The sequence below is a fragment of the Gordonia sp. NPDC003950 genome (assembly GCF_053605205.1).
This window is the reverse complement of the sequence record NZ_JBSGIT010000010.1, coordinates 114,366-170,796: the sequence shown is the minus strand read 5'-3', so window position 1 is coordinate 170,796 and position 56,431 is coordinate 114,366. Positions and strand designations below refer to the sequence as shown.

General features: G+C 66.6%; 54 protein-coding genes (1 of these 54 running past the window's edge). 24 read left to right on the top strand and 30 right to left on the bottom strand.

Translation table 11 applies throughout. The annotated features are described in order from the left end of the window. The 4 genes in view from ACWETB_RS11345 to hsaA are tightly spaced (at most 49 nt apart) and all read right to left on the bottom strand, a layout consistent with a single transcriptional unit that may run on beyond the window. Window positions 1–950, bottom strand: partial view of a hypothetical protein gene (locus ACWETB_RS11345; RefSeq protein WP_452211169.1) — the 5' portion only. The gene continues 259 nt to the left of window position 1, outside the view; 950 of the gene's 1,209 nt are visible here — the first part of the coding sequence; the start codon lies at window positions 948–950; the stop codon falls past the left edge of the window. Then, window positions 947–1,519, bottom strand: a complete 573-nt coding sequence (gene hsaB / locus ACWETB_RS11340) for a 3-hydroxy-9,10-secoandrosta-1,3,5(10)-triene-9,17-dione monooxygenase reductase subunit (RefSeq protein ID WP_452211167.1) — start codon at window positions 1,517–1,519, stop codon at window positions 947–949. Before hsaB ends, ACWETB_RS11345 begins: the two co-directional genes overlap by 4 nt. A gap of 10 nt (window positions 1,520–1,529) precedes the next feature. Next, window positions 1,530–2,441 carry an iron-dependent extradiol dioxygenase HsaC gene (gene hsaC, locus ACWETB_RS11335; RefSeq protein ID WP_452211165.1) on the bottom strand — a complete coding sequence of 304 codons (912 nt, stop codon included), beginning with the start codon at window positions 2,439–2,441 and terminating at the stop codon, window positions 1,530–1,532. A 49-nt stretch (window positions 2,442–2,490) separates the two neighbouring features. After that, on the bottom strand, window positions 2,491–3,702 hold the full coding sequence (hsaA, locus tag ACWETB_RS11330; RefSeq protein WP_452211163.1) for a 3-hydroxy-9,10-secoandrosta-1,3,5(10)-triene-9,17-dione monooxygenase oxygenase subunit: 1,212 nt from the start codon (window positions 3,700–3,702) through the stop codon (window positions 2,491–2,493). A 257-nt stretch (window positions 3,703–3,959) separates the two neighbouring features. Between hsaA and ACWETB_RS11325 the strand changes: the two genes are divergently transcribed. After that, the gene (locus ACWETB_RS11325; protein WP_452211161.1) at window positions 3,960–5,186 is read left to right on the top strand and encodes a Rieske 2Fe-2S domain-containing protein; all 1,227 of its coding nucleotides are present in this window, start codon (window positions 3,960–3,962) and stop codon (window positions 5,184–5,186) included. A gap of 4 nt (window positions 5,187–5,190) precedes the next feature. Then, window positions 5,191–5,571, top strand: coding sequence for a hypothetical protein (locus tag ACWETB_RS11320; RefSeq protein ID WP_452211159.1), 381 nt, complete (start codon window positions 5,191–5,193; stop codon window positions 5,569–5,571). A gap of 13 nt (window positions 5,572–5,584) precedes the next feature. Here the strand turns inward: ACWETB_RS11320 and ACWETB_RS11315 are convergent, their stop codons facing one another. From ACWETB_RS11315 to ACWETB_RS11305, 3 genes are all read right to left on the bottom strand, one after another. Beyond that, window positions 5,585–6,607 carry a zinc-dependent alcohol dehydrogenase family protein gene (locus tag ACWETB_RS11315; protein ID WP_452211157.1) on the bottom strand — a complete coding sequence of 341 codons (1,023 nt, stop codon included), beginning with the start codon at window positions 6,605–6,607 and terminating at the stop codon, window positions 5,585–5,587. A 66-nt stretch (window positions 6,608–6,673) separates the two neighbouring features. Continuing rightward, window positions 6,674–7,216, bottom strand: coding sequence for a hypothetical protein (locus ACWETB_RS11310; protein WP_452211155.1), 543 nt, complete (start codon window positions 7,214–7,216; stop codon window positions 6,674–6,676). Beyond that, window positions 7,213–8,322 (bottom strand): SLAC1 family transporter, encoded by a 1,110-nt coding sequence (locus ACWETB_RS11305; protein ID WP_452211153.1) that lies wholly within the window; start codon window positions 8,320–8,322, stop codon window positions 7,213–7,215. The genes ACWETB_RS11310 and ACWETB_RS11305 overlap by 4 nt, the downstream gene beginning before the upstream one ends. Window positions 8,323–8,422: 100 nt before the next feature. Between ACWETB_RS11305 and ACWETB_RS11300 the strand changes: the two genes are divergently transcribed. Beyond that, window positions 8,423–9,355: a LysR family transcriptional regulator gene (locus tag ACWETB_RS11300; RefSeq protein WP_452211203.1), complete on the top strand. Its 933-nt coding sequence runs from the start codon at window positions 8,423–8,425 to the stop codon at window positions 9,353–9,355. A gap of 62 nt (window positions 9,356–9,417) precedes the next feature. After that, window positions 9,418–10,218 (top strand): VOC family protein, encoded by an 801-nt coding sequence (locus ACWETB_RS11295; RefSeq protein ID WP_452211151.1) that lies wholly within the window; start codon window positions 9,418–9,420, stop codon window positions 10,216–10,218. Window positions 10,219–10,331: 113 nt separating this feature from the next. On the opposite strand, the gene dmpG is transcribed toward ACWETB_RS11295, so the two are convergent. From dmpG to ACWETB_RS11280, 3 genes are read right to left on the bottom strand one after another with little or no spacing between them, the layout of a single operon-like run. Continuing rightward, complete coding sequence (gene dmpG / locus ACWETB_RS11290; RefSeq protein WP_348804708.1) at window positions 10,332–11,408, bottom strand: 4-hydroxy-2-oxovalerate aldolase; 1,077 nt, start codon at window positions 11,406–11,408, stop codon at window positions 10,332–10,334. Next, window positions 11,405–12,307 carry an acetaldehyde dehydrogenase (acetylating) gene (locus ACWETB_RS11285; protein ID WP_348808734.1) on the bottom strand — a complete coding sequence of 301 codons (903 nt, stop codon included), beginning with the start codon at window positions 12,305–12,307 and terminating at the stop codon, window positions 11,405–11,407. The genes dmpG and ACWETB_RS11285 overlap by 4 nt, the downstream gene beginning before the upstream one ends. Before the next feature lie 19 nt (window positions 12,308–12,326). Next, window positions 12,327–13,115, bottom strand: a complete 789-nt coding sequence (locus ACWETB_RS11280; protein WP_348808733.1) for a 2-keto-4-pentenoate hydratase — start codon at window positions 13,113–13,115, stop codon at window positions 12,327–12,329. A gap of 149 nt (window positions 13,116–13,264) precedes the next feature. On the opposite strand from ACWETB_RS11280, the gene kstD reads away from it, so the two are divergent. From kstD to ACWETB_RS11265, 3 genes are all read left to right on the top strand, one after another. Further along, window positions 13,265–14,947: a 3-oxosteroid 1-dehydrogenase gene (gene kstD / locus ACWETB_RS11275; RefSeq protein ID WP_348804705.1), complete on the top strand. Its 1,683-nt coding sequence runs from the start codon at window positions 13,265–13,267 to the stop codon at window positions 14,945–14,947. Window positions 14,948–14,956: 9 nt separating this feature from the next. Next, window positions 14,957–15,865 (top strand): MaoC/PaaZ C-terminal domain-containing protein, encoded by a 909-nt coding sequence (locus ACWETB_RS11270; RefSeq protein WP_452211147.1) that lies wholly within the window; start codon window positions 14,957–14,959, stop codon window positions 15,863–15,865. Between the two features lie 122 nt (window positions 15,866–15,987). Further along, the gene (locus ACWETB_RS11265) at window positions 15,988–16,419 is read left to right on the top strand and encodes a DUF6918 family protein (protein WP_348804703.1); all 432 of its coding nucleotides are present in this window, start codon (window positions 15,988–15,990) and stop codon (window positions 16,417–16,419) included. A 110-nt stretch (window positions 16,420–16,529) separates the two neighbouring features. Here ACWETB_RS11265 and ACWETB_RS11260 read toward each other — a convergent pair whose 3' ends face one another. Beyond that, window positions 16,530–16,661, bottom strand: coding sequence for a hypothetical protein (locus ACWETB_RS11260; protein WP_348804702.1), 132 nt, complete (start codon window positions 16,659–16,661; stop codon window positions 16,530–16,532). 173 nt (window positions 16,662–16,834) lie between these two features. Here ACWETB_RS11260 and ACWETB_RS11255 point away from each other — a divergent pair, with 173 nt between their 5' ends. Together ACWETB_RS11255 and ACWETB_RS11250 are read left to right on the top strand one after the other, a co-directional pair. Next, window positions 16,835–18,547 carry an MFS transporter gene (locus tag ACWETB_RS11255; protein ID WP_452211201.1) on the top strand — a complete coding sequence of 571 codons (1,713 nt, stop codon included), beginning with the start codon at window positions 16,835–16,837 and terminating at the stop codon, window positions 18,545–18,547. An 18-nt stretch (window positions 18,548–18,565) separates the two neighbouring features. Further along, window positions 18,566–19,840 (top strand): SLC13 family permease, encoded by a 1,275-nt coding sequence (locus ACWETB_RS11250; protein ID WP_452211144.1) that lies wholly within the window; start codon window positions 18,566–18,568, stop codon window positions 19,838–19,840. Window positions 19,841–20,014: 174 nt separating this feature from the next. Here ACWETB_RS11250 and ACWETB_RS11245 read toward each other — a convergent pair whose 3' ends face one another. Genes ACWETB_RS11245 through ACWETB_RS11215 form a run of 7 tightly spaced genes read right to left on the bottom strand, consistent with a single transcriptional unit; the run spans window position 20,015 to window position 28,881 of the window. Then, a complete protein-coding gene (locus tag ACWETB_RS11245) occupies window positions 20,015–21,676 on the bottom strand; it encodes an AMP-binding protein (RefSeq protein WP_452211142.1) in 1,662 nt (553 codons plus the stop codon). A gap of 41 nt (window positions 21,677–21,717) precedes the next feature. After that, complete coding sequence (locus ACWETB_RS11240) at window positions 21,718–22,893, bottom strand: lipid-transfer protein (protein ID WP_452211140.1); 1,176 nt, start codon at window positions 22,891–22,893, stop codon at window positions 21,718–21,720. Then, window positions 22,893–23,330 carry a MaoC family dehydratase gene (locus ACWETB_RS11235; protein WP_452211138.1) on the bottom strand — a complete coding sequence of 146 codons (438 nt, stop codon included), beginning with the start codon at window positions 23,328–23,330 and terminating at the stop codon, window positions 22,893–22,895. Before ACWETB_RS11235 ends, ACWETB_RS11240 begins: the two co-directional genes overlap by 1 nt. Then, window positions 23,327–24,370 (bottom strand): bifunctional MaoC family dehydratase N-terminal/OB-fold nucleic acid binding domain-containing protein, encoded by a 1,044-nt coding sequence (locus ACWETB_RS11230; RefSeq protein WP_452211136.1) that lies wholly within the window; start codon window positions 24,368–24,370, stop codon window positions 23,327–23,329. The genes ACWETB_RS11235 and ACWETB_RS11230 overlap by 4 nt, the downstream gene beginning before the upstream one ends. After that, window positions 24,367–25,530: an acyl-CoA dehydrogenase family protein gene (locus ACWETB_RS11225; protein ID WP_449742085.1), complete on the bottom strand. Its 1,164-nt coding sequence runs from the start codon at window positions 25,528–25,530 to the stop codon at window positions 24,367–24,369. The genes ACWETB_RS11230 and ACWETB_RS11225 overlap by 4 nt, the downstream gene beginning before the upstream one ends. After that, complete coding sequence (locus ACWETB_RS11220; protein ID WP_452211134.1) at window positions 25,530–26,636, bottom strand: acyl-CoA dehydrogenase family protein; 1,107 nt, start codon at window positions 26,634–26,636, stop codon at window positions 25,530–25,532. Before ACWETB_RS11220 ends, ACWETB_RS11225 begins: the two co-directional genes overlap by 1 nt. Before the next feature lie 55 nt (window positions 26,637–26,691). Continuing rightward, on the bottom strand, window positions 26,692–28,881 hold the full coding sequence (locus ACWETB_RS11215) for an acyl-CoA dehydrogenase family protein (protein WP_452211132.1): 2,190 nt from the start codon (window positions 28,879–28,881) through the stop codon (window positions 26,692–26,694). Window positions 28,882–29,009: 128 nt separating this feature from the next. On the opposite strand from ACWETB_RS11215, the gene kstR reads away from it, so the two are divergent. Together kstR and ACWETB_RS11205 are read left to right on the top strand one after the other, a co-directional pair. Next, window positions 29,010–29,660 (top strand): cholesterol catabolism transcriptional regulator KstR, encoded by a 651-nt coding sequence (kstR, locus tag ACWETB_RS11210; RefSeq protein WP_348804693.1) that lies wholly within the window; start codon window positions 29,010–29,012, stop codon window positions 29,658–29,660. Beyond that, window positions 29,657–29,803, top strand: a complete 147-nt coding sequence (locus ACWETB_RS11205; protein ID WP_449742088.1) for a DUF1059 domain-containing protein — start codon at window positions 29,657–29,659, stop codon at window positions 29,801–29,803. The genes kstR and ACWETB_RS11205 overlap by 4 nt, the downstream gene beginning before the upstream one ends. 120 nt (window positions 29,804–29,923) lie before the next feature. Here the strand turns inward: ACWETB_RS11205 and ACWETB_RS11200 are convergent, their stop codons facing one another. Further along, window positions 29,924–30,922 carry an alpha/beta hydrolase gene (locus tag ACWETB_RS11200; RefSeq protein WP_449742434.1) on the bottom strand — a complete coding sequence of 333 codons (999 nt, stop codon included), beginning with the start codon at window positions 30,920–30,922 and terminating at the stop codon, window positions 29,924–29,926. A gap of 296 nt (window positions 30,923–31,218) precedes the next feature. Here ACWETB_RS11200 and styD point away from each other — a divergent pair, with 296 nt between their 5' ends. Then, a complete protein-coding gene (gene styD, locus ACWETB_RS11195) occupies window positions 31,219–32,706 on the top strand; it encodes a phenylacetaldehyde dehydrogenase StyD (RefSeq protein ID WP_452211129.1) in 1,488 nt (495 codons plus the stop codon). Window positions 32,707–32,755: 49 nt separating this feature from the next. Then, on the top strand, window positions 32,756–33,868 hold the full coding sequence (locus ACWETB_RS11190) for an NDMA-dependent alcohol dehydrogenase (RefSeq protein WP_449742090.1): 1,113 nt from the start codon (window positions 32,756–32,758) through the stop codon (window positions 33,866–33,868). Window positions 33,869–34,021: 153 nt separating this feature from the next. Here ACWETB_RS11190 and ACWETB_RS11185 read toward each other — a convergent pair whose 3' ends face one another. Genes ACWETB_RS11185 through ACWETB_RS11140 form a run of 10 tightly spaced genes read right to left on the bottom strand, consistent with a single transcriptional unit; the run spans window position 34,022 to window position 42,591 of the window. Continuing rightward, window positions 34,022–34,963, bottom strand: coding sequence for an AraC-like ligand-binding domain-containing protein (locus ACWETB_RS11185; RefSeq protein ID WP_452211127.1), 942 nt, complete (start codon window positions 34,961–34,963; stop codon window positions 34,022–34,024). A gap of 19 nt (window positions 34,964–34,982) precedes the next feature. Continuing rightward, the gene (gene paaK / locus ACWETB_RS11180) at window positions 34,983–36,299 is read right to left on the bottom strand and encodes a phenylacetate--CoA ligase PaaK (RefSeq protein WP_452211125.1); all 1,317 of its coding nucleotides are present in this window, start codon (window positions 36,297–36,299) and stop codon (window positions 34,983–34,985) included. Window positions 36,300–36,357: 58 nt separating this feature from the next. Further along, the gene (gene paaE, locus ACWETB_RS11175; RefSeq protein ID WP_452211123.1) at window positions 36,358–37,461 is read right to left on the bottom strand and encodes a 1,2-phenylacetyl-CoA epoxidase subunit PaaE; all 1,104 of its coding nucleotides are present in this window, start codon (window positions 37,459–37,461) and stop codon (window positions 36,358–36,360) included. Between the two features lies 1 nt (window position 37,462). After that, window positions 37,463–37,972, bottom strand: a complete 510-nt coding sequence (paaD, locus tag ACWETB_RS11170) for a 1,2-phenylacetyl-CoA epoxidase subunit PaaD (protein ID WP_452211121.1) — start codon at window positions 37,970–37,972, stop codon at window positions 37,463–37,465. A 1-nt stretch (window position 37,973) separates the two neighbouring features. Continuing rightward, window positions 37,974–38,891, bottom strand: coding sequence for a 1,2-phenylacetyl-CoA epoxidase subunit PaaC (paaC, locus tag ACWETB_RS11165; protein ID WP_449742095.1), 918 nt, complete (start codon window positions 38,889–38,891; stop codon window positions 37,974–37,976). Window positions 38,892–38,902: 11 nt separating this feature from the next. After that, on the bottom strand, window positions 38,903–39,196 hold the full coding sequence (gene paaB, locus ACWETB_RS11160; RefSeq protein ID WP_348804684.1) for a 1,2-phenylacetyl-CoA epoxidase subunit PaaB: 294 nt from the start codon (window positions 39,194–39,196) through the stop codon (window positions 38,903–38,905). Then, a complete protein-coding gene (gene paaA, locus ACWETB_RS11155; RefSeq protein ID WP_449742096.1) occupies window positions 39,193–40,143 on the bottom strand; it encodes a 1,2-phenylacetyl-CoA epoxidase subunit PaaA in 951 nt (316 codons plus the stop codon). Before paaA ends, paaB begins: the two co-directional genes overlap by 4 nt. Window positions 40,144–40,182: 39 nt before the next feature. Beyond that, window positions 40,183–40,962 (bottom strand): enoyl-CoA hydratase-related protein, encoded by a 780-nt coding sequence (locus ACWETB_RS11150; RefSeq protein WP_449742097.1) that lies wholly within the window; start codon window positions 40,960–40,962, stop codon window positions 40,183–40,185. A 4-nt stretch (window positions 40,963–40,966) separates the two neighbouring features. Then, window positions 40,967–41,827 (bottom strand): 3-hydroxyacyl-CoA dehydrogenase family protein, encoded by an 861-nt coding sequence (locus tag ACWETB_RS11145; RefSeq protein WP_452211118.1) that lies wholly within the window; start codon window positions 41,825–41,827, stop codon window positions 40,967–40,969. Beyond that, on the bottom strand, window positions 41,824–42,591 hold the full coding sequence (locus ACWETB_RS11140; protein ID WP_449742099.1) for an enoyl-CoA hydratase/isomerase family protein: 768 nt from the start codon (window positions 42,589–42,591) through the stop codon (window positions 41,824–41,826). The genes ACWETB_RS11145 and ACWETB_RS11140 overlap by 4 nt, the downstream gene beginning before the upstream one ends. A 129-nt stretch (window positions 42,592–42,720) precedes the next feature. On the opposite strand from ACWETB_RS11140, the gene ACWETB_RS11135 reads away from it, so the two are divergent. The 9 genes from ACWETB_RS11135 (at window position 42,721) to ACWETB_RS11095 (ending at window position 51,372) form a co-directional block, all read left to right on the top strand. Next, window positions 42,721–43,338: a TetR/AcrR family transcriptional regulator gene (locus ACWETB_RS11135; RefSeq protein ID WP_449742435.1), complete on the top strand. Its 618-nt coding sequence runs from the start codon at window positions 42,721–42,723 to the stop codon at window positions 43,336–43,338. 78 nt (window positions 43,339–43,416) lie between these two features. Then, the gene (gene paaZ / locus ACWETB_RS11130) at window positions 43,417–45,453 is read left to right on the top strand and encodes a phenylacetic acid degradation bifunctional protein PaaZ (protein ID WP_449742100.1); all 2,037 of its coding nucleotides are present in this window, start codon (window positions 43,417–43,419) and stop codon (window positions 45,451–45,453) included. 34 nt (window positions 45,454–45,487) lie between these two features. Then, window positions 45,488–45,802 (top strand): EthD family reductase, encoded by a 315-nt coding sequence (locus tag ACWETB_RS11125; protein ID WP_449742101.1) that lies wholly within the window; start codon window positions 45,488–45,490, stop codon window positions 45,800–45,802. Then, entirely contained in the window at window positions 45,799–46,227 is a 429-nt protein-coding gene (paaI, locus tag ACWETB_RS11120) for a hydroxyphenylacetyl-CoA thioesterase PaaI (RefSeq protein ID WP_452211115.1), read from the top strand. Before ACWETB_RS11125 ends, paaI begins: the two co-directional genes overlap by 4 nt. Window positions 46,228–46,370: 143 nt before the next feature. Continuing rightward, a complete protein-coding gene (locus ACWETB_RS11115; protein ID WP_449742103.1) occupies window positions 46,371–47,642 on the top strand; it encodes a flavin-containing monooxygenase in 1,272 nt (423 codons plus the stop codon). 37 nt (window positions 47,643–47,679) lie between these two features. Continuing rightward, window positions 47,680–48,126 (top strand): RidA family protein, encoded by a 447-nt coding sequence (locus ACWETB_RS11110; protein WP_449742104.1) that lies wholly within the window; start codon window positions 47,680–47,682, stop codon window positions 48,124–48,126. Continuing rightward, entirely contained in the window at window positions 48,123–48,797 is a 675-nt protein-coding gene (locus ACWETB_RS11105; protein ID WP_449742105.1) for a DUF1028 domain-containing protein, read from the top strand. The genes ACWETB_RS11110 and ACWETB_RS11105 overlap by 4 nt, the downstream gene beginning before the upstream one ends. Then, window positions 48,794–49,957 carry a M20 family metallopeptidase gene (locus ACWETB_RS11100; RefSeq protein ID WP_452211112.1) on the top strand — a complete coding sequence of 388 codons (1,164 nt, stop codon included), beginning with the start codon at window positions 48,794–48,796 and terminating at the stop codon, window positions 49,955–49,957. Before ACWETB_RS11105 ends, ACWETB_RS11100 begins: the two co-directional genes overlap by 4 nt. Continuing rightward, window positions 49,954–51,372 (top strand): aspartate ammonia-lyase, encoded by a 1,419-nt coding sequence (locus ACWETB_RS11095; RefSeq protein ID WP_452211110.1) that lies wholly within the window; start codon window positions 49,954–49,956, stop codon window positions 51,370–51,372. The genes ACWETB_RS11100 and ACWETB_RS11095 overlap by 4 nt, the downstream gene beginning before the upstream one ends. A 190-nt stretch (window positions 51,373–51,562) precedes the next feature. Here the strand turns inward: ACWETB_RS11095 and ACWETB_RS11090 are convergent, their stop codons facing one another. Then, complete coding sequence (locus tag ACWETB_RS11090; RefSeq protein WP_452211108.1) at window positions 51,563–52,207, bottom strand: TetR/AcrR family transcriptional regulator; 645 nt, start codon at window positions 52,205–52,207, stop codon at window positions 51,563–51,565. Between the two features lie 220 nt (window positions 52,208–52,427). Between ACWETB_RS11090 and ACWETB_RS11085 the strand changes: the two genes are divergently transcribed. Further along, a complete protein-coding gene (locus ACWETB_RS11085) occupies window positions 52,428–54,530 on the top strand; it encodes an oxidoreductase (protein ID WP_452211106.1) in 2,103 nt (700 codons plus the stop codon). Between the two features lie 73 nt (window positions 54,531–54,603). After that, on the top strand, window positions 54,604–56,259 hold the full coding sequence (locus tag ACWETB_RS11080; protein ID WP_452211104.1) for an amidohydrolase: 1,656 nt from the start codon (window positions 54,604–54,606) through the stop codon (window positions 56,257–56,259). The last annotated feature ends 172 nt before the right edge of the window (window positions 56,260–56,431 follow it).

The following is a 56,431-nucleotide window of genomic DNA, read 5'->3' as shown; positions in this document are numbered from 1 at the left end:
CGGATCATCCCGTCCGGATCGACCTGTGCCTGAGCGGAATTGAGGCTGGTCTGGTGGTGGACGTAGTCCAGCGAAATGTACCAGAGGCTGCCGAGTTGGAAGCCTTGATACGGCGCAACGGATTTCGGGACGGTGATCACCATCGCCTCGTCGTCGGCAAGCCGATAGTGGCCGACCGAGGAGAACTGGGTGGCCAGACCGCCCGGGGTGAGCCGCGGTGGGGTGAAGGTGTTCACCGGTTCGTCGAGGTAGAACCACTTCGGAAAGTTGAACCAGGTGTTGACGCGTGCGGTCAGCATCTTCGCGGCGGTGCGGTACCGGCGGACCACGCGGTCGAGATCGGGTTCGGCGGGTGCCGTCCCGGCGCTGTCGACGCGTTCGATGGCGATCTCTCCCTTGCGGGCCGACCAGTCCGAGTACACCTCACGGACCGACAGTGTCGTCGCCCCGTCCGGCAGGACGAACCGGCCCGCACCGGGTGCGGAACCGGCCGGTGCGAAGGTGATGTCGAAGTGACCGTCGCCGTCGATGCTCAGGCGCCGATCGTCGAAGGCGTCGTCGCCACCGGGTACCGCCTCAGGGGTGTAATCCCCGCGCAGCACTTGGAAACTCAGGTCGGCGGTGGTGCCGCGCCGACCCCACACGCGGTAGGTTCCGGTGTCCTCGATGTCGGCGTGCCGGTAGAGGGTGTCCGGGTTGTCCAATCCCATCTTGGTGTACGGTCCGGTCGAGGTGACGAACACCGGGTGGGTCAGGTTGCGGGTCCGCACCAGGTGCAGGATCGCCGAGATGCTGCCGGCGAGATAGTCGTAGCCTTCGGCGAGATCATGCTCGTCGACGATGAATTCCGCGGAGGCGATCAACTTTTCGGCCTCGGCAATGGCATCGGTGAAAGGTCGGGTGACGTCGGCCGGGATCGCGACGGGCGGCGTCTGCGCGGGGGCACTCATAGCCAGGTGTCCCCTCCGGTCCAGGTGAGGAAGTTCTCCAGTTCGGCCTGGGCGGGTGTCACGCGCGGATGCTCGGTGGACAGATATCCACCGCGGTAGAACAGTAATGGCTTGTCCTGCAACACATCCCCTAGTGTTTGGGCGCGGCCGATGACGATGTGATGATCGCCGCCGTCTGCGACTGTCTCGATGGTGCACTCCACCCAGGTGAGGCAGTGCCGGATCACCGGAAGCCCCGACGGTGACGGATCCCAGGTGACGCCGGCGAATTTGTCGTCGCGGGGCGCACCGAAGTTCGCGCTCACGTCCTGCTGCCGGTTGGAGAGCACGTTGACGCAGAACGCGCCCCGCTCTTCGATCACGGTCCAGGTACGCGAGGTCTTCTGCGGACAGAACAGCACCAGCGGCGGGTCCAGCGACAGGGCCGCGAACGACTGGCACGCGAAGCCGGTGGGTTGATCATCGGCGGTCAACGTCGTGATGACGGTGACGCCGGTGCAGAACTGGCCCATCGCCGTGCGGAACTGGCGGGAGTCGAAGTCGGCGGAACCGTACGGTGTCGCGTTCATCGCGGGACGCTCAGTCCCGGAATCCGACCGTGAAATCGTGGCCCCAGAGGCTGACCGCGGTCGATTCCCGGGCGATCCAGTCACCATCGTCGACCTGTCGTCCCTCACAACCGAATTCGACATCGAATCCTCCCGGGGTCTTCATGTAGAACGACAGCATGAGGTCGTTGACGTGCCGGCCGAGGGTGGCCGACATCTTGACCTTGCGGCGCAGTGCACGGTCGAGACAGAGGCCGACGTCGTCGGAGTTGCCCACCTCCACCATGAGGTGCACGATGCCGGTCGAGTTGGGGATGGGCAGGAAGGCCAGCGAGTGGTGGCGCGGGTTGCAGCCGAGGAAGCGCAGCCAGGGCACCTCGTCACCCTCCTCACGGCCGACCACCTGCGGGGGCAGGCGCATCGAATCACGCAGGGAGAAGCCGAGCACGTCGCGATAGAACTCGAGTGCCGCCTTGTCGTCGTCGCAGGTGAGGACGACGTGACCGAGTCCCTGATCGCCGGTGACGAATCGATGTCCGTACGGGCTGACGATGCGTCGATGTTGCAGCGCCACACCGTGAAAGGCCTCGATGGTGTTACCGGCCGGATCGGTGAAGACGATCATCTCCACGACCTGCCGGTCGAGGAGTTCTTCGTCCTTGGCCTCTCGGAAGACCACTCCGGCATCCGAAAGCCGATCCCGGACATCCTGCAGCGCAGCAGCATTGGCGCATTCCCAGCCCGACGATGAGAGTCTGTCGTGCTCACCGGGCACGATCACCAGACGTGCCGGGAAGTCATCCATCCGGAGATAGAGTGCACCCTCGGTGGGACCGTCGCCCTCGACCATGCCGAGCACCTTGAGCCCGAAGTCGCGCCAGGCGTCCATGTCGGTCGCTTCGATACGCATATAGCCCAGCGATCGGATGGGACTCTCGGTCATTTTCTGTGTCTCCTCGGATGTCACGTGATCTCTTGCGGCGCGGATGCCGTCACACCATGGTGTCGCCGACCGGAATCCCGAACTCGCCGTTGCCAAATGCGACGTACGCGCGTTCCGGATCGTTGGCCGCGTGCACCCGCCCGGCGTGCGCGTCCCGCCAGAACCGCTGAATCGGCGAATCGACGTTGAGCGCACCCGCGCCGGAATTCTCGAAGAGGCTGTCAACGGCGGCGATGGCCCGTCCGGTGGCCCGCACCTGGTCACGGCGGGCGGCCAGGCGCAACTCCATCGGGATCTCCTCGCCGGCGAGGATGAGGTCGTATTCGGCCTGCAGGTTGCCGGACAGTTGGCGCCACGCGGCGTCGATGTCACTGGCCGCACCGGCGATACGCACCTTGGCGAACGGATCGTCCTTGGACTTCTCACCGGCATAGGCGGCGCGCACCCGCTTGCCCTGATGCTCCACGTGAGAGTGATACGCGCCGTAAGCCATTCCGACGATCGGCGTGGAGATCGTGCTCGGATGGATGGTGCCCCAGGGCATCTTGTAGACCGGTGCGGTGTTGCGTGCAAGCCCGGGGCTGCGGTACTCGGCCATGGTGCGCATGCTCAGGACCCGGTGGGTCGGCACGAAGGCGTCCTTGACCTCCAGGGTGTTGGAGCCGGTGCCTTTGAGCCCGACCACATTCCACACGTCCTTGATGGTGTAGTCCGAGCGCGGGAGTAGGAAGCTGACGAAGTCGACGGGTTTGCCGCGCTTCATCACCGGGCCACCGACAAAGGTCCAGTCGGCGATCTCACAGCCCGAGGAGAAGGCCCAGTTGCCGTTCACCTTGTAGCCACCGTCGACCACCTCGCCCACCCCCATCGGGGCATACGACGACGAGATCCGCACCGAGGTGTCCGAACCCCAGACGTCCTCCTGGGCCTGCTGGTCGAAGAGCGCCAGATGCCAGTTGTGGATGCCGATGATGCCGGAGACCCAACCGGTGGATCCGCACGCGGTGGACAGTCGCCGGACCGCCTCGTAGAAGGTGACCGGATCGACCTGATAGCCGCCCCACTGTTCGGGTTGCATCAGTTTGAAGAAGCCCGCACCTTCGAGGCTGGAGACGGTCTCGTCGGGGATGCGTCGGAGATCCTCGGTCTGTTGCGCACGCTGCTCGATCTCCGGCAGCAGTGCATTGATTTTCTCCAGGACCTGCTCCGCCGCCTCGCTGCGCTGGTCAGACCCGCTCGATTGTGCTGGCATCTCGCCCATTCCTGTCCTCGTCGTCGCCGCCGTCGCCGAAACTCCGGCCGTTGGACGGCTCCTGCTCTCAACTTCTTCCGAGACTAGAACACGTTCTCATTTATGTCGAGTACTGGGCCTTTGGCCTCATGTCCTGCCCATATCAGGTCCGCTAGCCTCGAACCCGTCACCATTTTTGTAACATGTTCTAGTATTGGCCGTGGGGCGAATCGTCAGAGCTTTTCGCCGATCGATACACCACCGCCACGACGATGGGAGAGCGCCGCATGACCGCGACAGCCGACACCGGCAGCAGTGTCACCGGGAGCCCGGCCACCGAGAGCACGGACACCGGGAGCACGGACACCGGAATCCGGGAGATCGACACCGGAACCCCGCCGACGCGCTTCGCACGGGGCTGGCACTGCCTCGGGTTGGTCGACGAATTCCGCGACGGCAAGCCGCATTCGGTGCAGGTATTCGGCACCAAGCTGGTCGTCTGGGCCGATACCGCCGGTGACATCCAGGTGCTCGACGCCTACTGCCGACACATGGGCGGCGACCTGAGCCAGGGCAACATCAAGGGCGACAACGTGGCCTGCCCGTTCCACGGCTGGATGTGGAAAGGCAACGGACGATGCGGCGGCGTTCCCTACGCCAAGCGCAATCCCAAACTCGCCAAGACGCGTGCGTGGCCGACGATGATCCGCAACGGCCAGGTGTTCGTCTACAACGATCCGGAGGGCAACCCACCCCCGGAGGACTCCGTCATCCCGGAACTCTCGGAGTTCGGGACCGACGAGTGGACCACCTGGACGTGGAATCGGCTCGTCATCGAGGGCTCCAACTGCCGCGAGATCATCGACAACGTCGTCGACATGGCGCACTTCTTCTACGTGCACTATGCACTGCCGGACTACTTCAAGAACGTCTTCGAGGGTGAGACCGCCGCGCAGTACATGAACAGCCACGGCCGGCCCGACGTCGACTTCGGCAGCGGCTACGCCGAGAGCCGGCTCGAATCGGTGGCCGCGTACTACGGCCCGTCCTACATGCTCAACCCGATGGTGCAGTACTACGGCGACTTCAAGATCGAGACGATCCTGACCAACTGCCACTACCCCATCGACGCCAACTCCTTCGTCCTGATGTACGGAGTGATGGCCAAGATCCCGGAGGGACTCAACAAGGAGCAGGCGGCCAAGATGGCCGCGAAGATCTCCGCGGGTATCGAGGTCGGATTCCTCCAGGACGTCGAGATCTGGAAGAACAAGACACGCATCGACAATCCCCTCCTCGTCGAGGAGGACGGGCCGGTGTACCAACTTCGACGCTGGTACGAGCAGTTCTATGTCGACAAGACCGACGTCGTCGACGAGATGACGCAGCGTTTCGAGTACGAGATCGACACCACGAAGGCCGTCGAGAGCTGGAACGTCGAAGTGGCCGAGAATCTGCGACGCCGGCAGGACGAGGACGAGAAAGCTGCGGACACCGCCGAGAGCCCGGTGTGAGCAGATGACGGGCGCTGTCGAGGAGAACACTCAGGGCTGGGCCAAGGCACCCGATTTCAGCGCCGACCCGGCCCACCTCGCGCGCGTTCATGACGCGACCGCGCGCGACCGCGCCCATTATCTGCGCGGTGGCATGACCGAGATCGAATGCCGGTCATGCCACGCGTGCGTGATGGTGAAGAAGACCAGTCCGCACCACACCAGCGTGCAGTGGAACTCCGCGGCGGCGGCGTGCTGCAACGAGTTGGCGACGATCCGGGAAACCGGCGGCAACCCGGCGATGATGCGGACCTGCCCCCGCCTGTCGGCGAGTATCGATCACGGTGTCGCCGAAGGGATCATCCCGTCGGAGTCGCCGGAGTCCGATCCCGACGGGTACTGGTGAGGGTCGAAGTTTCTCACACCGACAGCAACACCTTGGTGGCGCGACGTTCGTCCATCGCCCGGTAGGCCTCTGCGGCTTCGGCCAACGGCACGGTGAGGTCGAACACCTTGCCCGGGTTGATGGTTCGATCCCAGATCTTCTCGATCAGTTCGGGCAGGAACCGCCGTACCGGTGCCGGGCCGCCGAGCAGATGCACCTCGGCGAAGAAGACCTCGAGTCCGGGCAGTTCGACGCCGTGCGACACCCCGACGTAGCCGACGTGTCCGCCGGGCCGGGTGGACCGGATCGCCTGCATCATCGATTCCTGCGTACCGACTGCCTCGATGACCGAATGTGCACCGAGGCCGTCGGTGAGTTCCCTGATCCGTGCGACACCCTCGTCGCCACGTTCCTCGACGATGTCGGTCGCCCCGAATTCGCGGGCCAGCACCTGCCGGTCAGCATGGCGACTCATGGCGATGATGCGCTGCGCACCAAGTTGTTTGGCGGCCATGACCGCGCACAGTCCGACGGCACCGTCGCCGACCACGGCCACCGTCTTACCCGGTCCGGCGTCGGCGGCGACGGCCCCGAACCATCCGGTCCCCAATACGTCCGAGGCCGCCAACAACGACGGGATGAGGTCGGGATCGGGTTGACCCGGGGTGGCGACGAGCGTGCCGTCGGCGAGCGGTATCCGGGCGTACTCGGCCTGCGTACCGATCGCGCCCATGGGTTTGGCGTGCACACACCGCGATTGGTAACCGTCGACGCAGATCTCACAGGTGTTGTCGGAGGCGAAGAACGATCCGACGACGAAGTCGCCGACCTTGATCGTGGTGACCGCGTCGCCGATCTCGGTGACGGTGCCGACGTACTCGTGGCCCATCGGGGCACGCTTGGTGACGTCCTCGATCCCGCGGTACGGCCACAGGTCCGAACCGCATACGCAGGATGCGGCGAGTTTGATGACGGCGTCGGTGGGTTCGATGATGGTCGGGTCGTCACGCTCCTCGACGCGGATGTCGCCGGGGGCATAGATCATGACTCCACGCATACGGTGGGTCTCCTCTCGATGTGAACGTCTGGTCCTTCCACAGTGGCACGAGATGAGCGTCGCGCACTACCGCGCAGGTGAGACGCCCTGACGCCACCGCAGCAGCGCAGCGATGACTGCCACAACCGCGGTGATCACCCCGACGACGAGGGTCGTGATCAGACCCCACCCCGGGCTCAGGATCGGGCCGGGTAGGTCGACCGCGTCGATGACGTTGGCGTCGAACAGCTTTCGGGCCGGATCGGCGACCACGACACCCGCCCAGACCGCCGTCGCCACCCCAGCGGCGACGATGATCCCGGCAGCGACCGCCACGGCGATTCGATTGGCACGGAACGGCTTCCACCAACAGAGGGTCGCGGCGAGGAAGATGACCACACCCAGGATGAGGGTGATCAGTCCCGGCCGGTGGGTCTGATCGGCGAAGAAGGCCTGGGCGTCGGCGGAATCGGCGGCAGTGGCGTCGACCCCACCGAGCCCGGTGATCCGCAACCCGATGCCCTCGTCGGAGTATCCCCAGGTGGCCTGACTGCACCCGACGATCACCACTCCGGCGATCACCAATGCGGGCCACAGGTACGGGCGGACTCTGTCGACGACGCTGTTCACCGCTCCAGCGTGCCACGAGCCGGTGCCGCCAGCAGCGACCCGTCGACGAGGCCGGCCACGGTTCGCGCCGCCACCACCAGCCACGCCACCACCAGCGCCACGAACGACACCAGTGCCGCGACCGTGAACCCCACCCAGCCGTCGACCAGCGCCAGAGCCGCCGAACCGGTGACGAAGGTGCCCACCGGGAAGATGAACGACCACCAGGTCAGCGCGAACGGGAGGCCGCGACGAGCGGTGTGGGTGGTGATCGTCGCGGACAGGACGATCCAGGCCACGGCCAGGGTCCACACCCCGATCGCATACCCGAGGGCGAGGTCGTGCACCAGCCGCGCGGTCGGGGCGTCGAGCAGTCCGGTGGAGTTGTGCGAGAGCAGGCACGCAGCGGTGACGGACTGCCCCAGCGGACCGAGCACGATCCACCACGTCGGCACCAGCGCGGCCGGGCCGACGCCGTCGGTGAACAGGCGACGACCGATCGCGACGATGATCGGTGCGCTCAGCGCGAGCGACAGCGTGAAGGCGGCCACCCCGATGACGAGGAGGATCTCGCGTGCACGTGTGTCGGTGACGGCACCGGCCAGTACCGCGGCCGCCGACGCCGACACCATCGGCGGCACCACCGACATCAGCCATCCGCCGAAGGCGTCGCCGCGGCCGGTCGATCGCAGGTGCCGCAAGGGGATGACGATCGCCGTCACGACTCCGCCGACGGTGCCGACGGTGAAGCACACGAGATCGACGGCCAACGCGGCGTCGTGGCCGATCGCAGACGTACCGGCGACGAGCGTCGAGGTCCCCACGGTCAGTGTCGCCATCGGCACGGCGCCGTAGAAGTGGGCGATCACCGGGTGGTTGTGGTGGCCACGCGCGGCCGCCGGGTGGGCCAGCCAGTGGACCGCGGTGGCCGCGACCACGGAGGTGAAGATCATGCAGGCCAAGAGCCAGAACACGATCGACACCGCTCCGAACATCGCCGACCGATCGACCAGCGCGTGGGCGGCCACCGAGATGATCCCGGTGCCCATGACCGCAGCGAACCAATTGGGCGGAACATGCGCGAAGCGGGCGGGTGCGATCGCGGATCGGGTCACGGTGGTGGTCATGTCATCCACTGTCGCGGTCGCGGCCTGTGCGCAGTAGAGAGCAATCTCCTGCAGGGGATACAACGACCGGTTGTACCCTGGCGGGGTGTTGAGCTCCCGCATGCCCGATCTGGTGTCCCTGGAAACGCTGCTCGCCGTCGTCACCACGGGCAGCCTCAACGCGGCGGCCACCGAACTGGGGATCTCACAGCAGGCGACGTCGGCGCGGATGCGCGCCCTCGAGGCGACGCTGGGCGTCTCGCTGCTCGACCGCTCGCCGACCGGCACCGTCCCCACCGAGGCGGGCACCCTGGTCGCGGAGTGGGCCGATCGACTGCTGACCGTGGCCGGCGAGTTCGACGCCGGCCTCGCCGCGCTGCGCCGGGAGCGTCGCGACCAGTTGCGGATCGCGGCGAGCCTGACGATCGCCGAACACCTCCTGCCCCGCTGGCTGGTGTCCTTCGCCGCATCCGCCGACACCACACCCAAGGTCTCGTTCACCGCCACCAACTCCGAGCATGCGTGCGAACTGGTGCGCGGCGGTGACGTCGAACTCGGCTTCGTCGAGGGTCCGACCGTGGCCACCGGAGTGCACAGCCGGGATGTCGCCGTCGACCGGCTGGTGCTGGTCGTCCCGCCGGATCATCGGTGGGCGCGCCGGGACTCGGTGACCGCCGCCGAACTCGCCGCCACCCCGCTGGTCACCCGCGAATCGGGTTCCGGCACAAGGAGAGTGCTGGAGACACGCCTGCGCGCGGCGTTGGGTGACGACGTCGCGATCGCGGCACCGGTGCTCGAGTTGTCGACGACGGCGGCGGTGCGTTCGGCGGTGATCGCCGGCGCCGGGCCCGCGGTGCTCAGCGACCTGTCGGTGCGCGACGACATCACCGGCGACGGCGCGGGCCGGCGGCTCGTCGTCGTCGACGTCGACGGTCTGGATCTGACCCGCATCCTGCGGGCGGTGTGGATCGGCGGTCGGGAACCGAAGGCCGGCGCGGCCCGCGACTTCCTCACGCACGTCACGAGATCGGTGGGTCCCCTCCACGGCCGATGAGTTTCGGGAAGACTGACGGTCTGTACTGCCGACACCATCGTCAGCACCGAAGGAGACACGTCATGGCCGAGTATTCCGCCCCGGTGGGCGCCCCGATCTGGTTCGACCTGATGAGCAGCGACCCCGACAAGGCCGCCGAGTTCTACGGGCAGATCTTCGGCTGGGAGGCCGAGGAGGCCCGCGAGGAGTTCGGCGGATACCGCAATTTCCGCCGGGGCGGCGCCCGGGTCGCCGGTTTGAGCCCGTATATGGAGGAGGCCGGCGGACCGGCCAACGTGTGGTCGTTCTACCTGCACACCGAGGATCCCGACGCGACCGCGAAGAATGTCGAGGCCGCCGGCGGTTCGATCATGTTCCCGCCGATGGCGGTCGGCGACGAGGGCACCATGATGGTGGCCATCGACTCCGCCGGCGCCGTCGTCGGCTTCTGGAAGCCCAACCAGCACCCGGGTTTCACCGAGTGGGGTGTGCACGGAGCGCCGTACTGGTTCGAACTGGCGTCGAACGATTACCCCAAGTCGATCGCCTTCTACAGCGAGGTGGTCGGCGCGCGCGCCGACACCGTCATCGACAACACCGGCATGGAGAATCCGCCGAGTGGCCCACTTCGATACTCGCAGTTGTTCTTCGGTGAGAGCGCCTACGGCGGGATCATGGACGCGAACGGGACGTTCGGAGACGCACCGTCGTTCTGGCAGATCTACATCTGCGTCGACGACGTCGCCGCGACGGTGGCGCTGACCGAGAAGCTCGGCGGGGAGGTGGTGATGCCGGGTGAGGACACCCCGTACGGCACCCTGGCCGTGATCAAGGATCCGCTGGGTGCGTTGATCTGCCTGGGGCATCCGCCGGCCGGGATGTAGGGCGTATTCGCGCGGGTCGTCTCGGCTCGCGCGGGTCCAGTTCATCGGCGCGGTCTTTGCAATGACCGCGCGAGTGAGCAGGAGCCGCGTGAACAGCGAGGACCCGCGCGAACCTACACCCCCGCGTTCGCGTCGGCCTTCTTCTTGAGTTCCAGCGCGATGTCGATGAGCTGATCCTCTTGCCCACCAACGAGTTTGCGGTTTCCGGCCTCGATGAGGATGTCGGCGGCGGAGACGCCGTAGCGTTCGGCGTGGTTCTCGGCGTGCTTGAGGAAGCTGGAGTAACAACCGGCGTAACCCATCATCATCGACGGGCGGTCGACGAGGCATTCCGACGGCATCACCGGGCGGACGACGTCCTGGGCGGCGTCGGCGATCTTCATGAAGTCGATGCCGGTGGTGATGCCGAGTTTGTCGCAGACGCCGACGAAGGCCTCGGTGGGGGTGTTGCCCGCACCGGCGCCGAAGCGGCGGATGGAACCGTCGATCTGCTGGGCACCCGCGCGGACCGCGTTGATCGAATTGGCCACGGCGATATCGAGATTCTCGTGTCCGTGGAAGCCGATCTGGGCGTCGTCGCCGAGTTCGGCACGCACCGCCGCGACGCGGTCGGTGACGTCTTCGAGGACCAGCGCTCCGGCCGAGTCGACGACGTAGACGCATTGGCATCCGGCATCGGCCATGATGCGGGCCTGCTTGGCGATGACCTCCGGCGGCTGACTGTGACTCATCATCAGGAAGCCGACGGTTTCCAGGCCGAGGTCGCGGGCCAGGCCGAAGTGCTGGATGGAGACGTCGGCCTCGGTGCAGTGGGTGGCGATGCGGCAGATCTGACCGCCGTTGTCCTGCGCGGCGCGGATGTCGTCCTTGGTGCCGAGCCCGGGCAGCATCAGGAAGGCGATCTTGGCGCGTTTGGCGGTGTCCGCTGCGGCCGCAATCAGTTGCTGCTCGGGGGTTTTGGAGAACCCGTAGTTGAACGACGAGCCACCGAGCCCGTCGCCGTGGGTCACCTCGATGACCGGCACACCCGCGTCGTCGAGGGCGCCGACGATCGCGCGGACCTCCTCCTCGGTGAACTGATGCCGCTTGTGATGGCTGCCGTCGCGCAACGACGAGTCGGTGATGCGGATGTCGAGGGTGTCGGAGTACTTGCGGGCGTTCGCCATCAGCTCCGGATGCGTGGTGGTCATGCCGAGACTCCCAACTTGGTCTTCGCGATCTCCTCGCCGACCTTGGTGGCGGCGGCGGTCATGATGTCGAGGTTGCCGGCGTACGGCGGCAGGAAGTCTCCGGCACCCTCGACCTCGACGAAGATCGAGACGCGGGCGTGACCACCGTTGATGATGCTGGGCGGGTCGAACTGCGGGTCCTGCAGCAGCCGGTAGCCCGGCACGTACTGCTGGATCTCCTTCTCCCGCTTGTGGATCGACTCGGCGATGGCATCCGTGTCGGCGTCGGCGGGGATGGCGCAGAAGATGGTGTCGCGCATGATCATCGGCGGATCGGCCGGGTTGAGGATGATGATGGCCTTGCCGCGGTCGGCGCCGCCGATGGTCTCGATACCCTTCGACGTGGTGCGGGTGAACTCGTCGATGTTGGCGCGCGTACCCGGTCCGGCCGACACCGACGCGACGGATGCAACGATCTCCGCATAGGGCACGGGCACAACCGAACTCACCGCGTGCACCATCGGTATGGTGGCCTGCCCACCGCAGGTGATCATGTTGGTGTTGGGGGCGTCGAGGTGTTCGCGCAGATTCGCCGGCGGCACCACCGCGGGACCGACGGCGGCCGGGGTGAGGTCGACGGCGGTGATGCCGGCCGCCTCGTACTTCGGCGCGTACTCACGGTGCACATACGCCGAGGTGGCCTCGAAGATCAGGTCGGGTTTGTCCGACGAGCCGAGGAGTTCGTCGGCGCCGCCGCTCATGGTGATGAGGCCGCGGTCGGCGGCACGTTTCATCCCTTCGGAGTCGGCGTCGATGCCGACCATCCATCGCGGTTCGATCACCTCGGATCGCTCCAGTTTGTACATCAGGTCGGTGCCGATGTTGCCCGACCCGACGATCGCTGCGGTCAGCTTCGCCACGGGGTGATCTCCTCTTGTCTCACGTGAAATCCAATGTCACCGAGCCGAGCCCGGCGAATTCGGCGACGACGTGGTCGCCCGGTCCGACGTCGAAGGCGCGCGTCGCGGTGCCCGGCAGGATCAGGTCGCCCTTGCGTAGTCGCACCCCGAAACTCTCCACCTTGCGGGCGAGCCAGCTCACCGCATTTAGCGGATGACCCAGTACCGCAGACGAATTGCCCTTCGCGACGATCTCGCCGTTGCGATGCAGCACGGCGTCGATGTCGCCGGTGTCGATCTCGCTGATCGGCACACGCTGCTCCCCCAGAATCCACCCGCACGACGACGCGTTGTCGGCGATGGTGTCACACAAGGTGATCTTCCAGTCCTTGATCCGCGAGTCGATCAGTTCGATCGACGGCACCACCCATTCGACCGCATCGATGACGTCGTCGTTGGTGCAGCCGGCGCCCGGCAGGTCCTTGCCGAGGAGGAATCCGACCTCGACCTCCACACGCGGGAAGCACAGCGTCGACGCGTCGATCGGGGTGGATTCGAAGTACTGCATCTCATCGAGCAGGTGCCCGTAGTCGGGTTCGTCGACGTTCATCATCTTCTGCATCGCCTCCGACGCCAGCCCCACCTTGTGGCCGGCGACCGTCGCACCCGCGTCGAGGCGCTTGCGGATGTTGATCAGCTGGATCTCGTAGGCGTCGACGACGTCGAGGTCGGGGTGGGTGTCGGTGGGCCGGTCGATGGCGGTCGCGGTCTTTTCGGCGTTCCAGAGATCAGCCGCGATCTGCTCGCGGACGTGCTGGTCAACGGCCATGTGGCGAACTCCTGGGTCGAGTGAACGTGTTCTAGTTTAGAACATGTTCCACCGATGCGGAACGGCTCGACCCACTGGCGCAGGAAATCTGCAACGTGTTCTAATTTGTGGATAGAACACGTTGCACCGCGGCGCACGAAGGGACATCCATGACCGACACGGCCAAGACAGACCCAGAGACCTACGACGTCATCGTCGTCGGCGCCGGCGCGGCCGGATTGTCCGCGGCCATCACCGCCGCCGCGCAGGGCCTGCGGACCGTCATCATCGAGAAGTCGGCCTACTGGGGCGGGTCGACGTCCCGGTCGGGCGGAGGTGTCTGGATTCCGAACAACTCCGTGCTCAAGCGCGACGGCGTGGACGACACCACGGCCAAGGCACGCGAGTACGTGCACGCCATCATCGGTGAGCACGCCCCTGCGGAGAAGATCGACGCCTACATCGATCGCGGCCCCGAGGCGCTGGACTTCCTGATGGCGCACGCGCCGTTGGACCTCGAGTGGGTCAAGAACTACTCCGACTACTACCCGGAGGCGCCGGGCGGACGGATCGGCGGACGCAGCGTCGAACCCCGGCCCTTCGACGCCCGTGCGCTCGGTGACGATCTGAAGACGCTGCATCCGCAGTACACCAAGGCTCCACTGAACATGGTTGTGCTGCAGTCTGATTACCGCTGGCTCAACACCGGCCTGCGGCATTGGCGGGGCCCGGTGCGGATGGCCAAGGTCGGCAGCCGGTTCTTCTGGGCCCGCTCGCGCGGCAAGAAGCTCATCGCGATGGGCGCCGCGCTGGCCGCCGAGTTGCTTCTCGGCGTCCGCAAGGCCGGTGTGCCACTGCGTCTCTCGACCGGCCTGGTCGATCTGGTGACGGAGAACGACCGGGTGGTCGGGGTGATCGCCGAGCACGAGGGCTCCCGGGTCGAACTGCGCGCCGAGCGGGGCGTGATCCTGGCGTGCGGCGGTTTCGAGCACAACGCCGAGATGCGCAGGAAGTACCAGCGCGATCCGATCGGGTCCGAGTGGACCACCGGTGCGCCGACCAACACCGGCGACGGCATCAACGCCGGTCTCAAGATCGGCGCGGCGGTGTCGCTGATGGACGACTCTTGGTGGGGCCCAACCATTCCCCTGCCCCGCGGGCCGTGGTTCGCGCTCTCCGAGCGCGCGGTACCCGGCACCTTCATGGTCAACGAACGCGGACAACGCTTCATGAACGAGTCACTGCCCTACGTCGAGGCCGTCCACCACATGTACGGCGGCGAGTTCGGTCAGGGCGACGGCGCAGGCGAGAACGTCCCGGCGTGGCTGGTCTTCGACCAGAAATGCCGCAACCGCTACCTGTTCGCCGGAGTCAACGCACGACAACCGCTGCCCAAGAAGTGGTTCACCTCCGGGGTGGTCGTCAAGGCCGACTCCATCGAGGCACTCGCCGAGCAGATGGGTGTGCCCGCCGACTCGTTGCGCGCCACCACCGACCGCTTCAACGGATTCGCCCGCCGCGGCGTCGACGAGGACTTCGGCCGCGGCACAAGCGGATACGACCACTACTACGGAGACATCACCAACAAACCCAACCCCAGCCTCGGAGCGGTCGAGAAGGGGCCGTTCTACGCGGTCAAGATGGTCCCCGGCGACCTCGGCACCAAGGGCGGCATCGACACCGACGCGAACGGCCGGGCGCTACGCGCCGACGGCTCGGTGATCGACGGCCTGTACGCCGCGGGCAACACCAGCGCACCGGTGATGGGCCACACCTACGCCGGTCCCGGCGCCACCATCGGACCGGCCATGGTCTTCGGATACCTCGCCGCACTCGATTGCGCTGGAAAGTAAGGAGATACGATGCCCATCGATCTGTCCGTCGCCCTGGGCGCCGAACTGCCCGAGACCAGCTTCTCGTGGTCGGCCTCCGACATCGCCCTCTATCACCTGGCCGTCGGTGCCGCCGCCGACCCGATGGACACCGCCGGGCTGGCCTACGTCGACGACGTCGCCCCCAAGGTGCTGCCGACGTTCGCCACCGTCGCGGCGTCGTTTCACGCCATCGAGGCACCGAAGGTCAGGTTCCCGGGCATCGACATCGATCTGGCGAAGGTGGTGCACGGAAGTCAGCAGGTGATCGCGCACCGCCCGATCCCCGCCGACGGCAAGGCCACCACCCGGGCGCGGATCGCCGAGATCCAGGACAAGGGATCGGCGGCGGTGATCATCACCGAGAAGGTCACCACCGACTCCGACGGCAACGACCTGTGGACCGAGCGGTCGTCGATCTTCGCCAAGGGCGAGGGCGGCTTCGGTGGCGATCGCGGGACGTCGACGAAACTCACCTACCCCGACCGCGAACCCGATCACCGGCTGACCGCGCCGACGTTGCCCAATCAGGCACTGCTGTACCGGTTGTGCGGCGACCGCAATCCGTTGCACTCGGATCCGGCGTTCGCCGCCCGGGCGGGCTTCCCGCGGCCGATCCTGCACGGATTGTGTACCTACGGGACGGTGTGCCGGACCGTCGTCGACGCCCTCCTCGACGGCGACGTCACCGCGGTGAGCGACTATTCGGCCACCTTCGCCGGGGTCGTCTTCCCCGGCGAGACGCTCGACATCGCGGTCTGGGAGGACTCCGGCCGCTTGCTGATCTCCGCATCGGTCGTCGACCGCGACGGCGCTCCAGCATTGGGCAACGTGGCATTGGGAAACGTGGCATTGGGCAACGTGGCCATCACGTCGGCGAAACCCGCTTCACCGGCCTGATGTGGGGCGATCGGCGGTCCGATGACGGGGCCTGTCCACCTTCGATATCGCACTGACCATACGGACGACGCCGGGCGTCTATTCTGCTCAAGGAAGACCCGTCCCATCCTTGAGGAGAATTGATGAGCGATTCGCTGCAGTCCTTGCTCGACACCAACCGATCGGCCGCCGTCGACGACCTGGTGGGGGTGATCGACTCGCAGGTTTCGGCTCAGAAGGGCATCGGTGGGGCTGCCGTCAAGGCCGCGTACGCCGCCGCACAGAAGGTCAAGCCCGGGATCGTGCGCAAGGCCACCGATCTGATGCTGCCGGACTTCGTCAACGCGCTGACGCCGTTCTGGGATTCGAAGCCCGCCGGAACGGCATTCGGCGATCACCTCGCCGCCAACGCCGACGCCGCGACTGAAGCACTGCTCGCCGTCACCGATGATCAGGTCGAGTCGGCCAAGGCGCCGCTGGTCAAGGCGTACAAGTCGCTGCGGGGCAAGGCGAAGGGATACGTCAGCGACGCCCTACCCGCGGTGGGTGCCGCGGTGGAACGCAACGTCGCATGATCGACGGTCGCGCCGCGTCGACTCGCAACGCGGGTCGGCGGCGCGGCCATGCCGCGCCGTCGCAGTCAGCGCTGTCGCGGACAGGACTGTCGCGATCAGCGCCCGCGCGGTCAGGCTGCGGTCGTCACGATGAGGACGAGCATGCAGACGACCGCGACCAGCGCCGCGAGCATCGCGAGAACGCGCCACACGTGCAGGCGCGGGGTATCGGCGGATCGGGAAGTGTTGACCGGTGCGGCCATGATGTCCCACTTTCAGTTGGCCGGGGCCGGTACCGAGGTGTGGTCACGATCCCCGTGTGTGTGACTTCAGTGATTAATGTGTCACACGTTGCATTTGATGTCGCGTCTTCGGGCCAGCGTGTCGCGTGCGTCACACAGCTGAGCCCCGGAAAATCCACAGGAAGGGCGTGACGATGCGCCGATTCACCTCCATCGATCTGCGATCGGCATGGCTCATCCTGATCTCATGCGCGGCCGTCAGCATGGTCGTGGCCGCCATGGCCGCCCTCAACACGGCCCTCGCCGACATCGCCATCGACATCAACGCCGACACCGGACAGATGACGTGGATCGCCGACGGATACACCCTGGCTCTGGCCGCGCTCCTGCTGCCCGCCGGCGCCATCGGCGACCGCCTGGGCCGGCGCGAATTGCTGATCGCGGGTCTGATCGTGTTCGCGATCGGTTCCCTCGCGGCCATCTGGACCACCGATCCGACCCAACTGATCATCACCCGATGTGTGGCCGGTGCCGGCGCCGCGTTCATCATGCCGACGACGTTGTCGTTGATCACCTCGGGCGTGCCGGAGGACAAACGCAGCATCGGCATCAGCATCTGGGCCGCCGTCGCCGGCGCCGGCGCCATCGCCGGATTCCTGGTGTCCGGGGTCCTGCTGAAGTTCTTCTCGTGGCATTCGATCTTCATCACGTTCGCGGCGTCGGCGGTGCTCACCGCGCTGGTGTGCCTGACGATCGGCACCTCCAAGGACTCCGAGCCGAAACCGTTCGACTATCTGGGCACGCTGGTCTCGATCCTGGCGGTCACCGGCATCGTGTTCGGATTGCTCGAGGCACCCCATCGTGGCTGGGATGACGCGCTCGTCCTGATCACGTTGATCGGCGGCATCGTCCTCGTCGCAGTGTTCTGCCTCATCGAGCTGCGCGGGTCACGCCAGCTCCTCAACGTCCGGCTGTTCACCAACCGCGCCTTCGGTTCCGGCGCATTGTCGGTGGCATTGCAATTCTTCGCCTCCTTCGGCGCGTTCTACCTTCTGCTGCAACGACTGCAGCTGGTGTTCGGCTACACCCCGCTCCAGTCGGCCTTCGCCCTGATGCCCATGGTGGCCGGAGTGAGCATCTTCGCACTCATCGGCAATTGGCTTGCGGTGCGCTATCATTCGCTGCGCTTCGTCTTGGCCGGCGGAATTCTGATCTCCGGGCTCGGCTTCATCCTCATCGGCACCATCGACTACGACACGTACTGGGTGCTGGCGGCGATGCTGTTCTGCACCTCCGTGGGTATCGGCCTGGCGACCGCACCGTCGACGACGGCCATCATGTCCAACACCCCGCTGGACAATCAGGGCGTGGGTTCGGCGGTGAACGACACCGCTCGCGAGATCGGCGCCGCCATCGGCATCGCCATCTCGGGAAGCCTGCTGGCGGCGGGCTATTCGGATCGCATCGGGTCGACCGCAGCACTGGCGCGTGATCAGCTCACCGCCGCCGGACAGCCACAGGCCGCCGCCGAAGCCGGCGAACGGATCTCCCGGTCACTCGCCGAGGCCACCGAGGTCGCCTCCAGACTGCCCGGAGAACTCGGTGCCCGGATCCTGCAGGGCGCGAAAGACGCGTTCATCGAACCGATGAACATGGCGTGTCTGGTGTTGGGGATCGTGCTGGTGGTCGGTGGCGTGGCGCTGGGATTCCTCGCCCCGCGTCGTGTGGTCGCACTCCATCACGACGGTCAACCCGAGTCCGGGGTCAACGAATTCGGCTGGTCCGGTGAGTCCGACGACGACCCTGTTTCGAACGACAACGCAGCGAGCGGGCCGACCGCGAACGAGCCTGCTGCCGACGGCCGCGACTCGAATGACCCCGTGGCGTCCGAGTCCGATTCCGTCTGATTCAACTAGGCTCTCGTCGTGCTCGATTCCCAGAGTGTCCTGGGCACCATCCTGGCTGCCTGCTGCCTGTTCGGTGTGGTCGGCGTTGCCGTATCGGCGCGCCGGATGAGTCCGGCCGTGGTGGCGGTCCCCGCCGCCGTCGTGCTGGTCGTGCTGGGTGTGGTCTCGTGGTCGCAAGCCGGGGACGAACTCTCGTTCATCGGACCCACCATCGGCTTCCTCGCGGCCATGTTCGTCGTCGCCGAGGTGTGCGCCCAGGAAGGCGTATTCGCCTGGATCGGTTCGGTTCTCGCGCGGGTCAGTCGAGGGTCACCGCAACGTCTGCTCGGACTGGTGTTCGTCGCCGCGGCAGTGACCACCGCGGTGCTGTCCATCGATACCACCATCGTGCTGCTGACACCGGTCGCCGTCGCCACCGCGCGTCGCATCGGGGCGAAGGTCGCACCGGCGGGCGCGGCCACGGCACACCTGGCCAACAGCGCGTCCACTCTGCTACCTGTGTCGAATCTGACCAATCTGCTGGCGTTTTCGGCGACCGGACTCGGTTTTCTCGGCTTCGCCGGGTTGATGGCCGGGCCGTGGATTGTGGCCATCGTCGTCGAATATGTGCTGTTCCGTTGGTTTTTCGCCGACGACCTGCGGGTGGTCCGGGAACAAGAAGCGCGCGATCCCGATCCGCACCCGGCTCCGAGCCGGCCGGCTCCGGTGGTGACCCTGCTGCTCCTCGGCGCGCTGCTCCTCGGTTTCGTGGTGGCCGAACCACTGGGCGTGCCCTTGTCGGTGGTGGCAGCGATCGGTGCGGCGGTGATGCTTGTCGCGCCCCTGCGACGCGCCCCGCTGCCGACGGTGATCCGCGCCGGCCGCGCGCTGAATGTGCCGTTCCTGGCATTCGTCGCGGCATTGGGCATCATCATTCTGCCTATTCGCCTGGGTCCCATCGGGGATGCGATCACGACACTCATCCCGTCCGGCGACGGTATCCTCGCACTGCTCACCGTCGCGGCGCTCGCTGCGGTGGTGGCCAATCTGCTCAACAATCTGCCCGCCACGCTGCTGCTCATCCCGCTCGTCGCGCACGAGCCGGGCCTTGCGCTCGCCATGCTCCTCGGCGTCAATATCGGCCCGAATCTCGCCTACTTCGGTTCGCTCGCAAATCTGTTGTGGCGCGACGTGATGCGCCGCAACACCACTCCTCCGCCGACACGGCGCTACCTCCTGCTGGGCGCGCTCACCGTCCCACCCACCCTGATCGCCGCCGTCGTCGCCCTGTGGGTGGGGCTGCAGGTCGGCTGACCGGGTGTGATCCGCTGGGCGTGCGCGCTCTGGCGCGCTGCGTTGACAGCGCTCTCGACCGCACTGACAGCGCTTTCCGTTCCGTTGACAGCGCCGGGGTTCGTCAGCTCAGGCGCTGTCAACGTGTACGAGAGCGCTGTCAACGGGTGAGAGAGCGCCGTCAACGTTCCCGGGTCAGGCCGGGGCCGGCTCCGCGCCCGCGGTGGCCGCGGTGTTCTTCGCCCACCGGTAGTCGGCCTTGCCTGCGGGCGTGCGCTTGACCTCGTCGACGAAGACGACGGTACGCGGAACCTTGTAGCCGGCAAGCGATTCGCGGCAATGTGCCTGTATCTCTTCGAGGCTCGGTTCGGGGGCACCGTCGGCGACGCGGGCCACCGCGGCCACGCGCTGCCCGTAGCGTTCGTCGGGCACCGGGACCACCAGTGCGTCGCCGATGGCCGGATGCGCGTGGAGTACCGCTTCCACCTCCTCCGCGTACACCTTCTCGCCGCCGGTGTTGATGCATTGGGAACCACGGCCCAGGAAGACGATGGAACCATCGGCCTCGACGGTGCCCATGTCACCGAGGATCGAGATCCGACGACCGTCGGGCAAGGTCGGGAAGGTTCGGGCGCTCTTCTCCTCATCCTTGTAGTACCCGAGTGGCACATTGCCGATACGCGCGATGTAGCCGACATCGCCGGAGCCCGGCTCGATCTGACGATGCCGCTCGTCGACCACCATCATCTTGTCGGTCGGCGGCACCCGGAGATTCCCGTTGTCGTCCATCAGGATCTCGCCGTCATTGCCCGATTCGGACGCACCGAAGTTGTCGCGCAGGACGAGATCCGGCTTGATGGCGGCGAACCGCTCCCGATTGTGATGCGACCAGATGGCACCGCCGGAGGTCACCGAGAACAGGGTCGAGTAGTCGACCTCGCCCTTGCGGCGTTCCATCTCTTCCGCGAGCGGCATACCCATCGCATCACCGACGATGAGAATGATCTGGATTCCCTCGTCCTCGATGCCCGCCACGATCGCCGCCGGGTCGAAGTCGCGCATCAAGACCAGCCGCCCACCCAGGGTGAGGAAGGTGAACAGCGAGTACGACGCCGCGCCGTGCATGAGTGGCGCGGCGATGTTGAAGGCGATCGACCCGAATTCCTGGACAGCAGTTCCCAGTTCGGCGAGATCCTTGCGAGCCTCACCGTACGGGTTGCCGCCGGAGATCGGCTTGCGGAAGAAGTCGTCGTGACGCCACATGACACCCTTCGGATAGCCGGTGGTGCCGCCGGTGTAGAGAAGATACAGTTCGTCGCCGGTACGTGGCTCGAAATCGCGTTCCTCGGAGGCGTTCTCCTCGTCGGCGAAGGACACCACCGCAACCTCCCGGCCGTCGGGAAGCGCGGCGGCCGCCTCGGTCAGCTCCGTCTCGATCGGGCCGATGACGAAAACGGTACGCACCAGCGGCAAGTCGCCGAGCAGCGCCGCGACGCTACGCTGATGTTCGGGGAGCTCGACGATGATCCCCCGCGAGTCCGAATTGTCGAAGATATAACGCAACTCGGCGTTGGTATAGCGGTAGTTGACGTTGACCGGCACCGCTCGGATCTTGAGCAGTCCCAGCAGGCTCGTCACGTGCTCCACACTGTTCTTGAGGAACAGTGCCACCTGATCACTTGCGTCGATTCCGTTGTCCCGCAGCAGATGCGCGACCCTCGTGGCAAGTCGGTCGAGTTCGGCGTAGCTGATCTGCCGTCCGTCGTAGCTCAGTGCGATGCGTTCGGGCACCGAGTCGGCGACGGTCTCGAACACGTCGGCGAGGTTGAACTTGTGGGGCGCGTCCTGCGTGGTCACTGTCGAACTCCTTTGGGCTGATGATTGTCCGTACCCGAATGTCATTGCGCGGCAAGCACCAGACCGCTGGTGGGGACTCCCGTCCCGGCGGTGACGATGACGCGTTGCGCATCGTTTACCTGATTGACCGAGGTCCCGCGGATCTGGCGCACGCCCTCGGCAATGCCGTTCATCCCGTGGATGTAGGCCTCACCGAGCTGCCCACCGTGCGTGTTCAACGGCAGACGACCGCCGACCTCGAGCGCACCCGGTTCCGCGACGAAGTCCTTCGCCTCTCCCCGACCACAGAATCCCAACTCCTCCAACTGCATCAGCGTGTACGGGGTGAAGTGATCGTAGAGAATCCCGACGTCCATGTCGTCCGGCCGCAGCCCGGACTGCTTCCACAGTTGCCGCCCCACGAGGCCCATCTCGGGCAGCGCGGCGAGGTCATCGCGGTAGTAGCTGGTCATGATGAACTGGTCGTCGGCACTCCCGGCGGCCGCACCCACGATCACCGCCGGCGGATGCGGCAGGTCCTTCGCACGCTCGGCCGAGGCCACGACAATGGCGACGCCACCATCGGACTCCTGACAGCAGTCGAGCAGATGGAGCGGCTCGGCGATATAGCGCGACTTCTGGTGATCTTGCAGGGTGATCGGCTTACCGAAGAAGAAGGCGTTCGGATTGACCGCGGCATGCTTGCGATCGACGACAGCCACCCGGCCGAAATCCTCACTGTTGGCGCCGTAGTCGTGCATGTACCGCTGCGCCACCATCGCGACGAAGGCCGCCGGAGTCGACAGTCCGTGCGGGTAGGAGAAGGCATTGTCGGTACCCGACGAGTTCTCCTGGTTTGCGACGGCCGAATTCACCTGTCCGAACCGCAGTCCCGACCGTTCGTTGAACGCCCGGTAGGCGACGACGACGTCGGCGACGCCGGTGGCCACGGCCATCGCGGCCTGCTGGACGGTGGCACACGCCGCACCGCCGCCATAGTGGATACGCGAGAAGTACGTCATCTCACCGATTCCCACCGCACGCGCCACCGCGATCTCGGCGTTGGTGTCCATCGTGAACGACACGAGACCGTCGACGTCTGCCGGGGTGAGGCCGGCGTCGGCGATGGCCGCGGAGACCGCCTCGGCGGCCAGTCGCAGTTCACTGCGCCCGGAGTCCTTGGAGAACTCGGTGGCCCCGATACCGACGATCGCGGCCGCCCCGGAGAGGGTTCCCATCAGTTCTTCCCCGCCCTGTTGCCGCCGACCGCGTGACCGAGTCCGACGACCACCGTCGAGATCACGTGCTTGCCCAGCGAATTCGCTCCCACCACCGACACCGTGACCTCATCCCCGTCACGCGCGGTGACCTCGCCGGTGAACGTCACCGAATCGTAGGCGTACCACGGCACACCGAGTTTCAGTCTGATCGAACGCACGCGCGCCGACGGTCCGGCCCAGTCGGTGACGAACCTCTCCACGAGGCCGGTGTCTGTGAGGATGTTGACGAAGATGTCCTTCGAGCCCTTGGCCTGCGCCAGATCCCGATCGTGATGCACGTCCTGAAAGTCACGCGTGGCCAACGCCGTCGCCACCACGAATGTCGGTGTCGCCTCAATGGTCAACGCGGGCAACGTCTGACCGACCTCGACGGTCGGTACCGCCTCGAGGGTCATGCGGTCACCTCCGAGAGACGCGGCTTCCAGGCATACAGTGTCCACGCCGGTGTACCGGCATCGTCGTCGGCCGGAAAGTCGAGATAGGTTGCCTCGACCGGCATTCCGATGTGCACTTGCTCCGGGTCGACATCTCGTAGCTCACCGAGCATCCGCACACCCTCCTCGAGTTCGACGAGGGCGACCACGAACGGCAGCCCCCGTCCGGGCACCTTGGGGGCACGGTGCACGACGTAGCTGAAGACGGTGCCGCGGCCACTCGCGACCACGTAGTCGGTGGCCGGCACGATGCCGTCGGCATCGCGTGGCTTCCACGTCGCCGGTATCGGCGGGTGACGCAACGTGCCGTCCTCGTCGGCCTGGATGCGCAACTCGTGGGCGGCGACGCCCTCCCAGAAGAACGCGGTGTCCCGGGAAACACCGGGCCGCAACATCGTCGATGGATCGAGATCGTCGAACGAGGCGCCGGCCGGCGGCTCGGCGGGCGGCTCGGCGGGCGGCTCGGCGGCTCCCGCGCCGGGCGGCCGGAACTTCAGGATCCGGAAATCCATCTCGGCGACCACCTCGTCGCCCACCGACCAGGTGTTGCGGGTGGTGAAGAACCACCCCTCGCCCAGCGCGGTGTTCTTGGGACCGACGACGTCGACGAGTTCGGCGGAGATCGCTACCTGCTCACCGACCTCGATGTAGCGGTGATAGGTGGTGTCGCAGTTGGTGGCGACGACGGAGGTGTAGCCGGCCTCGTCGAAGAGCTCGGTGGCGCGGCCGAGCGGATCGTCGGCGGCCCGCGAACCGTGGAGGCCACGCATCGTCCACACCTGCGCCATCGCCGGCGGGGCGACGACTCCCGGATGCCCGGCGGCCCGCGCGGAGGCGGCATCGGTGTAGATGGGGTTGGTGTCGCCGATCGCCTCGACCCAGTTGTTGATCATCGGCTGATTCACCGGGTCCCGGCCCGTCACCGGTGCGCTGGGGCCGTCGTCCTTGATCTGCCGGGCGGCCGACTCGATGGCATCGATCAGGGTCTGCGATCCGGTCATCGTTTGGCCCTCGGCAATCCGAGTCCGGCGGTGCCGATCATGTCACGCATCACCTCGTTGACGCCGCCCCCGAAGGTGATGACCACGTTGCGTTTCTGCTGCACGTCGAGCCAGTCCACCAACTCGGCAGTCTGCGGATCGGTGAAATCGCCGTAGCGGCCGATGATCTCGTCGATCATCCGCCCCACTTTCTGAAGTCGTTCGGTGGCGAAGACCTTGGTGGCCGCGGCGTCGGCCATGGAGATGGCTTCGCCGGTGGAGGCCACCTGCCAGTTGAGCAACTCGTTGATGCGCGCGTAGGCGTCGATCTCCGCGAGCGCCCGGCGCACGTCGGGATGTTTGGCGATCACCGTGCCGTCCGGTCCGGGGCGTGCAGCCCAGGCACGCACCCGCGCCGCGAGGCCATCGATCCGGCCGGCCGGACCGAGCATCACCCGTTCGTGATTGAGCTGGGTGGTGATCAGCTTCCAGCCGTCGCCCTCCTCACCCACCCGCATCGACAGGGGCACCCGCACATCGCTGTAGTAGGTGGCGTTCACGTGGTGCGCGCCGTCGGCGGTGATGATCGGCGTCCAGGAGTATCCCGGGTCACGGGTGTCGACGATGAGGATCGAGATGCCCTTGTGCTTGGGGGCGTGCCGATCGGTGCGCACGGCCAGCCAGATGAAGTCCGCGTCGTGTCCGCCGGTGGTGAAGATCTTCTGCCCGTTGACGATGTACTCATCGCCCTCGCGGACGGCGCTCGTGGTCAGCGAGGCGAGGTCGGTCCCCGCGTCGGGCTCGGTGTAGCCGATGGCGAAATGCACTTCGCCGGAGAGGATCTTGGGCAGGAAGCGATCCTTCTGCTCGACCGTGCCGTGGGCCTGGAGCGTCGGACCGACGGTCTGCAAGGTGACCGCCGGCAGCGGGACATCGGCGCGGACGGCCTCGTTGGTGAAGATCTGTTGCTCGATCTCACCGAAACCCTTGCCGCCGAACTCCTTCGGCCAGCCGACGCCGAGCCAGCCGTCAACCCCCATCTGCCGCACGATCTTGCGGTAGGTCGGCCCATGCCGTTCGGTGAGCATCGTCGTCGCATCCTCGGGGCTGATGAGGTCGGCGAAGTACTCGCGCACCTGCGCCTTCAACGCCCGCTGATCGGGAGTGAGATCGATGAACATCAGTGCGCTCCTACCGATTCCGACAGTCCGGCCAGCTCGTCGAGGCGGGCCTCGGTGCCACCGACGAGTCGGGCGAGATCCTTGGCGATCGAGAAGTACCGGTGCAGCGGGTAGGTGACGTCGACACCGATGCCGCCGTGCAGGTGGGTCATGGTGCGCAGCGTCGCGGGCACCTCGGCGGCCATCCAGTACGTTCCGATACCCAGATCGTGTTCGGCGTCCAGCCCTTCGGATAGTCGCCACACCGCCGCCGCCGCCGACAACGACAGGGCTCGGCCGACGACGTAGATGTCGGCGAGTTGCTGGCCCACCGCCTGGAACAGCGCGATCGGCTTGCCGAACTGTTCGCGTTCGGTGACGTGCCGCGCGGTAAGCGTGGTCGCTCCGGCCACCAGTCCATCGGCGTAGGTACACAAGGACATTCGGTAGAGGTCGCGCAGGATGCCGAGGTCGGCGGTGAGTACGTCGGCATCGGCGACGGGAACATCGTCGAATCGGATCGTGTACTCACCCCAACCGCTCGACGACGGGGTGCGCCGCATGCTGATCCCCGGCGCATCCGATCGCACGGCAAGAACCCCGATGTCGGTGCCGACGAGCAGCGCGGTCGAGCCCTCGGCATGCAGCACACCGGATTTCACACCGACGAGGTGGCCGTCACGGACGGTGGTCTGCGGGGTGGAGGTGAGCGCGTCACCCGGTTCCCCCAGCGCGACCGCATGCCAGGCACCCTCGGCCAGCGTTCCGGCCCACCGCCGTCGCGGGCCGTCGGCGGTTTCGGGGTCGACGGCACCCAACACGAGCGCCGAGGTCACCGAGCCGAGGACGGGCACGACGGCCGCCGCCGCGCCGAGCCGGCGGAGCAGCGGGGCCACGGCGGTGACCCCGAGATCGTCGCCACCCAGTGATTCGGGGAGTGCGAGCACGTTGAGTCCGGCATCGGCCATCTCGGCCCACAGCCCGTCGTCGAGCCCGCCGACGCCGTTCTGGTCACCAGCGCGCAGTCCACGCCCGAACTTCGTCTCCCAGCGGGTCTCGTGCCGGGAAAGTACGTCGTCGGCGACGTCACCGACCGCGACCGCTTCCGCGTCGAGGGCAAAGTCCACCCGGTGCCTCCTGTTCGAAAAGTAGAACCTGTTCTAGTTGTATCAGACGGGAGCGTCAGGAGCGGGGCAGTCCGAGAATCCGCTCGGCGGCCGCGGTCCGCAGGATCTGGGTGGTTCCACCGGCAATGGAGAGGCACCGGTTCTGCAACAACAGATCCGACGCATCAGTCGCCGCGACGGCGTCGACACCGAGCAGGTCGACGGCGAAGTCCGGCACCGCCTGACGATGGGCGACGCCGATCAGCTTGCGCACGCTCGACAGCGCCCCCGGGTCGTGTCCGGCCAGGCGTCGCGTGACCGCCCGGGCGTCGAGGACGCGGCCGATGTGGGCGTCGGCGACGAGTCGTCCCAGCCCGGACATCTCGGCGTCGGTCAGCGGCCGGGGCATCTGCGCGATTTGCCGGAGCAGCGCGTCCATCTCCTTGCCCAGACCCGACCCGCCCATCGCGACACGCTCGTTGGCCAGGGTCGTGCGGGCCAGCCGCCATCCACCGTTGATCTCACCGACCACACAGTCGTCGGGCACGAACACATCGTCGAGGAAGACCTCGTTGAAGTTGGCCCGTCCGGTGAGTTCGCGCAGCGGCCGGATGTCGATGCCGGCGGCGGCCATATCCACCAGAAAGTAGGTGATGCCCTTGTGTTTCGGCGCTTCGGCGTCGGTGCGGGCCAGACAGATCCCCCACTGCGCGTTGTGGGCCTGCGAGGTCCAGATCTTCTGTCCGGACAACCGCCAGCCCCCGTCGACCCGGGCCGCCCGGGTACGCAGCGCGGCCAGGTCGGAACCGGCCTCGGGTTCACTGAACAGCTGACACCACACGATGTCCCCGTGCAGCGTCGGCGCGACGAACCGCTCGCGCTGCGCGTCGGTGCCGTGTTCGAGAATCGTCGGGATGGCCCACGCCCCGATGACCAGGTCCGGCCGGATCACCGCGGCGCGCTCGAATTCGGCGTCGATGAGCAGCTGCAGCGCCGGGTCGGCACCGATCCCGTGCGGGGCGGGCCAGTGCGGCATGAGGTAGCCGGCATCGGCCAGCAACCGGCGTTGCTCGGATTCGTCTATCGCCGCGACCTTTTCGACCACGCCACGAACCTCGTCACGACGGTGCTCGACCGCCGACAGATCGATCTCGAAGTCGCGTCGGTCACCCCGCATGCCCCGCCGGGCGAGGTCGGCGCGGGCGGGGTGCCCCTGTCCCAGCAGGGCGCGGGCGACCATCGCCGAGCGCAGGTACAGGTGGGCGTCGTGCTCGAAGGTGAAGCCGATGCCACCGAGGATCTGTATACAGTCCTTGGTCACCGCGACGGGCAGGTCGGCGACGAGGATCTCGGTGGCGAGTCTGCTCAACTCGAGTTGCTCGCGGGCCCGCTCGCCGGGTGCATCGTCGAGTTCCGCCGCGATGGCGTCGTCGACGGCGCGCGCGAGATCCCAAGCCGTGGCCTCGACTTGCTCCGTGCGACAAAGCATGTCGGCACAGATGTGTTTGACGGCCTGGAAGGACCCGATCGGCGCACCGAATTGGGTGCGCACCGTGGCGTAGTCGACCGCAGTCGTCAGGGCCCATCGGCACACGCCACTCTGGTATGCGGCGCGAGCCGCACTCAGCACGCCGGCGATCACCGGGCTGCCCCCGCAGTCGATCAGGTCGTCGGGGCCGACGCCACCGATGCGCACGCGGGCGGTCGGGGCGGCACCGTCGACCGGCGTCTCGACGTCCACCACCCGCTCGCCGACACCGGGCGGGATGACCCACCACGAACTGGGCGTCGTCCCCGTCACCGCCGGAAGCAGGATCGCGGCGCCGTCGACGTAACCGGGCACCACGCCGAGGTCGACTTCGCCATCGCCGACCGTTGTCGCCTCGATGTGTGCTCGCGCCGGAACGATGCCCGGCGTCGCGCCCGCGATCACTGATTCGAGCAGCGCGGCTGCGCGCGGATCGTCGGCGCGGGTCAGCGCGAGCGCGGTCGCGACGGTCTCGGCGATCGGACCGGGTACCAGCGACCGGCCGCAGCGTTCGACCATCGCGGCGACGTCGGCGCAGGACGCGCCCAGGCCACCGCGCGATTCTGGGACAATGGCCGACACGACACCGAAGTCGGCGAGTTGGGCGAATAGCTCCCCCACCTGATCGTCGGGTTTATCCAGGTGCGCACGGGCGATATCGGTGGTGCCGACCTTCGCGGCCCAGGCCGCGATGGCCTCGCAGACGGCGATCTGTTCGGGGGACGTGGCGAGTGTCACGGGAATCCTCTGTGCCGATTAGGTGACCAAGAACTAGAACCTGTTCTAATATGCCATGAGTACCGTACGCGCGGTAGCCATCGCGCCATCAAGCCGCCGACCACCGACGTGAGGAAGCCCGAGAGCACATGGCCGCATCTGACAATGCCGTAACGGTTCCGGAATCCGGCACCGCAGACACGGGTTCACCCACCGAGAGCGGATCGGCCGCCCAACGTGACCGGCGTCGCCGCATCCTCGACGCCACCCTGGCATTGGCATCCAAGGGCGGCTACGACGCGGTGCAGATGCGGACGGTCGCGGAGAAGGCCGACGTCGCCGTCGGCACCCTCTACCGGTACTTTCCGTCCAAGGTGCACCTGTTGGTGACGTCGTTGGCACGCGAGTTGGCCCGCGTCGAATCGCGCGTCGACCGGTCACAGCTGCGCGGCGACAACGCCATCGAGCGTCTCCGCCACGTGCTGGACATGATCACCTTCGCGATGCAACGCGACCCGCTGCTCACCGAGGCGATGACTCGGGCATTCATGTTCGCCGACGCGTCGGCGACCGCCGAGGTCGACCAGGTCGCCTCGATCATCGATCGACTCCTCGCCAACGCGATCGTCGACGAGGGCGAACCGACCGAGGAGGATCTCGCGATCGCCCGCGTGCTCGCCGATGTGTGGATGTCGAATCTCGTGCAGTGGCTGACCCGACGCGCGTCGGCGACCGACGTCACCAACCGGCTCGAACTGACCGTCCGCCTGCTCCTGAAGGATCGGGTGAGTGCCTCGTGAAAACCCGGCTGACCTGCCCCTGCGGCGAGATGCTGCGCGGCGCGGACGAAGACGAACTGGTCGAGACCGTGCGGAAACACCTCGCGGAGAACCATCCCGGGCACGAGTACTCGCGCAACGAGATCCTGTTCATGGCGTACTGAGCCGCCCGAGCCCCGGGCGTGGTTGCTCGGGCTTGAGTTGCTCGGGCTTGGTTGCATCGGGCTTGGTTCACCCGGGCTCGGTTCACCCGGCTCCGTTGAACCAGGGTTGGTTCGCCGGGCTCACTTGGCCAGATCGCCCGCGATCATCGGCCAGGTGTCGTGCAGATCCTGCTCCCAGTACGCCCAGGAGTGCGTGCCGACCGGCCGCAATGACACCCGGTTGACGACGCCGAGTTCGTTCATCCGCTGCGCCATCTGGACGGTGCACTGGTTGACCGCCGCCTCGATGACCCCGCCCAGGATGATCTGGTTGCCCAGGGTGACCGGGTTTCCGTCGATCAGGGGTGCGTTCAGCTGATCGTTCGGCCCGGGCAGACCCGAACCGCTGGTCATGTAGACCTTGGTGCCCTTGAGCTTCGCGGCATTGATGTAGGGATCGTTGGCCACCCAGCCGGGTCCGCCGGGGGTGCCCCACATGTTGTTGATGTTGCCGCGGCCACGATCGCCGACGACCATCCGGATGTAGGTCATGCCCAGCGGGTCGCTGGTGCGGGCGCAACCGCTGTAGGCCGCGACGGACCGGTACAGATGCGGCGCGGCGATCGCCAGATTGAGCACCGACGTCCCGGCCATCGAGATACCGGCAATGGAGTTCACCCCGGTCGTGTCGAATTCCTTGTCGATCAGCGGGGGCAGTTCCTTGGTCAGGAAGGTCGTCCACTTGTTGCGGCCGAGCACCGGGTCGTCCTGCTGCCAGTCGGTGTAATACGAGAAGGCGCCGCCGATCGGCGTCACGACGTTGACGTTCTTGTCGGCGAAGAACTGCGTGTAGCTGGTCTTGGCGGCCCAGGTGGCCGAATCCTCGCCGCCACCCGCCCCGTTGAGCAGGTAGAGCGTGGGCGCGGGCTTGCTGGTGTCCTTGGGGCGCAGGATCGTGACCGGGATCAGCTTGTTCATCGACGCCGAGTAAACGATCGCGGTGACCTGCTGGGCGGAGTCGTGCACCAGGGTCTCGATCTTCGAGACGTTCATCGGCGCCGGGTTCGATGGGTTGGTGGGTGATGTACTCGTGGGGTCTGCCGCGGCGACGCCGAGTCCCGTGCCCGTCGCGACCACCATCGCGGTCACTGACGCAACAAGCGTGCGAGTGATTCCCTTACGCACCATCAACCCCTTTAGTCACAACAGCCCCAATCCGGGCGAGTCTATCCGGCCCGGGCCTGGTCCCGGAAATCGAGACCGCTGTTGTTAGCCAGTTGTGACGATAACCGAGTGCGTCTCACCTCACCGTGCGCGTTCCGTCAATCACTCATGCGCGGACGTGCAAGTAATGACTCCCGCCAGTTCGCAGACTTGTGGCAGCAGTCACATCACGTTCGCCGAACGGGCGGGCTCACGACAGAAATGGAGAGGTCATGACGGCATTGGACACGTCCATCGCCAACAGCGCACTACCCGACGGGGTGCACACCGAGATCCTCATCGCCGGCACCTGGCGCCCGGCCCGAGACGGCGTCACCTTCACCGACATCAACCCGGCCACCGGTCTACCGCTGGTCGAGGTCGCCGCCGGCTCCGCCGCGGACATCGATGACGCGGTGCGTGCCGCCCGGGCTCAGCTCGCCGGCGACTGGGCTGCCACACCCGGAGCGGCACGCGGTGCGATCCTCCATCGCGTCGCCGACCTCATCGAGCGCGACGGCGACATCCTCGCCCGCCTCGAGGCGCTCGACATCGGCAAACCGATCGGCCAACCGTCCATGCTGGACATCCCCAACGCCGCGGGCACCTTCCGCCACTTCGCCGGGTGGGCCGACAAGATCACCGGTCAGTCCATCCCGACCGCCGGATACTTCGGGCGGCCCACCCACTCCTACACTGTCCGTGAACCGGTCGGCGTAATCGGCGCAATCATCCCGTGGAACACACCGCTCATGATCGCCGCGTGGAAACTCGCCCCGGCACTGGCCGCCGGCAACACCCTGGTGGTCAAGCCACCGGAGGACGCGCCGCTCTCGATCCTGCATCTGGCGTCGCTGCTGACCGAGGCCGGTCTGCCCGACGGCGTGGTCAATGTGGTCCCCGGTCTCGGCGGGGTGGCCGGCGAGGCGCTCGTCGCCCACCCCGACGTCGACAAGATCAGCTTCACCGGCAGCCCTCGCGTCGGTCGCCACATCCTGAAGGTGGCGGCCGACACCTTCAAACGCACCACCCTCGAACTCGGCGGAAAGTCACCGCAGATCATCCTCGCCGACGCCGACGTCGACGCCGCGATCAATGGCACCGCCATGGGCTTGTTCTTCAACCAGGGCGAGGTCTGTGCCGCCGGAACCCGTGTGCTGGTGCACCGTTCGCACTATGACCAGGTGGTCGACGGGCTGGCGGCGGCCGCCGCCGCGCAGGTGCTCGGCGATCCGCTGGATCCGGCCACCACGATGGGTGCGCTCGTCAACGCCAAGCAGCGCGACACGGTTCTCGATTACATCGAGGCCGGACGCACCGACGGTGCCCGGCTCGTCGCCGGCGGCGGGCGCGGCGGTGACGAGGGATTCTTCGTGCAACCCACCGTCTTTGCCGACGCCACCAACGACATGCGCATCGCCCGGGAGGAGATCTTCGGCCCCGTCGGCACGGTGATCCCGTTCGATGACGCCGACGAGGCCATCCGCATCGCCAACGACACCGACTACGGCCTGGCGGCGAGCATCTGGACATCGGATGTGGCACAGGCACATTCACTCGCCGGCCAGGTGCGTGCCGGGGCGGTGTGGGTCAACGGTTGGGCCGCAATCGATCCAGCGCTCCCATGGGGCGGCATGAAGACCAGCGGCGTCGGCCGCGAACTCGGGTGGGCGGGCATCGTCGCCAACACCGAGGAGAAGGTCGTCACCGTCGTCCTGTGACAACACAGCTCACATACCCGTCAACAATCACCAGAAGAGGAAGTCACTCATGAAGACTCAGGCAGCGGTCCTGTGGGAACCCGGTCAGGACTGGAAGGTCGAGGAGCTCGAACTCGACGACCCGAAGTACGGCGAAGTGAAGGTTGAACTCGCCGCGTCGGGAATGTGTCACTCCGACGAGCATGTGCGCGACGGCAGTGTGCCCGTCGGTATGTACCCCTACATCGGCGGACATGAAGGTGCCGGCGTGGTCACCGAGATCGGTCCCGGAGTCAAGTCCGTCGAGGTCGGCGACCACGTGGCACTGGGCTTCATCCCGGCATGTGGTCGGTGCCCGTCGTGTGCCAAGGGCATGTCCAGCATCTGCGATCTCGGCGCCAATCTGCTTGCCGGGGTGCAGCTCTCCGACGGAACCGCACGCCATCACGTCAACGGTCAGGATGCCGGATTGATGTGTCTGCTCGGCACCTTCGCCCCGGTGACGGTGGTCAACGAGGCATCGTGTGTGAAGCTCACCAAGGACATCCCGCTGGACAAGGCCGCACTCGTCGGCTGCGGTGTCACCACCGGATGGGGCTCGTCGGTGTACGCCGCCGGCGTCTCCGCGGGTGAGACCGTTGTCGTACTCGGTATGGGCGGTGTGGGTTGTGGTGCGGTACAGGGGGCTTCGCTCGCAGGTGCACGTCACGTGGTTCTCGTCGATCCCTCCGAGTTCAAGCGTGAACAGGCGAAGATCTTCGGCGCCACACACGCGGTGGCCACGATCGACGAAGCACTGGCGCTGCTACAGGACATCACCTGGGGACAACTCGCCGACAAGGTCCTCATCACCGTCGACGTGGCTCGCGGCGACCTGGTCGGCCCGGCCATGAGTTTGGTCGCCAAGGGTGGTGTGTGCGTCCAGGTTTCGGTCGGAGATCTCACCGCCACCGACGTCACCATGAGCCTGTTCGATCTCACCGCCATGCGAAAGACCTTCAAGGGAGCCTGGTTCGGAAATGCCAACATCCGCTTCGACATTCCGCACCTGCTCCGGCTGTACATGGAGGGCCAGCTCAAGCTCGACGAGATGATCACCCGCACGTACACCCTCGACCAGGTCAACGATGGATACGCGGCAATGCGCAGGGCCGAGAACGTCCGTGGCGTGATCATGTACTGATCCGAAGTCCTCGCGCTCGACCGGCGGGTCGTCCCACCAAGTATCTTCCCGCTGGTCGAGTAGCCCGTCCCGTGGGCCAAGCCGGTCAGGAGCGATAGCCGAATGGGGAGGTGCCCAACCAGCGGGAGTGAGGATGCTCGCTCAGCGGACAGGTCAGTGGACCGACAGGTGGTTGTCTCGGTACTGGCGCGGACTCATCCCGTAGGCATTCTTGAACAGCCGTGAGAAATGTGCGGCGTCCACGAGACCATTTGCTGCACAGATTGATCCGACGCCGCGGTGGGACTGCGCGGGATCGGCGAGGTCTCGTCGACATCGTTCGAGTCGACGTTGCCGGATGAAGCCGGCGACACTGTGTCCGTCGTGTGCGAACAGCTTCTGCAAGTAACGGAGCGACACGTGATGGTGCGCCGCCACGGCCGACGGCGTCAGCGTCATGTCACCGAGTCGCGCATCGATGTATGCCCTGGCCGACAGCAGAATCGTCTCACCGGCCCCCAGCGAATCGTCGGGTGAGCCCGCGCGCAGTGCCGCGCTCACCAGATCGGCCACGGCGTCAGTCACCAGGGTTTGTCCCACTGACCCGGAGTCGTCGGGCGACGATGCCCGCAGGGCTATCAGCATCGGGCGTAGCAGGGCGCCGACTCCCGACGTGGTGGAGATCGCCCGTGCGGTGGCATGACGCAACTCTGAATCGCTGATACGCAATGACTCTCGCGGCAGCACTGCCACCAACATGTCGAAGGTGCCGGCGAAGGAGAGGTCGTAGCGCTCGCTGGTGTCGTAGACGGCGAGATCACCGGGACCCAGCGCGGCCTGACGTTCATACTGCGTCACCGTGGACGTGCCCGCCATCTGTAATGCCACCTTGATCACGCCCGGATCCGAACGCCGGATGGTGCGGGGAGATCGACGAACATGCGCCGACGATCCCAGCACCTCCGACAGTTGCAGGTCACCGAGCGACCGACTGTGCAGCCCACCCTCGAACGATCCGAATCCGGGGGTGAGTGGCGTCGCATCGAGAGGGACGAACGCCTGCGAAATCGCCTCGCGCCATCCGTCGAAATCCAGCGGGCGGTCGCACATGGTCATTCGGCTCACATCACTCTCGTCACGCCTTCGGCCGGTTGTCCACCAATCGCTTTGCCTTGCCCGTCGACCGCTGCAGGGTGCCGGGTTCGGCGATGGCCACGTCCACGGTAACGCCGATCCGATCCTTGATGAGCTTCTTCAGTGAATGCGCAGCGGGTTCACGGTGATCGGCGGAGACATCGGGACGATACTCGACATGCACCGTCAGGGTGTCCATCCGACCGGGCCGGTCGAGGACGCACTGGAACTGTGGGGCCAGCGGCGGCAATGTGAGGATGAGTTCCTCGATCTGGGTGGGAAACAGGTTGACCCCACGCAGGATGATCATGTCATCGGTGCGTCCGGTCACCTTCTCCATTCGACGCATCGTGCGTGCGGTACCCGGCAGCAGACGCGTGAGATCCCTGGTGCGATAACGGATGATCGGCATCGCCTCCTTGGTCAGCGAGGTGAAGACAAGCTCTCCCTCCTCGCCGTCGGACAGTACCTCACCGGTGAGCGGGTCGATGATCTCGGGATAGAAGTGGTCTTCCCAGATATGCAGTCCGTCTTTGGTTTCCACGCACTCCTGCGCCACCCCGGGCCCCATGACCTCGGACAGTCCGTAGATGTCGACGGCATCCATGTTCAGTTGCGCCTCGAGCTCGGCGCGCATCTGTTCGGTCCAGGGTTCGGCACCGAACACACCGGTCCGCAGCGAGGTCTGCGCAGGGTCGATGCCCTTGGCGATCATCGCGTCAACGATCGTCAACATGTACGAGGGGGTGACCATGATCGCGTCCGGAGCGAAGTCCTCGATCAGCTGGATCTGCCGCTCGGTCATACCGCCAGACATGGGAATGACGGTGCAGCCCAGTCGCTCTGCGCCGTAGTGGGCACCCAGACCGCCGGTGAACAGGCCGTATCCATAGGCCACATGCACCTTGTCCGACGGCCGGACACCCGCCGCGGCCAGGCTGCGCGCCACCAGATCCGCCCAATTGGTCAGATCATTGGCCGTGTAGCCCACCACGGTCGGACGCCCGGTTGTTCCCGACGAGGCATGAATCCGCGACACCTGATCCTGTGCCACGGCGAACATGCCGAACGGATAGTTTTCCCGCAGATCTGTTTTGGCGGTGAACGGGAACAATGCGAGATCGCCCAGGCACTTCAGATCCGAGGGGTGAACACCCTTCTCGTCGAACGCCTTCCGATAGTGCGGGACGTTCTCGTAGGCGTGCTGCAGTGACCATTTCAGGCGCGTCAACTGCAGATCGGCGATGCGGTCACGGCTCGCGTACTCGATGTCGACGGTATCCGCTCCGCCGGCGGGACTGCTCAGGGTGCTGGTCATGGTGGGCTCCATGCTTGTGGGTCGGTGGGCTGCGTTGTCGTGAGGAGGGGTGTGGTGATCAGGCGTCGAAATCGATGGTGACATCATCAGATAGCGGGTAGGACTGACAGGTCAGGACGAACCCGGTGGCCACTTCGGACTCGTCGAGTGCGTAGTTGCGTCGCATGTCGACTTCACCGCAGGTGACCTTGGCGCGGCACGTCCCGCACACTCCGCCCTTGCAGGCGAACGGCAGATCCGAACGCAGGTCCTCACCCGCGTCGAGGATCGTCTCGTCGCGGGGTAGGGCGCCCGCCACCGACCTGCCGTCGAGCACGAGGGTGACCTCGCTGGTCGGGCCCGAGGCGCCGCGTTCGCGATGACGATCCATCGGCGGTGGAGTGGCCTCCACGTAGAACAGTTCGTGGTGGATGCGGTCTTTCGTGATCTCCTGCGAACGTAGGACATCCTCTGCCGTCTCCACCATGCCCAAGGGGCCGCAGAGCCAGAAGTGGTCGATGTCGGTGGTGGGCACCACCGTTGTCAGGATCTTCTCGAGACGTCCGCGATCAAGTCGGCCGCTGAACAGTTCGGACTCGCGGGGTTCGCGGGACAGGACGTGGATGACGTCGAATCGCGGACCGTGTGCATCCTTCAGGTCGGCGATCTCTTCGGCGAACATCACCGACCGGGTTCTGCGGTTGGCGTAGATGAGGGTGACCTCGGTATCCGGGTTGGCCAGCATGGACGCCGCGATCGACAGCATCGGAGTGATACCCGAGCCCGCGGCGATCAGCAGATGTCTGCCGCCCGAATCCGGGTCGGCGTGAAAGGAACCGGTCGGCGGTGAGACCTCGATGCGATCCCCCGGACGGACATCGTTGACCAGCCAACTCGAGAACAGTCCGCCGTTGACCTCACGCACCCCGACACGCGGCGCCGTACCCGCCGGTGCGCAGATCGAGTAGCTTCGACGGTGCTCGACCCCGTCGACGGTGCGACGCAACGTCAACGACTGGCCCGGGCGAAACACATACTCGTCGTGGAGTTCCGGCGGCACCGCGAAGCGGACGGCGACGGCGTCGTCGCACAGCGACTCGATGTCGGCGACGGTCAGGGCGTGAAAACCCCGCCCGCGCGCGGGCGCCGTCACCGGGACCGCCGTGGTGGTGCTGGTCGTCATGTCAGATCTCCTTGACGTGATCAAACGGTTCGGCGCAGGTCAGACACTGATAATGCGCCTTGCACAAGGTGGCACCGAACTCCGAGATCAGCTGCGTGTGATCGGATCCGCATTGCGGACAGACGACGGCACGCGGACGGACGGTCAGCGTCAGCGGGATTGGCCCCGGCGCGCGGAGCGGCGCCGCCGCAGGTGGCGAGTATCCGGCCGCGACGAGCTTGTCTCGACCCGCGGCCGAAATCCAGTCGGTGGTCCACGGCGGGGTAAGGCTGGTGCGGACGACGACGTCACCGAATCCGTGACGCGTCAACGCCGAGATGATGTCGTCACGAATCGTGGCCATCGCGGGGCAACCGGAGTACGTGGGCGTGATGGTGACAGTTACCCGGCCGGCGTCGTCGATCTCGACGTCACGAATGATGCCGAGATCGTCGAGGGTGACCATGGGCATCTCCGGATCGAGCACGTCGGCGACGATCGCCCGCGGTGATTGTGTTGCTACGGCGGTCATCTCACCACACTCCTTCCGGATGTCGTCGCGCTACGCTCTGCATCTCGGCGAGGATGTAACCCATCTGCTCGGTGTGCAGCCCGTCGCGCCCGGCGCGACCACCGACCCGCCCAATCCGGCCGACCTCGGGTGTCTGCACCTCCGCGGCGTGCAGAACCTGCCCGATGACCTCGTCGAATTCACCTCGCACGGTGGCGGGATCGACGCCGACACCGGCCGCGGCGAGAGCGATCTCCTCGGCGGTGGGGACAAAGAGCTCGTCGACGTACGGCCAGATCTGAGCCAGGGCAGCGGCCAGTCGTCGTGTGGATTCGTCTGTGCCACAACCGAGTGTGACTATCCAGCGAGCCGCGTAGTCGCGATGGTAGGTCAGTTCCTTGACGCCTTTGTCGGCCACCGCGGCCAGGACCGGATCACGGGAGGTCCGCAACCGGTCCACGATGGCGAGCCGCCAGGTGGCGAAGATCAGCAGCCGGACCATCGAGACCGCGAAGTCGCCGTTGTCGACCTCGGTGAGATGTACGTTGCGGAAGTCCTGCTCGTCCCGGAAGAATGCGAGGGCATCCTCGTCAGGTATCGGTGTCGTGTCCGAGATGTGCGGGACCACAGTGGGATCGGCGGCTGCCGCACGGGCGAGAAGCAGTCGCGCGGCGCCGAGCAGATCGAGACCGATGTTGGCCAGCGCCACTTCCTCTTCGAGTTCGGGTGCATGGGTGCACCATTGGGCGAGACGGTGCGCGCTGATCAGCGCGTCGTCACCCAACATGAGGCAGTACGTCGCGAGTGCGTGGCGGTCGACGTCGTCGGGGACGGTGGTGTCGACGCCGGCGAGCGGGTCGTCGAAGCTGGTGCCAAAAGCCCACTGCCCGTGCGAGTCCTCGTCGACGAGGCCTTGATATGCGTTGTCATGGTCTGTCATGTCGGCATCACTCACATGTGGGGGACGTTGTCGGGGATCTCGTAGAACGTGGGATGGCGGTACACCTTGTCGCCGCTGGGAGCGAAGAAGGGGTCCTTCTCCGACGGACTGGTGGCGACGATGTCGCTCGAGCGCACCACCCAGATGCTGACTCCCTCGTTGCGGCGGGTGTAGACGTCACGGGCGTGCCGCAGGGCCATCTCGTCGTCGGCGGCATGCAACGAGCCGACGTGGACGTGGTTGAGTCCGCGCTTGCCGCGCACGAAGACCTCGTACAGCGGCCATTGCGCCTTGATCTGGCTCATCGGTGATTCTCCTGTTCTCGCGCGGCGAAGGCGGCGGCGGCGTCGCGGACCCACGCTCCGTCGTCGTGGGCGTTGCGGCGCACCGCGATTCGTTGGGAATTGGTGGCGCCGTTACCCTTGACGACCTCGGCGAACTCACTCCAATCCGGCTCACCGAAGTCGTAGTGCCCGCGGTCGGGATTCCATGCCAGGTCCGGGTCGGGGAAGGTGACGCCGAGGGCTTGCGCCTGCGGCACACTCATGTCCACGAACTTCTGCCGCAGATCGTCGTTGGTGTTGCGTTTGATGCCCCACGCCATCGACTGTTCAGTGTTGGGTGACCGGTCATCGGGAGGTCCGAACATCATCAGCGCCGGCCACCAGAACCGGTCGACCGATTCCTGGACCATCGCACGTTGTTCGTCGGTGCCCGCCATCATCGTGGTGAGCAGTTCGTAACCCTGGCGCTGATGGAACGACTCCTCCTTGCACACCCGGATCATCGCGCGCGCGTATGGTCCGAAGGAGCTGCGGCACAACGGCACCTGGTTACAGATGGCGGCCCCGTCGACGAGCCAGCCGATGGTACCGACGTCGGCATAGGTCAGCGTCGGATAGTTGAAGATCGAGGAGTACTTTTGCTTGCCGGAGATGAGCTTCTCGGTGAGGTCGTCACGATCGGCACCGAGTGTCTCCGCAGCGGAGTACAGGTAGAGACCGTGGCCGGCCTCGTCCTGCACCTTGGCCATCAGGATCGCCTTGCGCCGCAACGACGGCGCCCGGGTGAGCCAGTTGCCCTCGGGCTGCATGCCGATGATCTCCGAGTGTGCGTGCTGGGCGATCTGACGGATCAGCGTCTTACGGTAGCCGTCGGGCATCCAGTCGCGGGGTTCGATACGCGCCTCGTCGGCGATCGTCGCGTCGAACCACTCCTGCAGGTCGGTGGTGTCGGTGGTGGGGCTGCTCATCTCATCTGCCTTGTTGTCGGGGGCTGTACTGCCGTGCGTTCAGCGGCCGGCGAAGTGGGGCGTGCCCTTGTTCAGGAATGCCTGGACGGCGCTCGCGTGATCAGCGGTGGCACCCAGATGTCGCTGGGCGTCGAGTTCGCGGTCCAGGGCCGCATCGAGTCCGGTGGCGGACGCGCCGACGAGTGTCTTGATCCGGCGGAACGCTTCGGTCGGGCCGGTGGCGAGACGTGCCGCCGATTTCTTCACTGACGTGTCGAATTCGGCGTCGTCGACGACGCGGTGCACGAGTCCCCAGTCGGCGGCCTGTGCGGCATCGAAGCGGTCGCCGAGCATCAGCAGTCCCATCGCCCGGCTCGCGCCAAGCATCGAGACGAGGTGATGCGACAGGCCGGAGTCACTGGCCAGCCCGATGCCGGCGAAGGCGGTCGCGAATGTCGCGTTCTGCGAGGCGATCCGGATGTCGGCGGTCAGCGCAATGCCGAGTCCGGCGCCGACGCAGGCTCCGCGGATGGCGGCGATGACGGGAACGTCGATGGCCGCGAGGGCCCGGATCACCGGGTTGTAGTGGTCGGCCACGGTGTCCATCGCGTGTTCGGGCGATTTCTCCAATTCGGCGACGTGATCGCCGAGATCCTGTCCGACGCAGAAGTTCTTGCCGTCGGCGGCGAGCAGGACCGCACGCACGCTGCGGTCGCCGACGATCTTCTCGATCGCCTGGAGTAGTGCGACCTTGGTGTCGACGTCGAGCGCGTTGTGGGCTGTCGGGCGGGCCAGCGTGATGGTGGCGAGCCCGTCGGCGATCTCGAGGGTGGTGGTCATGCTCTCAGCCTTTCCAGTCATAAAAGCCGCGGCCGCTCTTGCGTCCGAGTTCGCCGCGAGCGACCTTGTCACGCAATAGCTGTGGCGGTTCGAAGCGTGGTCCGAGGGTCGCGGCGAGATGTTCGGCGACGGCGAGACGTACGTCGAGACCCACCAGGTCGGTGGAGCGCAGCGGACCCATCGGATGTCGATAGCCCAGTTCCATGGCCTGATCGATGGATTCGGCGTCGGCGACGCCCTCCGCCAGCATGCGGATGGCCTCGAGGCCCAGGTGCACGCCGAGGCGGCTGGTGGCGAAGCCGGGTGAGTCGTTGACGACGATCGCGGTCTTGCCCAGCGCCTGCGCCCAGCCGACCACGGCGTCGACGGTGACCTCGGCGGTCTGCGGTGCACGGACGATCTCGACCAGTTCCGACACCGGTACCGGATTGAAGAAGTGCATCCCGACGAAACGGGACGGATCGGACAGTGCCGCAACGAGTTCGGCGATCGACAGCGAGCTGGTGTTGGATGCGATGATCGCGTCGGCGTCGAGCGTCTTCGCGAGTTGGGTGAGGACGTCGAGCTTGAGCGCGGTGTTCTCCGGAACCGCCTCGACGACGAGGTCGAGATCCGCGGGTAGCTCGTCCGGCGCACCGACGGTGCGCACCTGCGCGAGGACGGCCTCGGGTTGCGCCCCGTCCAGCTTGCCGCGTTCGGCGGCCCGCCGCAGTCCGGTCTCGACACGCTGGTATGCGGCCTGCTGATCGACGGTCTCGGCGATGGTGACCGTCGCCCCGCGTTCGGCGAAGACCTGCGCGATGCCGGCTCCCATGCGACCACCGCCGACCACGCCGACGCGGGCCGGGACCTGTTTGCTGCTCATGACTTCCTCTCCAGAAACGCACTCATCCGCTGGGCCTTGTCGGCACTCTCGAAGAGCACGGCCTGCACGATGTCGTCGGCCCACGGGTGATGTCCCGGGGCGTCGATGACTTTCTTCGACAGCCGCAGCGCCAACAGCGACTGCGTCACCACCCGATCGACGAGGGTGTGGGCGGCGACGAGCGGATCGTCGGCGATCTCCATCACCAGACCATGCCGCAGGGCTGCGTCGGCATCGAGCCGCACTCCGCCGAGCAGGATCTGCTTGGCCACCGACGTACCCACCAATTGCGGCAGCCGGTAGCTCGCGCCGGCGGCCGCGAGAATACCCAGCGCCGGTTCCGGGTTGCCGAACACCGCGTCGGGGGCCGCAACCCGGATATCGCAGGCGTAGGTGAGCTCCGCTCCCCCGCCGAGCGCATAGCCGCGCACTGCGGCAACGGTCGGCAACGGCAGGGCCGCCACCCGATCGAAGAGCGTGCGGTTGATGCCGGCGAGCGCGTCGTCGCGGGTGCGACGGGCGAGTTGGGCGATGTCGGCGCCGCCGGCGAAGTTGCCGCCCACTCCGGTGAGGATGACCGGCTTCGGGGCCTGCTCGACGGCGGCGCAGACCCGGTGCAACTCCGCGATCATCTCGCCGGTGATGGCGTTGCGCCGGTCCGGGCGGTTCAGCGTCACCACATAGCGGTCACCGCCGTCGTCGAACCGCACATACTCCAGGCCGTCGAGCACCGTGGCCGTGTCCTCGGTAACACCAGTGGGCATCTTCGCACCTCCTCACACTGTGGACCTTTCAATTAATAACCGACTATTTGGTCGGTTCGCAAGCCCTGGGTCGAAATACCCATCAACTCACGCGTCGGCGTTTGTCATGATGAGCACGTGACTGATGAGCTGATCGGGGCAAAACCCGCGAAACGCACCGGCCGCCCGGGGCGCCCCGGCTACGACCTCGACTCGCTGCTGGCCGTGGCGGTCAAGGTCTTCAACGAAAAGGGCTACGACGGCACCAGCATGGATGTGCTCGCCGACCGGCTCGGCCTGAGCAAGTCGTCGATCTACCACCACGTGTCGGGTAAACAGGAGCTCCTCGAGCTCGCCCTCGGCCGCGCCCTCAATGCCCTGTTCGCGGCCACCACCGAGGCGGGTGCGACCGAAGGGAAGTCCATCGAGCGCCTGGAATACCTGGTCAGACGCAGTGTTGAGATTCTGGCCGCCGAGCTCCCCTACGTGACCCTGCTGCTACGCGTGCGCGGAAACAGTGCCGTCGAGAGGCGCGCACTCGCCCGCCGGCGCGAGTTTGACGAGTTCGTCGGCAACCTGGTGATCGCGGCGGCGGAGGAGGGCGACGTCTCCCCCGAGGTCGATCCTGCCCTTGTCGCGCGGCTGCTCTTCGGCACCGTCAATTCGCTGATCGAGTGGTACCGGCCCCGCGTCGGCATCAGTGTCGATGATCTCGCCGACGCCGTCGTCGCGATGACCTTCGACGGTCTGCGCCGACGCCGCGCCTGACGTATCCCCCTCTTGACACGGGACCTTCGTCCCAGCGATGGTAATTACCGACCGAATGGACGGTAGAGGGAGTTGACTGTGAGCGCAATGTTGGACAGCTACGCGCAGGGACGCTGGTACACCGCACCGGATGAGGGCACCGCGTTGCCCGATGCGGTCGACGGAACGGAGGTCGCGAGGATCAGCTCGACCGGTCTCGATCTGGCCGGGATGGTGACCTACGCACGAACCGTCGGCGGGCCCGCGCTGGCGGCACTGACCTTTCACGAACGCGCCACGCTGCTCAAACAACTCGGACTGACCCTGATGGCCGGCAAGGAGGAGTTCTACGAGCTCTCCCGCCGAACCGGCGCCACCGATCGCGACTCGGCCGTCGACATCGACGGCGGAATCGGCACCATCCTCAGCTATGCGAGCAAGGCGCGCCGCGAACTCCCCGACGACACGGTGTATCTCGACGGAGCGGTGGAGACGCTGGGCAAGAAGGGTACCTTCGCCGCCCAGCACATCTACACCTCACGCCGGGGAGTTGCGGTGCAGATCAACGCCTTCAACTTTCCGGTGTGGGGTTTCCTGGAGAAGCTGGCGCCGGCGTTCATCGCCGGTGTGCCCTCGATCATCAAGCCGGCCAGTGCCACCGCCTACCTCACCGAATTGGTGTTCCGCCGCATCATCGAGAGCGGCATCCTCCCCGAGGGCTCGGTGCAATTGCTGTGCGGGAGCGCGCGCGATCTGCTCGATCACCTCGACGGCCAGGATTCGGTGGCCTTCACCGGCTCCGCCGACACCGCCGCCCTGCTGCGCGCACATCCGACGGTCGTCTCATCGGGTCTGCACTTCACCGCCGAGGCCGACTCGCTCAACGCGTCGATCCTCGGCACCGACATCGGTGTCGACGATCCCGAATTCGAGCTCTACATCAAACAACTCGTCACCGAAATGACCGTGAAGGCCGGCCAGAAGTGCACCGCGATCCGCCGCGCCCTGGTTCCCGAACCGCTCGTCGACGCGGTGATCGAGGCAGCATGTGCGCGCCTCGCGAAGGTCCGCGTCGGCAATCCGAGCAATCCCGACGTCCGGATGGGGGCACTGGCGGGCATCGAACAACGCGACGAGGTACTCAAGGCCGTTCGCGGACTGACCAAATCCGCCGACATCGTCTTCGGCGATCCCGATCATGTCGACGTGATCGACGCGGATTCCGGGAAGGGCGCCTTCCTGTCTCCACTGTTGTTGCGGGCCAACGATTCCACTGCACCCGAACCACACGACATCGAGGCCTTCGGGCCGGTGGCCACCGTCATCGAGTACCGCGACACCGCCGACGCCGTGGCGTTGGCGGCGCGCGGACAGGGCAGTCTGGTGGCGTCGCTGGTCACCAGGGATTCCGGCCTCGCCGGCGAGGTGGTCCGAGGACTCGCCCCATTCCACGGGCGCGTGCTGGTGCTCAACTCCGAGGATGCCGCCGAATCCACCGGTCACGGTTCGCCGTTGCCGGTCCTCGTTCACGGTGGTCCCGGGCGGGCCGGTGGCGGTGAGGAACTCGGCGGTATCCGCGGGGTGCTCCACCATATGCAGCGCACCGCCGTTCAGGGGACGCCGAATGTGCTGACCGCCGTCGGGCATCGCTGGGTCAACGGTGCCGATCGCCGGGAGAGTGACGTGCATCCCTTCCGGAAGGATTTGTCACAGTTGCAGATCGGCGACACCATCGTCGGCGGGCCGCGCACCGTCACGCGCGCCGACATCGACCACTTCGCCGAGTTCACCGGTGACACCTTCTACGCCCATACCGATCCGGTTGCGGCCGCGGCCAATCCACTGTTCGGCGGGATCGTTGCCCACGGGTACCTGGTGGTATCGCTGGCGGCCGGACTGTTCGTCGACCCGGCTCCGGGTCCGGTCCTGGCGAACTTCGGGGTCGACGGTCTGCGGTTCCTCACGCCGGTGAAGGCCGACGACAGTCTGACGGTCACATTGACCGCCAAACAGATCACGCCACGCCAAAGCGCCGACTACGGTGAGGTGCGCTGGGACGCCGTCGTCACCAATGCCGACGGCGCTCCGGTCGCGACGTACGACGTTCTCACCCTGGTCGCCAAGGGCCAGGACTGACCCGGTTGTCACCAACCGAATTGAGGAGCACACCATGACCATTCGCGTTGCCGTCTGCTACGGCGAGCCCACCGACCCCGCCGCCTTCGACGAGTACTACGAGCGTGTGCACATCTCGCTGGCCAATGCGATTCCGGGCCTGACCGAGTACACCTACGCCAAGGCGTCATCACTGGACGGTTCACCGGCACCGTACTATTCGGTGGCCAGCCTGTACTTCGCGGACGCGGAGTCACTCAAGGCCGGGCTGACCTCACCGGAGATGGGCGCGGCCGCCGCCGACGTACCCAACTTCGCCACCGGCGGCGTCACCATGTTCACGCATGAGGAAACCTCGGTCCGCCCATGACCGCAACACCCGCGTCCTCGCTTGAGGATCACCCGATCGCTCGCCGGATGTGGGCCGAGGACAACGCATCCCGCGCGCTCGGCATCGAACTCGTCGAACTCGGTCCCGGGCGGGCCCGGACCTCGATACGGGTCGGGACGCAGATGGTCAACGGCCACGGCATCACCCACGGCGGCTACGTCTTCATCCTCGCCGACACCACCTTCGCCCTGGCCTGCAACAGCGGCACCGATGCCGCCGTGGCCGCCCGCTGCGACATCCATTTCCTCCGGCCGACCCGTGAGGGAGACGTCCTCGTCGCCGAGGCCCGCGAGGTGCGGAGTTTCGGCCGTAACGGCATCTATGACGTGACCGTCACCTGCGATGGTGACGTGGTCGCGGAGTTTCGCGGTGACAGTCGGACGATTCCGGCGCGGCGGGACTGAGTGCGTCGGGCCGAACTCCGACCGCTCCTTACATCGATTGAACCGATGCACTAGCTCAATTAAATGCGCTGTACAGAACCAATCGGCCCCTGAATCATTGACGGCAACATACGTGATGATCAGCGGACCATTGGAGGGTTACGGTGACGAACGAACAAGTCGAGGTGCTGATCGTCGGCGCAGGTCAGGCCGGTATCGCGATGAGCGAACACCTGAGCGCACAGGGTCTGGACCACCTGGTGCTCGAGAAGGACCGCGTCGCCGAGCGGTGGCGCTCCTGGCGCTGGGATTCCCTCGTCGCCAACGGCCCCGCCTGGCATGACCGCTTCCCGGGCATGACCTTCGCCGGTGACCCCGACGCGTTCGTCGGCAAGGAGGGCGTCGCCGACTATCTCGCCGCCTACGCGGCAAAGATCAACGCGCCGATCCGCACCGGCGTCGAGGTGACCTCGGTCCGCAAGCTCGACGACGCTGCCGGATTCCGGGTGACCACCTCCGACGGAACGATCGACGCACGCTACGTCGTCTCGGCCACCGGCGCCTTCCAGAAGCCGGTCATCCCGCCGTTGGTTCCCGCGAACTCCGCACTGCACCAGATCCATTCGAGCTCGTATCACAATCCGCAGCAGTTACCCGATGGTGCCGTCCTCGTCGTCGGAGCCGGTTCGTCGGGAGTGCAGATTGCCGACGAACTGCGGGCGTCAGGACGTTCTGTGTACCTCGCCGTCGGCCCGCACGACCGGCCCCCGCGCAGTTACCGTGGCCGCGACTTCTGTTGGTGGCTGGGCGTTCTCGGTAAGTGGGATGCCGCAGCTCCCCCGGCCGGAGCCGAGCACGTGACGATCGCGGTCAGCGGTGCGCACGGCGGGCACACCGTCGACTTCCGTAGCCTCGCCGCCGACGGCATCACCCTGCTCGGTCGTGCCGAAGGGGTGACCGACGGCGTGATGACCTTCGCCGACGATCTGCGCACCAACATCGAGGCCGGAGATTCCAACTACCTGTCGATGCTCGACGAGGCCGACGCGTATGTCGCCCGCAACGGCCTCGACCTGCCGGAGGAGCCCGAGGCACGGGTGATCGGCCCGGAGCCGGCATGCGTCACCGACCCTATCCGGTCACTGGACCTTGCCGCACACGACATCACGTCGATCGTGTGGGCCACCGGCTTCGCCTACGACTACGGCTGGCTGCAGGTGGACGCGCTCGACGAGAACGGTCGCCCCCGCCATCAGCGTGGCATCTCCAGCGAGCCCGGCGTGTACTTCCTCGGGTTGCCGTGGCTGTCACGCCGCGGGTCCAGCTTCATCTGGGGCGTGTGGCACGACGCCAAGTATCTCGCCGATCAGATCGCCATCCAGCGTGGCTATCTCGCCTACCGCGCGCCGGCGGCGGAGCCGGTCGCGGTCAGATAGTCCGCCGACCCCCACCACACCGAGAGGACACCACACCATGACCGCCGCCCCACTGACCCCCACCCACACCCGCATCCGGCCGTTCAACACCCGCGACACCTACCCCGAGCAGAACCTCGACAACGACCTGTGCCAGGCCGTCGTCGCCGGTGGCGTCGTGTATCTGCGCGGACAGATCGGCCAGGATCTCGACACCCGCGAATCGGTGGGCATCGGCGACATCGAAGCCCAGACCGAGAAGGCCATGAGCAACATCGCCATGCTCCTCGAGGAGGCCGGAAGCTCGTTGCGCGACATCGTGAAAGTGACCGTCTACCTCACCGACATCCGCTACCGCGAAACCGTCTATCGGGTGATGGGACGCTGGCTGACCGGCGTTTTCCCGGTGTCAACCGGCCTCGTCGTCGAGGCCCTCGCGCGCCCCGAGTGGTTGGTCGAGATCGATGCCACCGCGGTACTGAGCGATTCGGGAGATGCCCGATGACCATGTCACTGATCGCCCGTGACCCGGCTACCGGAGCCTTCGGCATCGTCATCTGCTCCTCGAGCCCGGCGGTCGCGGCCCGTTGCGCGCACGTACGACCAGGCGTCGGTGTGGTGGCCTCGCAGAACATCACCAATCCGGCGCTGGGCACCGCGGCGCTGGACGGCCTCGCGGCCGGTTCGGATGCCGCCACCGCACTGAAAGCCGCTCTGGCGCAGGAGGAATTCCCCGATCACCGGCAGGTGACCGTGGTCGACGCGCGGGGCACCGGCGCGGCCCACTCGGGTGCGCTCAGCCTCGGCGTCCACCATCACCTCGTCGGTAATCAGGCCGTGGCCGCAGGCAATCTCCTCGCCGACGCGTCGGTGATCGATGCCCTGCTGGCCGGCTACACCGACAGCGGCTCGACCGACTTCGAGCAACGTCTCCTCGACGGGTTCCGCAGTGCGCTCGAGGCCGGCGGTGAGGCCGGCCCGGTCCACTCGGCGGGACTGATGGTCACCGACGACGTGGCGTGGCCGGTCACCGACCTGCGGGTGGACTTCGCCGAGGATCCGTATGCCGATCTCGAAGCGCTGTGGCGTCTGTGGCAACCGCAGAAGGACGACTACCGGGTGCGCGGCATCGACCCGACCCGCGCCCCGTCATATGGTGTTGCGGGGGATCTGTGACCTCGCCCGACGCGATCGTCTCGACTCAGGTGACCGCCGATCACGGCGTCCTCACCGAACTGTCCCGCGACCTCTATGATCACCCCGAAATCGCTTGGGAGGAAGAGCGTTCCGCCCGTCGAGTGGCCGATCGGCTGGCCGACGCCGGATTCTCGGTCACCGAGCGCTTCTGCAACCTGGACACCGCCTTCGCCGCCGTCGTCGGCAGCGGCGATCTGCATATCGCGCTCTGCGCCGAATACGACGCCCTGCCCGGCCTCGGCCATGCCTGCGGCCACAACCTGATATCGGCGATCACCGTCGGCGCGGCACGTGCGCTGGCCCCGATGGTCGACGACCTGGGCATCACGCTCAGCGTCATCGGCACCCCGGCCGAGGAGGGCGGCGGCGGCAAGATCGAGATGCTCGAACGCGGCGGATTCGACGGCCAGCACGCCGCGGCGATGGTCCACCCCGGTCCCGTCGACGTCGCCCGCGCGCGACCATTCGCCGTGTCGCACAGCCACGTCGAGTATCGCGGCAAGGCCGCACACGCCGCCGCCTACCCCGAACGCGGTGTCAACGCCGCCGATGCCTTCACCATCGCCCAGGTGGCGATCGGATTGCTCCGTCAGCAGTTGCCCTCGTCGGTACGCGTGCACGGCATGATGACCCGTGGCGGTGAGGCACCCAACGCCATCGCCGAACGCACCGAGGGCCGGTGGTATGTGCGCGCCGAGACACTCGCCGAGCTGGCCGAGGTGGAACCCCGCGTGATGCGGTGCTTCGAGGCGGGTGCGCTCGCCTCCGGCGCACAACTGACCGTCACCCCGGAATCCAAGCCCTATGCCGAATTCCACACCGATGACGAGCTTCTCGGCTGCTACGAGCGGCGCGCGCTGGCTCTCGGACGACGCTTCGAGTCGGGTGCCGATTCGATGATGGCCCGCGCATCCACCGACATGGGCAACGTGTCGCAGGTGCTGCCGGCGATTCACCCGTACATCGGGATCGATTCCATGCCTGCGGTGAACCACCAGATCGAGTTCGCGGCCGCCACGCTCACTTCTGCGGCCGAAGCCGCCATCGCCCAGGGTGCCATCGCGTTGGCCGGCACAGTGATCGACGCGGCGAGCACCTCATCGATCCGGCAACGCCTCATTCTCCGGGAGCCGCGATGATCTCCACCGACCGAGATGCCGTGCGCATCGAACACGATCTGCTGGGTGACCATGACGTCCCCGCCGACGTCTACTACGGCGTGCACACCTGCCGAGCGTTGGACAACTTCCCCATCAGCGGGGTGCCGATCTCGCGGTACGACGATCTGGTGATCGCACTCGCCGCAGTGAAACAGGCCGCCGCCGAGACCAATCGCGATCTCGGCCTCCTCGACGTCAACGTCGCCGAGGCGATCATCGTGGCCTGCACCGAGATCCGTGAGGGCGCGCTGCACGAGCAGTTCGTCGTCGACCAGATCCAGGGTGGGGCCGGCACGTCGACGAACATGAACGCCAACGAGGTGATCGCCAATCGGGCCCTGGAGATCCTCGGATATTCGCGGGGCCGCTACGACATCGTCCATCCCCTCGAACACGTCAATCTCGGGCAGAGCACCAACGACGTGTACCCGACCGCGGTGAAGGTCGCCCTGGCCCGTGCGGCGCACGCCCTGGAGACCTCGTTGCGCGGGTTGGCTTCTCGGTGCCGATCCAAGGCCGATGAGTTCTCCGACGTCCTCAAACTGGGCCGTACCCAACTCCAGGACGCAGTGCCGATGACGCTCGGCCAGGAGTTCGGCGCGTACGCGGTGACCATCGCCGAGGACGCCGACCGGATGAGTGAGGCAACTCTGCTCATCACCGAGATCAATCTGGGTGGCACCGCGATCGGCACCGGCCTCAACACCGACCCCGATTACGCGGCACGCGCCTGCGATCGGCTTGCGGCCATCACCGGCCTACCACTGAGCAGCGCCGACGACCTCGTGGAGGCGACCTCGGACGTCGGGGCCTTCGTTCAGTTGTCCGGCGTCACCAAGCGCGCCGCGGTGAAACTCTCCAAGATCTGTAACGACCTGCGGCTGTTGAGTTCTGGCCCACGATCCGGATTCGGCGAGATCACCCTTCCGGCGGTGCAGGCCGGATCGTCGATCATGCCCGGCAAGGTCAATCCGGTGATCCCCGAGGTGGTCAACCAGGTAGCGTTCGAGGTGATGGGCAATGACCTCACGGTGAGCGTCGCGGCCGAGGCCGGGCAGTTGCAGCTCAACGCTTTTGAGCCGATCATCGTGCGCGCACTGCTCTCCTCGCTGACCCGCCTGACCGCCGCGGTCGACGTGCTCGGAGCACGCTGCATCGCCGGGATCGCACCGAACGTCGACCGGATGCGGGACGCCGTCTACGGTTCCGCCAGCCTGGCCACCGCCCTGAACCCCCTCCTGGGCTACGAGACCGCCACAGCCCTGGTCGCCGAAGCGATGTCGACCGGAGCATTGATACCCGATCTCGTGCGGCGCGGGGCACTTCTCGACGAGGCGGTACTCGAGAAGGTCTTCAGCCCGGAACGTCTGTGCCGGACCGACACCGGTCGATGACGTCGTGCGGTCACCTGGGTGATCGCGTGGCCTCCGATATCCCCCATCGGGGTGCTGGGCTGCAGATGGTTTCCGGCGTCGGAATACGAGGTCTCGACGCGGCCCTCCGCTGGCGCTCCGGACCCGCTCCACCGGCGAGACGAGACCCACTCGACCGGCGGGATGAGGCCACTCGACGCCGGGAAGCAAGCTACTCGACCGATGACGGCGCCCGCGCAGCCGACCGTGCGGTCGCGACCAGCCGCGGACACGCCAGTGCCGCAATGAGATAGCCACGCAGCAGGCAGCGCGCCCGGTGTGCGTCGAGGTTCTCGTTGCGGCCGACCAGGTGGAGGCCCATTCCATCCTCGAGTGCGACGGCGGTGGCCGCGATGTCGGCGGCGTCGCCGTTGATCACGAAGTCTCCGGTGCGCAGACCGTCGGCGATGACCTCGCGGTACAGCGACGCCTCGAGGTCGAACAGGCGCGCCATGAGCTCCGCATGACGGGTCACCCGGGCACTGTGCAGATGAAGTTCGTACAGGGCCGGCCACATCGGGTCGTCGGGATCGCAGATCCCCAGGTTCACGAGCGCACCGAGTCGGTCGAGCGGATCGTCATACTCCCCCATAGCTTCTCGGCGCCCGCGGTAGAATCGCTCGACGGCGGTCTCATGTACCGCCAGTAACAGATCGTCGAGTTCGGGGTAGTAGTAGGCGACGGACCCGGGCGACAACCGCGCAGCGGCGGCGATGTCCTTGATCCGCAATCCGATCAACCCGCGCTCGGCAATGGCAACCGTTGCCGCGGTGATGATTTCAGCGCGGCGGGCATCTTGCCGACGGGGACGGGCCATGCCTGCCGATCCTGCCCCGCACCACGCCTCGATGCAAGCGTGCACTTGCGTCGGTTCCACCGATGTCGCGGATCGAATGTTCCGATGACGAGATGTTGGCTACAGGTGGGCGAACTGGCAGGCCTCGCGATACCGTCGAATTGTTCTTTGCGATTGAGCACAAAGAATGACCATCCCAGCGACCCGCTGATCGACAGCCCAGCCCAACGGAGCGTTCCCCATGCGTGACCCCCGCTATGACATCCTCTTCGAACCGGTCCAGATCGGGCCCGTGACCGCCCGCAACCGCTTCTTCCAGGTCCCGCACTGCAACGGAATGGGTTACCGCGATCCGTCGGGCGAGGCTGCGATGCGGCGCGTCAAGGCCGAGGGCGGGTGGGCGGTGGTGTGCACCGAACAGGTGGAGATCCATCCCACCTCCGACATCGGTCCATTCATCGAGCTGCGCCTGTGGGACGACCAGGACATGCCGGCGATCGCGCGCATCGCCGAGCAGATCCACGAGGGTGGAGCGCTGGCCGGAATCGAACTGGCGCACAACGGCCTCAACAGCCCGAACCTCATCAGCCGCGAAACCCCGCTCGGCCCACAGCATCTGCCCGTCGTGTCGTGGAATCTCGATCCGGTCCAGGCCCGCGCGATGACCAAGGCCGACATCGTCGACCTGCGCAAATGGCATGCCGATTCGGTCCATCGCTCGCTGGCCGCCGGCTACGACATCGTCTACGTCTACGCCGGTCACGCCATCGGCGGCCTGCACCACTTCCTGTCGCGCCGATACAACAACCGGACCGACGAATACGGCGGCAGCCTGGAGAACCGCATCCGGCTGATCCGCGAGATCCTCGAGGACACCCGGGAGATCGCCGACGGCAAGGCCGCGGTCGCCTGCCGCATCTCCGTCGACGAACTCCTCGGCGACGAGGGCATCACCCGCGCCGAGATGGAGGACGTCTTTGGCATCATCGGCGAGCACCCCGACCTCTGGGATCTGGTCCTGGGCAGCTGGGAAGATGACTCGGTGACATCGCGTTTCGGTCCCGAGGCCGAGCAGGAGCCGTACGTCACCGGCCTCAAACAATACACCACCAAACCGGTGGTCGGTGTCGGCCGCTTCACCTCCCCGGACACCATGGTGCGCCAGGTCAAGAGCGGCGTCCTCGACCTCATTGGCGCCGCACGCCCATCGATCGCCGATCCGTTCATGCCCAACAAGATCGAACGCGGCGACCTCGAGGACATCCGAGAATGCATCGGATGCAACATCTGCGTCTCCGGCGACTTCACCATGTCACCCATCCGCTGCACCCAGAACCCGACGATGGGCGAGGAGTTCCGCCGCGGCTGGCATCCCGAACACATCGCACCCAAGGCCTCCGATTCGTCGGTGCTCGTCGTCGGCGCCGGGCCCGCCGGCCTGGAAGCCGCTCGTGCCCTGGGTAACCGGGGATACTCGGTCACCCTGACCGAGGCCGGACGCGTCCTCGGCGGACGCGTCGCGCGCGAGTCGAAGTTGCCGGGGCTGGCCGCATGGATTCGGGTGATCGACTACCGGCTCCAACAGATCGAGAAACTCGACACCGTCGACATCTACCGTGAATCGCCGATGACGGAACAGGACATCCTCGAGTACGGCTTCGGCCACGTGCTCGTGGCGACCGGCGCTTCCTGGCGTCGCGACGGCGTCGGCCGCTGGCACACGCACGGCATCGAAATCGACTCCACCACCGACGTTCTCACGCCCGACGACATCACCTCGGGAATCCGCCCACAGGGCAACCGGGTCGTGCTCTTCGACGACGATCACTACTACCTCGGCGCGGTCATCGCCGAGATGCTCGCCAAGGAAGGATACGACGTCACCCTGGTGACCCCGGTACCGCAGGTGTCGCAGTGGACCACCAACACCATGGAATCCCACCGCATCCGGGCACGCATCATCGAGGCCGGGGTGGCGGTACGTACCGACACCGCCGTCACCGCAATCCGCGACGGGGGCGTCGACACGGCGTGCCGATTCACCGGTCGCGCCGGGCAGATCGAAGCCGACTCCGTCGTCCTGGTCACCGCGCGCCTGCCGCACGACGAGCTCTACTCAGGTTTGTATGCGCGCGAGGACGAGTGGGCCGACGCCGGCATCCGCAGTGTGCGTGGGGCCGGTGACGCATGGGCACCCTCGACGATCGCAGCGGCCGTCTGGTCGGGACACCGGTACGCCGAGGAACTCGACACGCCCCCGTCGGACGCACCGGTCCCGTTCCGACGCGAGGTGACCCAGCTGTCGATCGAGCCGGTGTTCCGCATCCCGGTTTCAGTGTCCTGAGCCGCGCGCCATAACCGCGCCGCCGCAACCCGCACCACCACCACACCGCCGCAGCCGAATACCGGGAGCCGCCATGTACGCCGAGCACATCTTCACCAATGCAGCCGTCTGGCAGACCGGCGATGGCGCATCCGGCGCCGACACCGTCGCCGTGGCCGACGGGGTGATCACCTCCGTCGTCCGCGGCGTGGATCGCGCTCTCGTCGGTCCTCGGACGCAGGTGCACGACCTGGCGGGTGCGAGCCTGATGCCCGGCTTCATCGACGCCCATGCGCATCCGGTGGCCGGCGGGCTGGCCGCGCTGCGCTGTGACCTGTCGGAGTTGCCGCATGATCGTCGGCGCTACCTCGACGCGATCAATGCCTATGCCCGGAACCATCCGGACGAGCCGATGATCAGCGGAAGTGGTTGGTACGGTGACGCTTTCCCCGGCGGGCTGCCCACCCGGGCCGACCTCGACGAGGTCGTCGCCGATCGGCCCGTGGTGCTGTCCAGTCATGACGGTCACGGTGTGTGGGTCAACTCGGAGACGTTGCGGCGTGCCGGTATCGACGAGTCGTCCCTCGATCCCAGCGGCGGGCGCATCGAACGTGACCCGACCGGGCAACCGACCGGCGTGCTGTTCGAGCGGGCCGGCGACCCCGCGAATGCGCTCATCCCGGCCTACGACGACGAGTTCCTCCGACGCGCGTTGCTGACGGCGCAGCGCCGCCTGCATGCGGTGGGCGTCACCGGCTGGCAGGATGCGGGCGTGGACATCCCGGCATTCGGACTGTCCGACACGCTCGCCACCTATATCGCCGCCGACGACGCCGGGGAGTTGACGGCACGGGTGTGCGGCGCACTGTGGTGGGCCGCGGATAAGGGTCTCGGGCAGCTCGACACGCTGCTCCGGCGACGAGAACAGGGTCACGGCAATCGCTTTCACGTCGACACCGTCAAGGTGATGCAGGACGGGATCTGCGAGAACTGCACCGCCGCGATGCTCGCGCCGTACACACATCTTCCGGCCGGGGCCGCATCGCAGGGGCTGTCGTTCATCGATCCGGCGGAGCTCGACGAGGTGTGTTCACTGCTCGCGCGCAACGACTTCCACATCCACATGCACGCGGTCGGCGATCGGGCGGTGCGGGAATGTCTCGATGCGCTGGGCACCGCCATCCGGGCTCGCCCGGATTTCGCTGCACGCCATCAGATCGCCCATCTCGACGTCGTCGACCCCTCAGACATCCCACGCTTTGCCGAACTCGGCGTCATCGCCAACGTCCAGGCACTCTGGGCACGACGCGACACCGAGATCGTCGAACGCAAACTCCCCTTGCTGGGCCCCGACCGGCAGCGGTGGCATTTCCCGTTCGGGTCGATCCTCGCAGCGGGTGGCGCGTTGGCGATGGGCAGCGACTGGCCGGTCACCGATCCGAATCCTCTGTGGGCCATCCACACCGCCGTCCATCGGATGGGTTCGCTGGCAGACCCGCACGCCATCGGTGACGACGCCCGCACCCTCCCACTCGTCGCCGAGGAAGCCATCGGGCTGCGGGCGGCCGTCGACGCTTACACGATCGGGGCGGCACGCGCGATGCACGCCGACGACACGACCGGGTCCGTCGACGTCGGCAAGGATGCCGACCTCGTCGTCCTCGACGGTGACATCCGCGAGGCGCGTGACATCGGAGAGATGACGGTCCAGATGACGATGGTCGGTGGTGCGGTGGTGCACGGCGTCTGAGGTTGTGGGGTCCAGTCAGCTCACGCGGCACCCCCCCACGTCCACGCCCTCGTTGCACTGAGCGCGCGTACACGCAGCCGGCGCGTCCACCAGAACCACCCGCGCCAATCCCCACCGATCGGATCGACCTCGTCGACGAGCTGGCTCCCGCAGACACGACAGCGGTGGCCCG

Bases quoted from the DNA above. Each gene is read 5' to 3' on its own strand.
- hsaB (WP_452211167.1), bottom strand. From the start codon at position 1,519: ATGAACGCGACACCGTACGGTTCCGCCGACTTCGACTCCCGCCAGTTC.
- hsaC (WP_452211165.1), bottom strand. From the start codon at position 2,441: ATGACCGAGAGTCCCATCCGATCGCTGGGCTATATGCGTATCGAAGCG.
- hsaA (WP_452211163.1), bottom strand. From the start codon at position 3,702: ATGGGCGAGATGCCAGCACAATCGAGCGGGTCTGACCAGCGCAGCGAG.
- ACWETB_RS11325 (WP_452211161.1), top strand. From the start codon at position 3,960: ATGACCGCGACAGCCGACACCGGCAGCAGTGTCACCGGGAGCCCGGCC.
- ACWETB_RS11320 (WP_452211159.1), top strand. From the start codon at position 5,191: ATGACGGGCGCTGTCGAGGAGAACACTCAGGGCTGGGCCAAGGCACCC.
- ACWETB_RS11315 (WP_452211157.1), bottom strand. From the start codon at position 6,607: ATGCGTGGAGTCATGATCTATGCCCCCGGCGACATCCGCGTCGAGGAG.
- ACWETB_RS11305 (WP_452211153.1), bottom strand. From the start codon at position 8,322: ATGACCACCACCGTGACCCGATCCGCGATCGCACCCGCCCGCTTCGCG.
- ACWETB_RS11300 (WP_452211203.1), top strand. From the start codon at position 8,423: ATGCCCGATCTGGTGTCCCTGGAAACGCTGCTCGCCGTCGTCACCACG.
- ACWETB_RS11295 (WP_452211151.1), top strand. From the start codon at position 9,418: ATGGCCGAGTATTCCGCCCCGGTGGGCGCCCCGATCTGGTTCGACCTG.
- dmpG (WP_348804708.1), bottom strand. From the start codon at position 11,408: ATGACCACCACGCATCCGGAGCTGATGGCGAACGCCCGCAAGTACTCC.
- ACWETB_RS11280 (WP_348808733.1), bottom strand. From the start codon at position 13,115: ATGGCCGTTGACCAGCACGTCCGCGAGCAGATCGCGGCTGATCTCTGG.
- kstD (WP_348804705.1), top strand. From the start codon at position 13,265: ATGACCGACACGGCCAAGACAGACCCAGAGACCTACGACGTCATCGTC.
- ACWETB_RS11270 (WP_452211147.1), top strand. From the start codon at position 14,957: ATGCCCATCGATCTGTCCGTCGCCCTGGGCGCCGAACTGCCCGAGACC.
- ACWETB_RS11265 (WP_348804703.1), top strand. From the start codon at position 15,988: ATGAGCGATTCGCTGCAGTCCTTGCTCGACACCAACCGATCGGCCGCC.
- ACWETB_RS11260 (WP_348804702.1), bottom strand. From the start codon at position 16,661: ATGGCCGCACCGGTCAACACTTCCCGATCCGCCGATACCCCGCGCCTG.
- ACWETB_RS11255 (WP_452211201.1), top strand. From the start codon at position 16,835: ATGCGCCGATTCACCTCCATCGATCTGCGATCGGCATGGCTCATCCTG.
- ACWETB_RS11240 (WP_452211140.1), bottom strand. From the start codon at position 22,893: ATGGGAACCCTCTCCGGGGCGGCCGCGATCGTCGGTATCGGGGCCACC.
- ACWETB_RS11235 (WP_452211138.1), bottom strand. From the start codon at position 23,330: ATGACCCTCGAGGCGGTACCGACCGTCGAGGTCGGTCAGACGTTGCCC.
- ACWETB_RS11230 (WP_452211136.1), bottom strand. From the start codon at position 24,370: ATGACCGGATCGCAGACCCTGATCGATGCCATCGAGTCGGCCGCCCGG.
- ACWETB_RS11225 (WP_449742085.1), bottom strand. From the start codon at position 25,530: ATGTTCATCGATCTCACTCCCGATCAGCGGGCGTTGAAGGCGCAGGTG.
- kstR (WP_348804693.1), top strand. From the start codon at position 29,010: ATGGCCGCATCTGACAATGCCGTAACGGTTCCGGAATCCGGCACCGCA.
- ACWETB_RS11200 (WP_449742434.1), bottom strand. From the start codon at position 30,922: ATGGTGGTCGCGACGGGCACGGGACTCGGCGTCGCCGCGGCAGACCCC.
- styD (WP_452211129.1), top strand. From the start codon at position 31,219: ATGACGGCATTGGACACGTCCATCGCCAACAGCGCACTACCCGACGGG.
- ACWETB_RS11190 (WP_449742090.1), top strand. From the start codon at position 32,756: ATGAAGACTCAGGCAGCGGTCCTGTGGGAACCCGGTCAGGACTGGAAG.
- ACWETB_RS11185 (WP_452211127.1), bottom strand. From the start codon at position 34,963: ATGACCATGTGCGACCGCCCGCTGGATTTCGACGGATGGCGCGAGGCG.
- paaK (WP_452211125.1), bottom strand. From the start codon at position 36,299: ATGACCAGCACCCTGAGCAGTCCCGCCGGCGGAGCGGATACCGTCGAC.
- paaE (WP_452211123.1), bottom strand. From the start codon at position 37,461: ATGACGACCAGCACCACCACGGCGGTCCCGGTGACGGCGCCCGCGCGC.
- paaD (WP_452211121.1), bottom strand. From the start codon at position 37,972: ATGACCGCCGTAGCAACACAATCACCGCGGGCGATCGTCGCCGACGTG.
- paaC (WP_449742095.1), bottom strand. From the start codon at position 38,891: ATGACAGACCATGACAACGCATATCAAGGCCTCGTCGACGAGGACTCG.
- paaB (WP_348804684.1), bottom strand. From the start codon at position 39,196: ATGAGCCAGATCAAGGCGCAATGGCCGCTGTACGAGGTCTTCGTGCGC.
- paaA (WP_449742096.1), bottom strand. From the start codon at position 40,143: ATGAGCAGCCCCACCACCGACACCACCGACCTGCAGGAGTGGTTCGAC.
- ACWETB_RS11150 (WP_449742097.1), bottom strand. From the start codon at position 40,962: ATGACCACCACCCTCGAGATCGCCGACGGGCTCGCCACCATCACGCTG.
- ACWETB_RS11145 (WP_452211118.1), bottom strand. From the start codon at position 41,827: ATGAGCAGCAAACAGGTCCCGGCCCGCGTCGGCGTGGTCGGCGGTGGT.
- ACWETB_RS11140 (WP_449742099.1), bottom strand. From the start codon at position 42,591: ATGCCCACTGGTGTTACCGAGGACACGGCCACGGTGCTCGACGGCCTG.
- ACWETB_RS11125 (WP_449742101.1), top strand. From the start codon at position 45,488: ATGACCATTCGCGTTGCCGTCTGCTACGGCGAGCCCACCGACCCCGCC.
- paaI (WP_452211115.1), top strand. From the start codon at position 45,799: ATGACCGCAACACCCGCGTCCTCGCTTGAGGATCACCCGATCGCTCGC.
- ACWETB_RS11110 (WP_449742104.1), top strand. From the start codon at position 47,680: ATGACCGCCGCCCCACTGACCCCCACCCACACCCGCATCCGGCCGTTC.
- ACWETB_RS11105 (WP_449742105.1), top strand. From the start codon at position 48,123: ATGACCATGTCACTGATCGCCCGTGACCCGGCTACCGGAGCCTTCGGC.
- ACWETB_RS11095 (WP_452211110.1), top strand. From the start codon at position 49,954: ATGATCTCCACCGACCGAGATGCCGTGCGCATCGAACACGATCTGCTG.
- ACWETB_RS11090 (WP_452211108.1), bottom strand. From the start codon at position 52,207: ATGGCCCGTCCCCGTCGGCAAGATGCCCGCCGCGCTGAAATCATCACC.
- ACWETB_RS11085 (WP_452211106.1), top strand. From the start codon at position 52,428: ATGCGTGACCCCCGCTATGACATCCTCTTCGAACCGGTCCAGATCGGG.
- ACWETB_RS11080 (WP_452211104.1), top strand. From the start codon at position 54,604: ATGTACGCCGAGCACATCTTCACCAATGCAGCCGTCTGGCAGACCGGC.